This is a genomic window from Brumimicrobium mesophilum (assembly GCF_003025005.1).
GTDB lineage: Bacteria > Bacteroidota > Bacteroidia > Flavobacteriales_D > Crocinitomicaceae > Brumimicrobium > Brumimicrobium mesophilum.
The window spans coordinates 1-57,671 of record NZ_PVSS01000013.1 but is presented as its reverse complement, the minus strand read 5'-3'; the positions used below and the strand labels follow the sequence as shown (position 1 = coordinate 57,671).

The window sequence follows — 57,671 nt, the reverse complement described above, 5'->3', positions numbered from 1 at the left end:
GTGATGCTGATTTAGATTATTTAGGAAGAGATGATTTTCATGAAATTGCCGATCGATTAAGAAGAGAACTTAGAGAACACGGGAAGATAGATAGCGATCGCAAATGGGATCAAATGCAAGTAGCTTTCCTGACCAACCATAGATACTTCACCAAAACGTCAATAGAGACGCGTTTGGATAAGAAAAGAAGCAATTTGGAGGATATCAAAAGGAAACTTGAAGAAGACAATTACAAGGATTGATTTATATTAAGAATTTTCCTCTAAATTTAATTCCAGCATTTCTCATCATCTATTTCGGCTAATTTCGAATATAGCTTTTTCTCAAATTTCATTTATCACATTTCCACATCTGGTACGGACGGTTTGTAAACCGTCCTCTACCAGCCAATAAAAGGCTTAAAGTTTACTGAAATAATTAATATAATTTATTGAACTATTTTTCCCCTTCCGATATAGCGAGTTTCTAACTGCATGCTAACGCTAGTTTCAAACTGTATGGTGTTGCGTGTTTGTAAATCGTAACAACAAAAAAAAGACCGCCTAAGCGATCTTTCTCTATATTTAATATGTTATAATTCTCTTATTGAAATAGAATACTACTTCCGTAAGGAGTTTCAATAGGGTTAACTACCAAAGTTGGGATTTGTGCGTCGTTTGTAATCATATATTGCTCGTAATTAGAACCAAAAGCACCTAAATAGTTACTCTTATTTTGATTCATAATTGCAATTAAATCAGCGTCTTTTTCAACAGCTAATTTTACAACTTCTTTATCAAAACCACTGCTTGGTGCTAAAGTAGCTGTCATTTCAATTTCTCTTTCTTCAAAGAAACGTTTTGCGAAAAGAATGTTTGCTGTTACTTTGTTTTTCAAGAATTCATCTGTTTCATTTGGTGTGATTACATGAACTCTAGATTTAAAGAATTTCGCCATTGAGGCAACGATGGCCAATTTTTGTTTCGTCTCTTTGTGTAAATCGAGAGGAACAACAATATCATCATATCCGTTTTCACCCAATGTTTTTTGTTGTACAATTACAAATGGAACAGTAGAGTGAGTAATTACTTTTAATGCATGTGAGCCGGCAATGTGTTGCCATCCTGATGCACCATGAGTTCCCATAAAAATTAATTCGGCATGGTGCTCAGCAGCAAAATCTCCGATGTCTTCAAAGATTGTTCCCACCCTTACTGTAGGTATTATTTCTATGTTTTTTGATGCCTGTGCAGCCGCAATTGCTCTTAGTTTTAACTCAGCGTCTGCTATTTCTTTGTTCTTAGAAACAACGTGAAGTAGATAAACTTTAGCTCCAACAACTGATGCTGTTGTAATTGCGTGGTTTAGTGCGCAATTTGCTACCTCTGAAAAATCGTGAGGAACGATAAAACTTTTGTCGGACATAATTAGTATTTAGTTTTAGTATAGCTTTCAACAAAAATAAGTATTTGTTTGCTATCAGTAACATTTATTTAGCAGTTCAATATAACTAATTATTATGTAAATTAATCAAAACATGAACCTTTTATTCATAAAAAAACCCTCAACTAATTGATAGTTAAGGGTTTAAAGAGGTCCCGAGCAGATTCGAACTGCTGTAGATGGTTTTGCAGACCATTGCCTAAGCCACTCGGCCACAGGACCTTTTTACAGGACTGCAAATATATGAATATAATTTGAATTGAAGTTGAGAATTTAGAGAAAATTAAGAACCTTGAACTTTTTCTATTCACGCTCAATAATTATCGCCACATCATCCACATCGCCACCAATTGGTGGACAATGCTTTATGACTTTAACTCTAGATTTTATGACTCCTGTAATTTCATTTTTTAAACGTTCACTAATGCGATATCCAACATGCTCAATCAACTTAGATCGAATGGCCATTTCTTCTCTCACCACTTGATTAATTTTTACATAATCAACAGTGTCAGATAATTCATCAGATTCAAATGAGGCAGAAAAATCAGTTGTAATTGTGATATCAACGGTATAATTTCCACCTATTTTTCCTTCTTCGTCTAAGCAACCATGGAAAGCATATAGCTTTATTCCGTTTACCTCTATTATGTTTTGCATTTATCCTTTTAGTTTTACAATCGCTGGAATGTTAGTTTCCTTTCTTTTCAAACTTTCTTCTTTTCCAAGTAAAGCTGTAATTTCAAACATACTTGGTCCCATCCCTTTTCCTGTTAATGCTAATCTGAACAATGGAAGAACTTTTCCAATTCCCATTTCTTTAGCTTCCAAGAAGGCTTTGAATGATTTCTCGATATTTTCTGAAGTAAATTCTTCGATTGAACCTAATTCCTTAGCCCATTCATTCATTAAATCTTCTGCTCCATCTTTCCACTTTTTCTTCAATGTTTTCTCATCAAATTCTGTTGGATTTTCGAAAAGATACTGTCCTTCTGTATAAATGTCTTCAACAAATGTTGCGCGTTCTTTCATCAAATGACAAGCTTGCTCTAAATAAGCATCGCTTACATCAGAAATAGCTTCACCAACTTCTTCACGTAGCATTTTCGCTAATGAACTTTCAGATTCTGCGCGTAAATATTGTTGTTGGAACCACTTTGTTTTGTCGGCATCAAATTTAGCTCCTGCTTTACTTACTCTTTCTAAAGAAAAAGCCTCAACCAATTGCTCTAATGAGAATATCTCTTGTGTTGTACCAGGATTCCATCCTAAGAATGCCAACATGTTGATAAATGCACCTGGCAAATAACCTTGTTCTCTGTAACCAGAGTATTTTTCTCCATCAACAGCCAACCAGTCAATTGGAAAAACAGGGAATCCTAATCGGTCACCATCTCTTTTCGATAGTTTTCCGTTTCCATCAGGACGCAGCAACAAAGGTAAATGCGCAAATTTTGGTGCCTCCCATTCAAATGCTTCGTATAACAAAACGTGTAATGGTGCAGATGGTAACCACTCTTCTCCACGAATAACATGCGTGATTTTCATTTCGTGATCATCTACAATATTCGCCAAATGATAAGTTGGCATTCCATCACTTTTAAACAGAACTTTGTCATCTACGTTATTTGTGTTTACAACAACCCATCCTCTAATTTCATCTTCAAATCGAACATCGATGTTACGCGGCATTTGAAAACGAATTACATAAGGATCTCCATTTTCTAATTTTCTTTGAACTTCATCTTCTGGCAAAGTCAAAGAGTTTTGCATAGAACTTCTCGTTAAGGAATTATATTGCCAGTTCGGCATTTTCATTTGAATGGCTTGCTTACGCATTTTATCCAAATCTTCAGCTGTATCAAAAGCATAATATGCCTTCCCATTCGCTATCAATTGTTCAGCGTATGGTTTATACATTTCTTGTCTCTCAGATTGTTTATATGGTCCATATTCACCTCCTACACTCTGACCTTCATCAATGGTAATACCACACCATTTTAAAGCCTCAATGATATAATCTTCTGCTCCTTCTACAAAACGAGTTTGGTCAGTATCTTCAATACGAAGGATAAAGGTTCCATTGTGTTTTTTAGCATATAGATAATTATATAATGCTGTTCTAACTCCACCCATGTGTAAAGGTCCTGTTGGAGACGGTGCAAATCTTACGCGAACTGGTTTATCAGACATAAATTCTAAATTTTTATGCAAAGATAATTGATTCCTCAGCGTTTAAGTCTTCTTCCCTTTAAAAATTAGATTTATTTTGATTTTTTACGGTTTTTATTGTTTGAAATTGTTAATTCAACACAATGAAAAGAAACTAATCCCGCTTTTATTCGTTCTCTTGTTAGGTTTTCTTCTACATTTCGTAGATTTATACTTACTTATATACTTTATTTCAATATTTTAAAATTATAATGGGAACTTTTGATGACTTAATAAACCAAGTTGATGCCTTCATACGTAAGTACTATAAGAATCTTATGATTAAAGGTTTGTTTCTATTTGGTATTATCTTTTTGACTACTTTCTTATTGGTTAGTGGACTAGAATATATCGGTCGCTTCAATTCTTTTGTTCGTGCTTTTCTCTTCTTTTCATTTATAGTTTTAAATGGATATGTTCTAATTAAGTATTTTATTGTTCCACTTTCAAAGCTCTTTTCTTTCGGAAAAAGAATTAGTCGATTTCAAGCGGCTAATATTATTGGTGATTTTTTCCCTTCGGTAAATGACAAACTTCTAAATACACTTCAATTACAAGAATCAACTTCAACGCAACCAAAAAACATCGATTTTCTACAAGCGAGTATTCAGCAAAATTCTAAGCAACTAAATACTTTAAGTTTTGCTTCTGCAATTGATTATTCTGCCAACAAAAAGTTCCTTCGTTATTTTGTGCCTATTTTAACGACTGTAATTTTAATTGGAATTATGGCACCCAATTTTTTTAGTGACAGTACTCAGCGATTAATTAAATACAATCAAGTCTTTGAAATTGCTCCAGATTTTACATTTGAATTGACAAATAAAAATTTAATGGTTGAGGAAGGAACTTCTGTGAGAATTGAGGTTTTGTTAACGCCTAATCCAGGAAAAGCAATTCCGGATCGTGTTTATTTGGAAAGTGATGAAGGAACTTTTCTAATGGAAAAAACGGCAAATAATATAGCAGCTTATTCTTTAAGTAATTTGAATGATGACTTACCATTTCGTTTTAAAGCTGCCAATGCGGTTTCAAAAACCTTTACTGTTGATGTTGTCAAAAGAACTTCATTAGGACATTTAAAAGTTGATTTGGATTATCCGAGTTATCTAAATCGTGCTTCGGAAACAATCGAAAATCCCGGTGATTTAATTTTACCAGAAGGAACACAAGTGACTTGGAATGGAATTACGAAAAACACTAAATCTTTAAAAATCATTTCTGCGGATACAACACTTCAGTTTGAAGGAAAGTCTGGATTTAGATTTCAACAAAAAGCTTTAAAATCTTCTTCGGTTGCTTTCATTTTAGAAAATCAAGAATTGGCTGTTTTCGATTCATCGGAATATAATATTGATGTAATTAAAGATGAGTACCCAAGCATTTCTTTAAATAGTAGAAATGATTCTGTTCAGAAAAACAAGATTTATTTTTCAGGAAATGTGAAAGATGATTATGGATTAACAAAGGTTGTTTTTAATTATAGGATTACCAGGAAAAGTGGTGAGGAAATAAAGGAAATAATTTCAGTTCCTGGAATTAGTGGAAGTCAATCTCCATTTTCTATGACTTTCAATATTGATCAGTTGGCTTTGGAACTAGAAGATAATGTGACCTATTTCTTTACTGTTTATGATAATGATGGTGTGCGTGGCCCCAAAGCGACCAAATCAAGCGTATTTCAGTATAATACACCTTCTTTGGAGCAATTACAAGAACAACGTAAGAGTGATAAGGACGATTCCAAAGAGGAATTGAAAGAATTGATTAGAGAAAGTCAAGAATTCAAAGAGCAGATCAATCAATTGAAAAAGGAGATGGCGAATTCTAAGAAATCATCTTGGCAACAACAAAAGCAAGTTGAGAGTTTGCAAGAGCAACAAGAGTCTTTAAAAAACAAATTAGAACAATTAAAAGACAAAATGAAATCTTCTTTTGAAGAGAAATCTAAATTGAGTCCTATGGATGAAAAACTGATGGAAAAACAAAAGGAGATAGAAGAAATGTTGGAGTCTCTGATGGATGATGAGTTAAAAGAATTGTTGAAGGAATTAGAAGAAATGTTGAAGCAGAATGATACCAAAGACCTCATGGAAAAAATGGATGAAGGTGAAATGACTGCTGAGGAAATGGATAGGCAATTGGATCGTACGATGGAAATGTTGAAGAAAATGGATGTTGAAGAACGCGTTGAAGATCTTCAAAAATCATTGGAAGAATTGGCCAAAGATCAAGACAAGTTAAAAGAAGACTTAGAGTCGGGAATGAACAAGGAAGAAGCTTCTGAAAAGCAAGAAGATTTAAACAAGAAGTTTGAAGATGTAAAAAAGGACTTGGAAGAAATGTTGGAAAAGAACGAAGAGTTAGATCGTCCTTTTTCATTAGACGATTTAGATGATGCTGGCGAGGAGGTTTCGGAAGAAATGAAAGGAGCTAAAGAAAATATTCAAGAAGGAGAAAATTCAAAAGCTGGAGAAAAACAAAAGAAAGCCAGTGAGAAGATGGAGGAAATGGCCTCGCAAATGGCCGCTCAAATGCAATCTAGTCAGGAGGAACAAATGGAAGAGGATTTGGATGCGCTAAGAGCTTTGTTGGAGAATTTAATGCGTCTTAGTTTTGATCAAGAAGAAAATATGGAGGCGTTTAAACAAACTGATAGTTACGATCCAAAGTTTGTGTCATTAGGTAAAGAACAACGAAGGATAATTGATAACCTTAAGCCGGTTAAAGATAGTTTAAGAGCCTTAGCTAATAGAATTCCTAAAATTTCAACTTTCATAGAACAAGAAGTTGGTGAACTTGAGAAGCATTATAAATATATTCCAACGCATATTGGAGAGCGACAAAGTAGAGAGCTGGGAGTTAAACAGCAATTTGCTATGACCAACATCAATAATCTTGCACTGTTCTTAAATGAAACACTCGTGAATGCTCAAGCTTCTATGGCAGAAATGCAAGGCAAAGGAAGTTGTGATAAGCCAGGTCAAGGAAAACCAGGTCAAGGAAAACCAGGACAGGGTCAGCCTGGTGATATGGAGGGCATGAAGGAAATGCTTAAAAAGCAATTGAACAGTTTAAAGAAAGGAAGTAATCCTGGAGGTTCAAAGCCAGGTAGTAAACCGGGGGGAATGTTACCAATGAATTCTCAACAAGCGGCAAAAATGGCTGCTCAACAAAATGCTATGCAAAAGAAGCTATCAGAATTGCGTGAGGAAATGAACAAGGATGGCAGCGGTGATGGAAATAAATTGAATGAACTGATAAAAGAACTTGAAGAACAGGAGAAACAATTGATCAATAAGGAGTGGACAAGTGAGTTAATTGATCGTCAGCAAAAGATAATGACCAGACTATTGGAAAGCGAGAAAGCGATGCAAGAGAGAGGTTTAGATGAGCAGCGAGAAAGTAATTCAGGAAAAGATCAAGAGATTGGTAACCAAATTGAGTTTTTGGAGTATAAGAATCAGAAAGAAAAACAAATTGAGTTACTAAGAACTTTAGATCCGTCATTTAGTAAGTACTATAAAGAGAAAGCAAATGCTTATTTCTTGAATGTAAACTAAGGACTTCTTTTGTTCCATATATTATAGTAAATGGAAGCAAGTTATAAAGAAATTGAATCAGTATCCTTTACATCGGATATCAAAAACATAAGTGTCGCTGAATCATTAGTCGACACAATTTGTCGTGAAAATGGAGTGCATGAAGACCACTATGGAAACATTTTGATTGCTGTAACAGAAGCTGTCAACAATGCAATTCAACATGGAAATTTGGAGGATACAAATAAGAAAGTATTTGTTTCTGTAAAGCGAAATTCAGATGAACTTTGTTTTACCATCAAAGATGCTGGAGAAGGTTTTGCCTTCGATAACCTCCCCGACCCTACCGCCCCAGAAAACATAGAAAAAGAAAGTGGACGAGGAATTTTTTTAATGAAATCCTTAGCAGATAATGTCGCTTTTGAAAATAACGGCGCTGAAGTTACACTTACATTTAAATCCTAAAATGATAGAGTTTGATTTTTTAGATGTGGATGCTCCCGATCTTAGTCACGTGCAAAATTGGTTTGAATATATTGCAGAACAAGAGGAGTTAACCTTGGCAGAGTTGTCTATAGTTTTGGGTAGTGACGATTGGCTATTAGATCAAAATATCCGCTTTTTAAATCACGATTTTTATACAGATATAATCACTTTTGATTACTGCGTTCACGACATATTAAGTGGTGATTTACTTATTTCTTTGGACCGTGTGGAAGAAAATGCGAAGGAATATAATGTTTCACGTGAAACAGAATTGAATCGCGTTTTGGTGCATGGATTACTTCATTTGTGTGGTTATGGTGATAAAACACCAAAAGAAATCGAGATAATGCGAAAAAAAGAGGATTACTATCTGTCACTGTTGTAATTTTGTTCCACGTGAAACAAGATAGTTATGCTAAAAGAATATGATGTTATTGTTGTAGGTGCAGGACACGCTGGTTGTGAAGCCGCAAACTCTGCAGGAAAGCTTGGGGCTTCTACCCTAGTTGTTACAATGAATATGAATACAATCGCTCAAATGTCTTGCAATCCTGCCATGGGTGGTGTTGCAAAAGGACAGATTCTGCGTGAGATTGATGCCCTTGGTGGCGGGTCTGGAATTATTTCAGACAAAACCGCTATCCAATTCCGAATGTTAAATATGAGTAAAGGTCCTGCCATGTGGTCTCCACGTACGCAGAATGATCGTATGCGTTTTGCTGAGGAATGGAGATTAATGTTGGAGAGAAATCTTAATGTTGATTTCTGGCAGGATATGGTTGTTGGAATCACTACAAAAGATGGTGTAGTTACCGGAGTTAAAACCCGAATGGGGATGGAAATTTCTGGTAAATCTGTTGTCTTAACAAGTGGAACTTTTATGAATGGAATGATTCATTTAGGCGAGAAAAATTATGGTGGAGGAAGAGCCGGTGAAAGTGCTTCTACTGGCATAACTGAAGACTTAATCAAGTTGGGTTTTGAGGCTGGAAGAATGAAAACTGGAACTCCTCCAAGAGTGGATGGTCGCTCCTTAGATTATTCTAAGATGGAGATTCAAGGAGGTGATGATGTAACTGGAAAGTTTAGTTTTACGGATGAAACCGAAGCGCTAACTTCTCAGCGCCCATGTCACGTTACTTACACAAATCAGGAAACTCACGATATTTTAAGAACTGGATTTGATCGTTCACCTATGTTTAATGGTGCAATTAAATCTAAAGGTCCAAGGTATTGTCCGAGTATTGAAGATAAGATTTCTAGGTTTGCTGAGCGCGAAAGACATCAATTGTTTGTTGAACCTGAAGGATGGGATACTGTTGAAATTTATGTGAATGGATTCAGTACAAGTCTTCCAGAAGAGGTTCAAATGAAAGCCTTAAAAACTATTCCTGGATTTGAAAATGTCAAGATGTTTAGACCAGGATATGCCATTGAATATGATTACTTCCCTCCTACCCAATTGAAACATACTTTGGAAACCAAATTGGTTTCTGGTTTGTATTTCGCGGGCCAAATTAACGGTACAACGGGGTATGAAGAGGCAGCTTGTCAAGGTTTAATGGCAGGAATAAATGCGGCTAAAAAGGTTCAAGGAAAAGAAGCTTTTATTTTGAATCGTTCTGATGCTTATATTTCTGTTTTAATTGATGATTTGATTACTAAAGGTACAGATGAGCCATACAGAATGTTTACTTCTCGTGCTGAATATCGTATCCTTTTAAGACAAGATAATGCTGATTTAAGGCTTTCTTCTATCGCGCATTTAATTGGGATGATCGATGATGATCGCATGGACTCTGTGAATAAGAAAGTGGAAGATATAAAGCAATTGAAGAAGCAATTGACAAAAATTGGGGTCACACCTGCTGAGGCAAATCCTGTTTTGGAAGGTGTAAAATCTTCCCCTATTACTCAACAAGTGAAGCTTTCGCAATTGATTACACGTCCAAATTTAGGCATGAATCAGATGTTAGAAATCAGTAGTCAACTACGTGAGTTTACAAAGGATTTGTCCAAGGAAGTACTTGAACAAGTAGAAATTCAGTTGAAGTATGATGGTTATATTAGTCGTGAGCAGGACGTTGCGAATAAGTTAAATCGATTGGAGGATGTTGTTATTCCAGAAGGTTTAGAATATGAAAAACTGAGTAGTTTGAGTGCTGAAGCAGTAAATAAATTGTCAAGTATTAACCCTAGTACGATTGGACAAGCATCAAGAATAAGCGGTATTTCTCCGAGTGATGTGAATGTGCTTTTGATTTATTTAGGTCGTTAGTTTCACGTGAAACATTTATAATTAAGTATAGAATGAACTCCATTAATAGTTGTCCGGTTTGTGAAAACAACAGTTTTAAAGATTTTCTTGAGGTAAAAGATCATATGATTACCAAAGAGAAATTTCTGATTGTAGAATGTAATTCTTGTGGATTTCACTTTACAAATCCAATTCCAACTCCAGATAAAATCGGTGAATATTATAAATCTGAAGAGTATATTTCACACAGTTCGAATAAAAAAGGAATGATTAATTTCCTTTACAATACTGTTCGTGAAATAACTTTAAAGGAAAAAGTAAAGTGGATCAAAAACGAAACGAATGGTAAAGAATTATTAGATATAGGTTCTGGAACTGGTCATTTTTTGAAGACGGTAAACGATGCTGGTTTTGTAGGAATAGGTTTGGAGCCTGATGCTGATGCTAGAGAATTCGCTCATAAAAACAACCATGTGCGAAGTAGTTCACAAGAAGAACTTTATAATATTGACGAAAATAGTTTCGATGTTGTTACAATGTGGCATGTTTTAGAACATGTTTATGATCTACGAAAAGACTTAAAGCGTATTGAAGAAATACTTAAAAGTAACGGAAAGTTTTTTATTGCAGTTCCAAATATGAGCTCTTATGACGCACGTTATTATAAAGAGGATTGGGCAGCTTATGATGTACCACGTCACCTCTACCATTTTACTGAAAGAGATATTTCAAAATTACTGGCTGAATTTGGTTTCGACCTTAAAAAAGTAATTCCAATGAAATATGATGCCTACTATGTTTCTATGCTATCAGAAAAATATAAAAATCGCTTTTCTTTGCTTGGAGTTTTGCAAGGCTTCGTTTCAAATATGAAAGCAAAAAAATATGGTTACTCAAGTCAAGTTTATGTATTTGAAAAAAGAAACTGAAATTGTGTACTGTTTGGCTGTTAAGCGGAAAAATTCAAAATCTTCTAATATTTATTATGATAAAACGGGCGTGAGTCCGTTTTTCGCATTTTAAGGCTGTTTTTAGCGCGTTTCTACAAGGTTGGTATATTGAGTGTTGAGTTTTTTGAGATTCGAGGATTCTGAGAGGCAGTTTTTTGACCGAAATCAGTGTTTTTTCTTTAAATTTTGATTTTTGGCCAATTATTCTTTGCAAATGTGAACTAGAAGATTTTCCAAACTTTTTAATCTGTAATTATTTTTCTACTTTTAATCAATTGAATTTTTTATAAAAATGTGAGAAGCCTCTTATTGATTTTTATTTAATATTGTTCAATATCTATACAAGCAGTTTTTATCTATTTTTAGACTATTATGAAATTTGGAGCAATTGACATAGGAACAAATGCAACTCGACTATTGATTGGTGAGGTTGATTTTAATTTTACGGATGGACTGGTCCACAAGCATTCTTATATTCGAATTCCATTAAGACTTGGAGTAGAAGTTTTTGATTCAGGATATATATCGGAAAGTAAAATAATCGAATTTAAAAAGTCTATGCAAGCTTTTAAATTGGTTGCGGAAGTTTTTGATGTTAAAGACCTCCGTGTTTGTGCTACTTCAGCAATGAGAGAAGCTAAAAATGCATTAGAAGTTAAGAATTACATAGATAAAGAGGTCGGCTTGAACATGGAAATTATTTCTGGTCACCAAGAAGCGGATATAATTTTCTCAACTTTTTCGTTACTAAATAAAGAAGAAAATGCTTCTTATATTGTAATTGATGTGGGTGGTGGTTCTACCGAAATCAGTGTTTTTGAGAAAGGAGAAAAAATCAATTCTGAATCATTTAATATCGGAACTGTTAGAATGTTAAAGGAGAAAGTATCTAAGCAATGTTGGCTAGATATTAAGAAATGGTTGAATGATAATATTGATGTTTCCGGTGAGCACAAAGTTTTTGCTACTGGAGGTAACATTAATAAAGCACATAAACTTCTGAAAGGTCAATTCATGAAGCCTACTTCAATAAAGAAAATTAGAAAATTACGTAATGAGCTTAGAAAGTTGAGTTTAAATGAAAGAATTAATAAATTCAATTTAAAGCCAGATCGTGCCGATACTATTGTTCCTGCTTTGGATATATATTTATTTATCATTAAAATACTTAAGACAAAAAGTATTACTGTTCCTAAAGTGGGATTAGCAGATGGAATGATATATACAATGTATTTGAATTCTTTAAATGAATGATTTTTAGGTGTTGAAAAAATAAATAATTATGTAATCTATTCTTAATATCTACTTAACATTAGATTAATCATGAGACTTTACTTTTGAATATGGATAAGGGCAATAGTATTTATTTAAACTCAGATTATGATTCTTTGACGAATAGTCAGTTTCATAAAGAAAAATTTCGTTTGCAGAAGGAACTTTTGAAGCTTCAGGAATGGATGTTGAAGCATAAAAAAAAGGTGGCTATTGTATTCGAAGGGAGAGATGCCGCGGGAAAAGGAGCCGCTATTCGTCGTATTTCAGAGCATTTAATGACCAATCATTTTAGGGTTGTAGAGTTGGGCGTTCCATCCGAAAAGCAAAATCTTAATTGGTTAAATACCTATAAGGATGTATTTCCAAGAGAGGGAGAAATTGTCTTTTTCGATAGATCATGGTATTCTAGAGCATTAATTCAGCCAACTATGGGTTATTGTACTGATAATCAGTATAAATACTTTATGAAACGAGTGGTAAAATGGGAACAAGATCTCGTGGATCAAGGCGTGACTATTATAAAGTTTTATTTGTCTATTAATATTAATACTCAAGCTACACGCTTTGAAATTCGTAGAAATCATGACTTAAAGTATTGGAAACTTTCAGAAAATGATTTAGAATCCGTAGAACATTGGCAAACTTATACCCAATACAAAGAAAAAATGTTCGAAAAAACTTCGTGGGAAGGAGCGCCGTGGGTAATAATGAACGCCAATAATAAATTAATTGCTCAGTTAAATTGTATTCGCTATGTATTACGGACTATCGATTATGATGGGAAGAAAGACTTAAAACCAAAGTCGTGGACCGTTGATGAAGATGATAGAAGCATAATGTTTTTAGATGTAAAGTTTGAAAACCTTTCTGAAGAACAATATGTTTTATTGAGCCGTTTACAGCAATTCCTGTAATATATTTATTTCATTTTTGAATCTGAGAATATTGAGCTAGTACTTGGTCTATAAATGGATAGGCCTATTTTTTTCTCCATATCCCCTATTCTAATTCCTTTAATTCTGTTTTATTCAAACTGGAAATATTGTTTATACTCAAATCCACGAAAATCAATTTGTATATTTGAGTTACTTTTAAATTCTTTTTTCTAAAACTGAATGGATAATATCAACATATAACTGCTTTTGTATGTTCAATATTCCTGTTCAAATTATATATACTTGATGTTAAGTGAATCAGAAATAATTATAGATAAGCTCAGACAATTTCTGAACAAAAATGCCAAGTTTGAAATTATTAAAAGATCATTTAACTATTATCCTTCTTTAATTTCAAACAAAGAAAATACCTTTCTTTTTGAGTGCAGTGGCTCTGAAATTGAACCTTATGATGTTTTTATTGACTTAAAAAACTACTATAGTATAAAAACGTCTTGTAGTTGCCCATACAACGGTCCCGGGATATGTAAGCATGAAGTTGCTTCATTAAGCCATCTAATAGACCTTATTGAGGACGAGGCGGTTGATATGGCACATATAATCGTGAAAACACCCTTTATCTCTCCTACGACAACTATACCACATGAAAATGGAATTATAGATGTAGATGAGTTAAACCGAATGGAGTTCGCTAGCCGAACGAATTACTATAGTCCTTTAACAATAACTTCTGTGAACAAAAACAGAATTGATGGCGTTTATCAGGATTTCAGAAACGATTACCAACTTTCGCTTACTTTCAATAGGTCGAATGAGCTTATGGCGCTAAAATGTTCTTGTAAACTTGGAACACCTTGCAGTCATAAAATGGTTTTTCTGAAGGAATTCTTTAAGAAATTCGGAAAAGATTACTTCACGGAGAACTTTCTTGAGCGTTTCAAGCAAAGAACAATGGAAGCTTCTAGGTTTGATGGATTACTTGAATTTGAAGAAATTTTTGATATTGAAATTTCGACAAATGGTGTAAAAGTAACTGAGAAAATCAAAAATATTGTTGGGTCAGATGATACTTTCTTTGAACTTTTCAAGGAGGATAGAAAAGCATTTTTTCTCCCAAGTTCAACAGAAGAAAATGCTTCATTCGGTGTGGGAATCGGTTTGGAAAAGTCACGAAATGAACTTTCTGATGTGTTCGCTTTTACAGGAAAATTGGATAAATTCAAAACCAAATTAAGTACAAAATTCAGAGAGATTTCCGAATACACAATTACTGAATCTCTATCTCTAGTTGAGGATAAGAAATTTCAAGGGATTATTATTAAAGGGGTTCAACTGGCAAGTGTTTTTTCTGATTCCAGTAACAATGATTTTAGCTTAGATCAAGTTAAAAAAATGATTAGTCACTTCTCCTCTATTATTGAAAGCTATCCTGAACAGGTTTTGTATTTGCGAAAAAGCAGAAAATCTTTTGTTAAAAAACATACTACTGAGTTAACGATTTCTCATGATAAGATCACACCGATCTTGAAAATCATGAACAAAAAACCATTTTATCAGCTTGATTTTAAAGTGAAAATTGACAATCAGACTTATGGAATTGCTTCAAACAAAATACTCATCACCCCTTTCGGAATTGTGTTAGGTGAGGTTTTTTATGTCATCAGTAATCCTGAAGTTGCTTATTCATTGATGCGTGCTTTTCACAAACCTCAAATGAATGTGTTACAAAAAGGGATTGATCATTTAAGAGAATTTATCATTGAACCTTTTTCTAATGTTTTTGATATTGATTTCGCCGGAATGAAATCAGCGAAAATTGAGGAAGAATCGGAAATAGAAAAACATGTTTATTTGTCGGATGAAGATGGGGAATATGTTGTGCTACAACCTTTAATTCAGTACGATAAAACTTTAGTTTCTCCAAGTAGTAAAGAAAAAGTTTGGGGCAACAAAGGAGCTTTAACTTACCAAAGTAGAGATGAAGATTTTGAAAGTGAATTCTTATCTGAATTTAAAGAATTACATCCGAAATTTGAACACCAATCAAATTACTTTTACCTCACAGTGGATGAGGCTTTAGATGCGATGTGGTTAATGGAAGTTATCGATAAGTTAAAAGCGAACAATGTTCGGGTGTTTGGGTTAAATGACTTAAAATCAATTCGTTATAATTTAAATAAACCTTCTTTTTCAATTGGCTTAAGCTCTGGAACTGATTGGTTTGACATGGAAATTAAAGTTGGTTTTGGAGGTCAAACAGCGGATTTGAAGCAAATTCAAAAGTCAATTCTTAAACAAACCAATTACGTTGAATTGAAAGATGGTTCTATCGGTATTTTACCTAAGGAATGGATAGAAAAATATAAGAAATATTTCAAACTAGGAAACGTCAAAAAAGACAAGATTGAAATCTCAAATTTTCAATTTAACATCATTGATGAATTGTATGAAGAAGAAACAAATGCGCCTAAGTTTTTAGAAGAATTATATCAGAAGAAAAAGAGTTTACATAACCTAAAAGATTTAAAATCTATTCCCAAACCAAAAGGAATAAAAGCAACTTTAAGAGATTACCAACATGAGGGATTAAATTGGTTGGTTTTCTTACATGAAAATAAGTTGGGCGGTTGCTTAGCGGATGATATGGGATTAGGAAAAACGCTTCAAACCATAGCGTTTTTGCAGTACTTGAAAAATGAAAATTCCAATGGTACTTCCCTACCCCATTTGGTCATCGCACCCACTTCGTTAATGTTTAATTGGCTGGCTGAATTGGAAAAATTCGCTCCGAAATTGAAAGTATTGAGTTTTATTGGACCAAATAGAGCGGATTTAATTAAAAAAATTCCGAAACACGATGTTGTATTAACAACTTATGGTTCAATTATCAAAGACATTGAAACGCATATTGAAATTGAATATAATTATGTAATTCTTGATGAGAGTCAGGCGATTAAAAATCCGCAATCTCAACGTTTCAAAGCCGTTCGTTTATTAAAAAGCAAGAACAGATTAGCGTTGACAGGAACACCAATCGAAAACAACACTTTTGATTTATACAGTCAGTTTAGTTTTTTAAATCCAGGGATTTTTGGAAGTATCAAGCATTTCAAATCGACATTTTCTGAGGCAATTGATAAGGACCAAGATGAATACACTTCGGATTTATTGGCTAGAATGATTCATCCGTTTCTTTTAAGAAGAACGAAGACTCAAGTGGCAAAAGAATTACCTTCCAAAACAGAAGTGGTTATTTATTGTGAAATGGGGAAAGCCCAAAGAAAAGTGTATGACCATTACAAAGAATATTTCAAACAGAAATTACAGCAACAAATCGAAGAAGAAGGAATCAATAAATCACAGATGTACATTCTTCAGGGATTAACAAAATTGCGTCAGATTTGTAATTCTACTGCCCTTGCCGACAAGAATAAAGATTATGGAAATGAATCTGCAAAATTGGATGAATTGGTGCGTCATTTAACCGAGAAAGTAAATAATCACAAGATTTTGGTGTTTTCGCAATTTGTGGGAATGCTACACCTCGTTAAAGCGCGTTTAGAGCAAGAAGGCATTCTTTTCGAATACTTGGATGGAAAAACAAGAAATCGTGAGGAAAAGGTCAATAATTTTCAAAATAACGATGAAATCAGAGTGTTTCTGATCAGTTTAAAAGCTGGAGGAACAGGGTTGAACCTTACAGAGGCAGATTACGTGTATTTAATTGATCCGTGGTGGAATCCAGCTGTTGAAAGTCAGGCAATTGACCGTTGTTACCGTATTGGACAAGACAAAAAAGTAATGGCCTATCGCATGATTTGCAGAGATACTATCGAAGAAAAAATTGTTCAATTGCAAGATAAGAAAAAGACCGTTGCTGCAGATATTATTCGTGTGGATACAGAGAAGAAATCTTTTGATAAGAATGATGTTGAGTTGTTGTTTGGAATGTCGTAAGGACGGTTTGCAAACCGTCCGTACCACATCCAAAGAAAATCGTCCGTACCACATGCAAAACAAACCTTCTTTACTATTAGAATAGTTAAGCTTCATGGATATTTAAATTATGGAATGCTTTCTGTATCTTTAGGTCAGGAATTTAATTTAGAATCGAAGATTAGCATTCGAAAAAATGAAAAAGTATATCTTAATATCAATGCTTCTGGCTCCCTTTGTCCTCTTTTCGCAAAGTGGAAATCCTGTTATTTCTGAAACTATTGGTAATTGCGACACGATTTCAGTTCAAAAAGACACTTCGAATATTGTAGAATATATTAGTTATAATGAAGCTTCTTTTTCTGGAGGACCTGAAGAATTGAACAAATATATCAGAGAGAGTTTTCAATTTCCGAAATCATCTATTAATGAATCTCCTTATGGAAGAGCCTTTGTTGAAATTACAGTTGAAATTGATGGATCAATAAAGAATGCAAAAATTTTAAAAGGCATATCGGAGGAGCTAGATGGAGAGTTATTAAGAGTAGTTAAAAACATGCCTGATTGGATTCCCGCAGAGAATAAGTATGGAAAAGCAAAGTCTATAGTCCGTTTTCCAGTTAACTTTAGACCTTATTAATTACTTTGTTTATTAACTTATCACAGTTTTACACTTTAATACAACTCTTATGAATTCATTTTTTATTTTAATTTTATTCACTCCCTTACTCCTCTTTTCTCAAGAAAAAACCGACACTACTATCGTGCTTTATCCAGATGTTGAAGCTAAATTTCCTGGAGGGCCAACTGAAATGATGAAATACATTCGAGAAAATTTAGAATACCCTAAAATTGAATTTGAAACTGTTCCGAATGGAAGAATTGTTATAGAATTTATTATCAATATGGATGGTTCTATTGAAAAGGTAAAATCGAGAAAAGAAAGCGTAAACGAACTGGATAATGCATATATCGAGGTCATTAAAAATATGCCAAATTGGATTCCTGCCGAAGTTAATGGTGTAAGGGTGCGAACGAAGATGGTTTTGCCTTTTACAATATGTTTTCAATAATTTGGAAATGTTGTTTTGGAATGTGGTACGGACGGTTTGCAAAGCGTCCGCACCACATGCAAAACAAACCATTATTTGTAACATAATGGGGGTAATTTTATATAATTCTTGTAATGAAATAAGGGTTGATTTTGAGTAATTATGTAAAGAAATGGGGGTTAATTTGATGGGTTATCGTAGGGACGGTTTGCAAACCGCCCCTACAACAAATCGTCCTCTAATCCTCCTTTGGCTCTACCCAATCTCCATTTTCTTTAATCAACTGAATCAAAGCATCAACGGCTTCTTCCTCTGGCACATTTTTCTTTACGACTGTCTTTTCTTTGTACAAGTGAATCTTTCCTGGACGTGTTCCAACGTATCCGTAATCGGCGTCTGCCATTTCTCCGGGACCATTTACAATACAACCCATAATTCCAATCTTTAAACCTTTCAAGTGTGAAGTGTTTTTTCTGATTTTTGCTGTCGTTTCTTGTAAGTCGAAGAGCGTTCTACCACATGATGGACAAGAAATATATTCTGTTTTGGAAATACGTGTTCTTGTAGCTTGGAGAATTCCAAAACTCGTTGAATTAATGAGTTGTGGTGATACTTTTTCTGTTGAGTTAATCCATACTCCATCACCAAATCCATCAATTAAAACACTTCCTAATTTGGCAGATTGCCACAGTTGAAATGCTTCTAAATCTTTGGTTGATGTGGTGTGCTTTAAAACTACCGGTAAATCTATGTTGTGCAACACCAAAGTACGGTAAAAATTACGCATTACTTGGGTGAAGTTTTCCGATGGGGCTTCAATAATTAAAACCACATCATTCATGAATTGAATTTGATCAATTTCTTCTGTATTTCTAGGATCCCAGTTTAAGAAGTTCAATTTTTTATGCTTGAATCCATCGGTAGGAATAGAATTGTAAAGTGGATAAAAATGTTTTTTAGCTGAATAGTTATTCTCCCAGTTTTCTGAATTAGTAACAACACCTAGCATTCCTGGGATTTCAAAATCAACTGATTGATCACCAATAAAAACATAATCAGCGGCCAAATCTTGCATGGTCCATTTGTCGAGAGTTTTTGAATAGTTATAACCAAAACCAAAGAAATTAGCTTGAGAAATGGTTTCTTTCTCACTTAAATCAGCAAAAACAATTGGATGATTTTTATCACCAATATTGGTGATTTCCATGGCTTCCCTCCTTTTATAAACTAATGGGTCATATGGCAATTGAATGTCGTTTTTGAACTCTTCTACTCCATCTATTTTATAATTTTGAGCAAGTTTTTCAGCTACAGGGATTTCAGCTTCAGGAGCTTCCGTTAAAGAAACACGAATGGTATCTCCAAGACCGTCTTCTAATAAAGCACCGATTCCAACAGCAGATTTTATTCTGCCGTCTTCCCCATCTCCTGCTTCTGTCACACCCAAGTGTAAAGGATAAACTTTTCCTTCGTCTAGCATTCTCGCCACTAAAAAACGGTAAGCTTGCACCATCACTAAAGTGTTACTCGCTTTCATGGAAATAACGAAATCATGGAAATCGTTTTTCTGACAAATATGAATGAACTCCATTGCAGATTCCACCATTCCTTCTGGTGTATCACCAAAACGACTTAAAATTCGATCAGAAAGTGAACCGTGATTCGTTCCAATACGCATGGCCGTTCCGTTTTCCTTACATAAGAGCACCAATGGAGTGAATTTCTCCTCTATTCTTAGTAATTCTTCACGGTAGCTTGTGTCGGTATATTCAATTTCCTCGAATTTCTTTTTGTCGGCGTAATTCCCCGGATTAACACGCACTTTTTCTACAATTCCAGCAGCAATTTCAGCGGCATTTGGTGTAAAATGAATGTCTGCAACCAAGGGTGTGTCGTAACCTCGTTCAATCAATCCTTTTTTAATTTCAGCCAAATTATACGCTTCCTTTTTCGAGGGAGCGGTTAATCGCACCAATTCGCAACCGACATCAATCATACGGATAGATTCCTCAATAGAACCTTCGGTATCCATCGTGTCTTTGGTAGTCATAGATTGAATTCTAATCGGGTTTTTCCCTCCAATTCCTAATTTTCCTACAGTTACCTCGTTTGTTTTTAATCGCGTACGATTAAAGGGATCATTGCAATATTTCATTCTTGGTGCATTTGAAAACAAAAATAATACATCTTCGCTCCTTTTATAACAAATAGAGAAAAGAAATGTTGGTTGAGATCAAGTTGTTGTTATCGAAGCGTATACTAAAAAAATTAGACACTTATTAATTATAGGATTTTATAACCTAACTTAATTATATTATTATTTTTACACTATGAAGCCTCTGTATATTAGACATCAACATCCTTAATTCTTGGATCAGATTTATAATTAATAAAGGAATTAAAGCTTTAAAAGAGCAATGGTATTTATCTAAATGTTTAACTAAAACAATTAAAAAATGAAGGAATTTAAAAAGTTTATTGCCAAGGGTAATGTAGTAGAAATGGCGGTTGGTCTTATTATGGCCACATATTTTGGAGCTATTGTTAAATCTTTTGTGAATGATATTTTGATGCCTCCAATTGGTAAATTATTGGGTGGTGTAGATTTTTCAGAATTAAAATATGTACTTCAAGCTGAGGTATTGGAAACAGCGGAAGGAGCTGGTGACGGAACTGCGGAAGTAGCAATTACTTACGGTGTTTTCATCAACACAATCATTACATTTTTAATTGTTGCTTTTGCAATATTTATGGTGGTTAAGGCATATAACAATATGAAAGAAAGAATGGCAAAAAAGGAAGAGGCAGCTCCAGCAGCTCCAGCGGCACCTTCAAAAGAAGAGGTTCTTTTAACTGAGATCAGAGATTTGTTGAAAAAACAATAGTAGAAATTAATTCTATATAGGGAGCCTAGACAGTAATGTCTGGGCTTTTTTGAGTTTAGACCTTAAGATTAAATTCAAATTAATTTTTGCTTTGCGGTGAATAAGTAGCTTATTCCCCTTAAATATGCGGTGAATAGTCCTTGAGAAGTTACGTACTTGAATATTTATTGAAAGCAAAACATTTATTCATACCATGAGTTAAAATTCCCAATTCTTTCCAAATTTGCATGGTATACTTGTCGAAGTATTAAATTTACAATATGAAGATATTGATCATCGAGGACGAAGTAGATTTACGTGAAACAATCAAAGAATCGCTTTTAAAAGAGAAATATATTGTGGAAAGCGCTGAAGATTTTACTTCGGCTTTAGACAAAATTTCAATTTATGATTACGATTGTATTTTACTGGATATAATGCTCCCAAATGGCAATGGTCTAGATCTTTTGGAAGAGCTTAAAAAAATGGGTAAATCCGAAAATGTAATAATTGTTTCAGCTAAAAACTCCTTAGATGACAAGGTCAAAGGCTTGGCACTAGGCGCTGATGATTATCTTACAAAACCATTCCATATTGCTGAATTAACGGCGAGAATTAAGGCTGTTTTAAGAAGAAAAAACTTTAATGGAAAGGATTGTATTGAAGTTGGAAATGTGAACTTAAACATTCAGGAGAGATCCCTTTTAATTGGTGCAGAATTAGTCCATCTAAATAAAAAGGAATTCGACATTTTGAATTATTTCATGAGCAATAAAGACCGTCTAGTAACAAAAACAGCCTTGGCAGAATATGTTTGGGGAGACCATATTGACCAAGCAGATAATTTTGATTTTATTTATTATCAAATAAAGAATTTGAGGAAAAAACTTGATCAAGCTGGTGCTAAAGTGAATATTGAAACCATTTATGGAATTGGATATAAATTAATTGAAAAATGAAACTCTTAAATCGATCTTTAATTTATCTTTCCTTGGTGTTTTTCATCATTATTGGTGTGTGGTCATTCATTTTTTATTTCAATCTGAAGGATGAAATCAGAGACAGTATTGATGATGGACTAGATAACAATCGACTGCTGATATTAATGAAAACGCACAGTGATCCTTCTCTCCTTTTTCAAGATGAATTTAGTGGAAATAACTTCAAAATTCATCCTGTTTCTAAAGAATCGGCACTTGCATATCGAGATATTTACAAGGACACGATGATGTACCGCATCAATGAAAATGACCTAGAACCCGTTCGTGTTTTGCATTCTGCTTTTGAACATGAAAATGACTATTATCGAATCACAGTTATTTCTTCTTTGGTTGAAGAAGATGACTTGATTGAAGATTCTTTCTGGAGCGTTGTTTGGTTGTTTATTATTCTGATAGTCAGTATTGTAGTTGTGAATAATTTTGTACTACGTAAAGTTTGGAATCCATTTTATGACATTCTTAATCAGTTAAAAACCTATCGTTTAGAAAAGAACAAAAATCCCATTGAAGCAAATTCAAATATTAAAGAGTTCATTCAATTACAAGAAGCTTCAAATACCTTAATCAACCATTCTAAAAAAGCATTTCAATCACAAAAAGAGTTTACGGAAAATGCTTCTCATGAACTCCAAACTCCAATTGCAATAATTATTGGAAAATTAGAATTGTTACTTGAGTCAAATAGTCTAAGCGAAGAAGACGCCGAAGCAATAGTTAAAGTGATTTCAATTACCGATCGTTTAAAACGTTTGAATAGTTCTCTTCTATTATTGACGAAAATTGAGAACAATCAATTTATTGAGCAGAATGTCATTTCAGTAAACGCATTAACGACAGATTATTTGTCGAATTATGAGGACTTATTGGAATTTAAAGGAATAAAATTGGAGTTAGATTTAGCAACTGATTTGAAAATAAAAATGAATGCCTCTCTTGCTGGAATTTTACTTTCTAATCTGATTAAAAATGCTATTTCTCACAATAAAAAGAAGGGCAGAATAAGTATTCAAATTAGTGATGAGGAATTTATAATTATTAATTCAGGATTAGCGTCAGCTTTAAATTCAAATCGTATTTTTAATAGGTTTGAAAAAGATCAGTCTAAGTTAGATAGTACAGGTTTAGGATTGTCATTAAGTGAAGCGATTTGTTATTCTTATCAGTTGAAAATTGAATACAGTTTTGTCAATGATGAACATCGTTTTTCGATTAATTTTAAAAATATCCTGGCTTAGTCATAAATTCCAAATTCTTTCCAGATTCATGGCATAGATTTGTAGTATAAATTTAAAAAAAAGTAAGATGAAAAGTAAAGTAGTTCAGTTATTCGCGGTATTAATTTTTGGATCAAGTGCTGTTTTTGCACAAGACATTCCACAAAGTCAAGTTCCTTCTGTTATTCTAAATAATTTCAAGAAAGAATTCCCAAAAGCAAATGATATTGAATGGGAATTGAAAGGGGAAACATATAATGTTGAATTCGAAATTAGTTGGAATTCAGATTATGAAGCTTGGTACAGTGCAGATGGAAAAATGATTCGCTATACACAAGATATTAATAATTCAGACTTTCCTAAATCAGTATTAAATTCTATAAAAACAAAATATAGTGACTATCGTATTGATGACGCAAAGAAAATAGTAATAAATGGAGTTGAAACTTACAGGGTAGAGTTAGAAAAAGGACAAGAAGAAATGGATGTTCTTTTCTCTAAAGATGGAAAAGTGATTCCGTTTTAATCTTGGTTAAAAAACGAATAATAAAAAAAGAAATGAAACAAGTATTAAGTTTATTGGTTGTGCTGGCTGTATTAACCAGTTGTAATAAAGAAGAGATTATTGGTTCAGGCGATTTGCCAAGTGAAATCAGTGAATATGTGACAACTCATTTTCCAAATAATGTAATCATTCAGAGCATTGAGGATAAAGATGGTTTCACCAAGACTTACGATGTAATATTGGAAGGAAGTATTTCTTTAGAGTTCAATAGAAAAAAAGAAATTATTGAGATCGATGGGGTTTCTGAACTTCCGAAGAGTGTTATTCCAACGAAAATCAGCGCTTATGTTGAAGTAAATTACCCAACAAATTTCATTACAGATTGGGAATTAGACGATAAAAACCAACAAATTGAATTGGACAATGAAATGGATTTAGAATTCAATATGGATGGAGATTTTTTAAAAATCGATAGCTGATTTTAAGTCAAAATTTTATTTAAAAACGGTTTGGGAGTTTCTCAAACCGTTTTTTTATGGTTTAGAATTAATCCTTAAATTTACAGGGCATCTCTAATAACTCTGTTTGGAATGATAAGGAAGTTATTTTATTCAAATACTAGGCGCTGAAAACGGAGTTTAGCTGGGCTAAATGAGTATTTCGGTAATGAAGTATTTGGAAAAAAGAACAAGTTAGCAACCAAAGTAGAGTTTTTAGAGGTGCCCTAAAATCAGAATCCATTTTCAATGAGCGAAGAACTACACGATTATTACCTAAAAAGAGAAGAGCCCAACAAAAGTTGCATGCTCGCATTACGCGATTTTATCTTAGAACAAGATGAAAATGTGAGTGAAACTAGAAAATGGAATTCACCATGTTTTTGCTATAAAAACAGAATGTTTTGCTTTCTAATGGTCGATAAAAAAACGAATCATCCGTATTTATTGATGGTGGAAGGTGCTCGATTGGATTTCCCTGAATTGATTCAAGGAGATCGAAAACGCATGAAAACTTTACCCATAGATCCGAACGCTGATTTACCCATTGATTTGATAAATAGTATTCTTCAAAATGCAGTTGAGTTTTACAGAAATGGAACAATAAAAGTTAAAGAGCTTTAAATCCAAAACATATATTCTTAACTCAGAAAACAACATGAAAATATTTGCACTCAGCGGTCTAGGAGCGGATGAAAGAGTCTTCAAGTTTTTGGAGCTTGAACATGAATTAATTCCTGTTTTATGGCTTGAACCTAGTTCAAAAGAGTCAATTATTGATTATTCCAAACGACTGATTGTAGAATATGGAATTGACAAAGAAGAACATTTTGGAATTTTAGGACTAAGTTTTGGTGGGTTAGTGGCTGTTGAAATGAGTAAAATTTTAAACCCAAAATTTACTGTTTTAATTTCATCGGTTGAAAGGAAAAATGAATTGAGAAGCTTTTTTAAACTACCAGGCAGCGTTTTCTTTTTGAAGCTCCTTCCAAAATGGATGTTTATGCCTCCAAAACCAATTGCACGATTTTTATTCAGTGCAGAGAACAAGGAATTGTTGTATTCAATTCTAGATGATACAAATTTAACTTTCGCCAAATGGGCCGTTTTGGAATTAGTGAGTTGGAAAAACACGAATAAATTAGAAAACCTGATTAAAATTGGTGGTTCAAAAGACAGAATACTTCCTCCAAAAGGAAAAAACGGAATTATCATCGATGGGGGAGGACACTTCATGATTGTTGATAAAGCAAATCAAGTGAGCAAAATCATAAATAGAGAAATATGAAACCGATATTAAAAAATATTTTCATTGTGTTTTCATTCCTACTTTCCTTTTCAGCGTATTCACAAAGCGAGAAGGAAAATATTCAGAAGAATGTGGTAGCTGATTCAGCTCGATTGATTGTAACTTTTATTGTTGAAACTACCGGCGAAATAACAAACGCCAAGGTTGAAAAAATAGAATGTAAATCTTGTAGTAGAAAGCATAAAAAAGACCTGAAGTCTGAAGCTTTGAGAGTAGTAAATTCAATGGAGGATTGGAAACCTATTGAAAAAAGAACGAAATGTAGGTTGCCGATGAAATTTATTCTGGATTAATCTTTATTATTTAGATTTTAACCTTTCATTTATCATTATCAATCTCAATTAAAAAAATCTTACGATATTTAACGCCTATCTAAGAAAGTACAGAAAGAAGATATTATGGAAGACATCAATAAAAAGTTAATAGAAAAACGCGAAGAAGCAATGTTAGGTGGAGGTCAACACAGAATTGACAGCCAACATAAGAAAGGTAAACTAACTGCTCGCGAGCGAATTACACTTTTGTTGGATGAAAACTCATTTCAAGAAATGGGAATGTTCGTTGAACACCGGTCAAAGGATTTTGGATTAGACAAAGAAAAATACCCTGGAGATGGAGTTGTAACAGGTTATGGAACTATTCATGGCCGACCAATTTATGTTTTTTCTCAAGATTTTACTGTTTTAGGAGGTTCGCTTTCTGAAACGTATGCAGAGAAAATTTGTAAAATTATGGACCTTGCAATGAAGAGTCAAACACCAATTATTGGGTTGAATGATTCAGGAGGAGCAAGGATTCAAGAAGGTGTTGTTTCATTGGCTGGTTACGCTGATATTTTCTACAGAAACACAAGAGCATCTGGTGTAATTCCACAATTGAGTGTAATTATGGGACCATGTGCGGGTGGAGCGGTTTATTCACCAGCATTAACGGATTTTGTTTTCATGGTAGAAGACACTTCGTATATGTTCGTAACAGGACCAAACGTTGTAAAAACAGTTACACACGAAGAAGTAACTTCGGAAGATTTAGGTGGAGCAAAAGCACACGCTGAGAAATCTGGTGTGAATCACTTTACAAGTCCAAACGATGTAACAGTTTTAAAAGAAGTGCGTGACTTAATGACGTATTTACCTCAGAACTGGCAATCATTGGCGCCACACAAAAAGAACTTTCATTATGATGAAAAGAAGTTAGAAACAATTGCTTCTATTTTACCAGAAAATAACAATATGCCTTACGATATTCGTGAGGTAATAGAGCACACAATTGATGACGATTCTTTCAGAGAAGTACACAAAGATTTCGCTACAAATATCGTTGTAGGTTTTGCGCGTATTGAAGGAAGAACGATTGGTATTGTTGCCAATCAACCAATTTCTTTGGCAGGAGTTTTAGACATTGATTCTTCAAGAAAAGGAGCGCGTTTTGTACGTTTCTGTGATGCGTTCAATATTCCATTATTAACTTTCGAAGATGTACCAGGATTCTTACCAGGAACAGATCAAGAATGGAACGGAATTATTTCGCACGGAGCCAAGCTTTTATTTGCATTCAGTGAAGCAACTGTTCCACGTGTGACCGTTATTACGCGTAAAGCATACGGAGGAGCGTTTGATGTAATGAATTCTAAAAACATCGGTGCAGATTTCAATTTTGCATGGCCAACGGCAGAAATTGCAGTAATGGGAGCAAAAGGAGCAGCAGAAATTATTTTCCGTCGCGAAATTGCAGCGGCAGAAGATCCAGTTGCCAAGTTAGCAGAGAAAGAAGCAGAATACGCAGAAATGTTCGCTAATCCATATAGAGCAGCAGAACGTGGAATCATTGATGATGTAATCAAACCATCAGAAACAAGAAGTAGAATTGCGAATGCATTCAAGATTTTAGAAAACAAAAAAGAAGAATTACCTGCGAAAAAGCATGGTAATATTCCAATGTAGGAACAGAATTCAGGGAGAGGGAGAAAAACAAGAGATTTGAGTGTGTAACCTCAGAGGTTTTACCTTTTGTGTTTTTACATGTAATTCTGCTAAATCAGACAGTTTTTCTTTAAGCCAAACTTTTATAAGTCCCAAAGGGACGACATTTATTAGCCAAGGACAGAAGTCCTTGGCTTTATGTTATGGTTTTTTTGAAGTCCTGTAGGGACGTTAAAATATTTCATATCGTGTTTCCCTTTTGTCTTAATGTAAAGCTCCAATTACAATTCAAACCAAAAAAAACACCAAACCAAAAGATTTCATTACTTTAATGCTCGAACAATTTACAAAGTAAATGAGCAAAATAAAATCAAAATTACCCCATGTTGGAACTACTATTTTTAGTGTGATGTCCAAAATGGCGGCAGAACATAACGCAATAAATTTATCACAAGGTTTTCCAAATTTTCCCGTAGCGCCAGAATTGGTTGAGAACTATAAGAAAGTAATAGAAGGAGAATACCACCAATATATGCCAATGCCAGGTTCGCCTCGTTTATTGGTTGAAATCAGTGAGAAGGTTTCCAAACACTATGGTAGAAATGTTAACCCGGAAGAAGAGGTTTTGGTTACTTCTGGAGCAACACAGGCAATTTATACGGTAATTCAAGCCATTATTCATCGTGAAGATGAGGCAATAGTTTTAGACCCATCCTATGACTGTTATGCGCCTTCTGTTGAATTAGCAGGAGGGAAGCCAATTCATGTTAATATGGAAGCTGACTTCTCCGTGGATTGGAACAAAGTTGAAGACGCTATTTCTGCAAAAACAAAATTATTGATTATTAATAACCCTCACAATCCAGGAGGAACAGTTTTTTCTGAAGCAGATATGCAAGCTATTGAGCTCATCATGGAAAGGAATCCACATGTTTATTTACTTTCGGATGAGGTGTATGAATTCATTCATTTCGAACAAAAACACATTTCTGTTAATACCCGAAAAGCAATTCGAGAACGATCGTTTATTGTTTCATCTTTTGGAAAAACCTTTCACGTAACGGGTTGGAAAATTGGTTATCTCGTTGCTCCAAAATTCTTAATGGAGGAGGTGAAAAAAATTCATCAATATGTTGTTTTTTGTGTGAACAGCACAGCGCAACAAACATTGTCAAATTATTTACCTCAAGCAGATTTATCTCAATTGGGTGAATTTTACCAGAAAAAACGTGATTTCTTTCGTGGATTGATGAAAAATAGTCGATTTGAACTCTTGGATTGCCAAGGAACGTATTTTCAAGTGGCACGATACAATGAAATTAGTAACTTAGGCGATGTTGATTTTGCTACAGAAATGACTCAAAAACATGGAGTGGCGGTGATTCCAGTTTCAGGTTTCAATAAAGACCAACATGACGATCATTTGATTCGTTTTTGTTTTGCAAAAGACGAGGAAACTATTATTAAAGCGACAGAAAAATTATGCAAGATTTAAAAGTAAGTTTGATTCAATGTGATCAAGTTTGGGAAGATAAAAAAGCCAATCTATCGCATTACGAAACGATGTTAAAAGAAGTTCAACTGCCAACAGATATTGTCGTTTTACCCGAAATGTTTCAAACTGCATTTACGATGAATGCTGTTGAAATGGCCGAATCTATTGATGGCGAAAGTGTACAATGGTTGAAAAAAATGGCGGCGAAATATGATTGTGCTGTGACCGCTTCGTTGATTATTAAAGATGGGAAGGAATATAATAACCGTATGGTTTTTATTCAAGCAGATGGATCAATTCAACAATACAACAAGCGTAAATTATTTGGCTTGGCAAAAGAAGACGAAACCTATACAGCTGGAACAGAAAATACCATTTTTGAATATAAAGGTTGGAAGGTTTTATTGCAAGTTTGCTATGACTTGAGATTTCCGGAAATTTCTCGAAATTCAGTGAAAGATGACCAATTTGAATACGATTTACTCATAAATGTTGCGAATTGGCCAGAAAAACGCAGTTTACATTGGAGAACTTTGTTGCAAGCAAGAGCGATAGAAAATCAATCTTATGTGATTGGTGTGAATAGAGTAGGAGAGGACAAGAATGGTTTAAACTATTCAGGCGATTCATGTATTATTGCTCCTTCAGGAATGATTGTAAGCTTGGTTTCTCATGATGAACATGTGGTGAATGAAGAATTAGAAAGTGAGACACTGAAAGAGGTGAGGAAAAAAATGCCTTTTTTGAAGGATAGATGAAAATATGCAGCAACGGGATGAAATCTCGCAGCAGCTTGGGTGCCGATAAAAATCGGCAGGGAGAGAGGTTTACAAATAAGCTACCTTCATTGGAACTGATTTTACTTTTTACTAATTGATAATAGGGGTTAAATTTCTAGTTCCTAAATGTGAGTTGATTACGTCTCCCCCTTCGGAGGGGGCTGGGGGGAGGATTCGGAAAAATTATTTTTTAAATATGATAACCAATTTTAGAACGTTATAACAACAGAAAAACCCAATAAATGAAGCTCTATTCAAATAAACAAAAATGGAAAATTGCGTTGCTTTTTATCGCTCTAGCTTTAGTTGGTGCCTCATTGTATGCCTCCAATAAAATTGTGAATGAAGTTGCTAAACGAGAACGAGAACGTGTAACTCAATGGGCTGATGCAATAAAAAAACGTGCTGAACTCGTGCGCTTGACCAATAATTCTTTCGAGGAATTGCGTAAAAAAGAGTTGAGCGAAATGCAATTGTGGATTGATGCAACAAAAGAAATTTCGCGTAAAACTTCACTTGATAGTCAACAATCGTATGAATTTCCTCTAAAAATTATCAACAGAAATGATGATATTCCGGTAATCGTTTTGGATCAAGAAAATTCTGTTTCGACTTTTATAAATATTCAACTTTCAAAAGAAGAACTTTCAACAGGTTTTCCTGAAAAAAGCGAGAAAGAAATTGAAAAATTGTTTACAGATACCTTGGTTAAATTGGCCTATAGTTGGGAAAAAATTAACCCTTCATTTACGATTGAAGTTTATGATGACTTATTCATGACTTATTTCTATAATGATTCACGAAATATTTTGCGTTTGGAGGAAGAAAGAGACTCACTTTTTCAAGCTTTTAATACAGAATTAATTGAAAATGCAGAACTTGTTCCTGTTGTTCTGACAGATAGTTCAAAACAAAAGGTTATTGCTTCAAATTTACTCAAAGACACACTCAATGGTCAAGAATTGACTATTAGATTAAACGAGTTGTCAGAAGAAAATATTCCAATTAAAATTCGTTTTTCTGAAAATGAAGTGAGTTATGTTTTTTATGCTACGAGTCCTGAACTGGTTCAATTACAGTATTTTCCATTTATTCAGTTTGGAATAATTTTCCTATTTATACTAATCGGCTACATCATTTTTAGTACATTCAGAAAAGCAGAACAAAACAAAGTTTGGGCGGGAATGGCCAAAGAAACAGCTCACCAATTAGGAACCCCAATTTCGTCATTAATGGCATGGGTACAACTCCTAGAAGGCATGGACAACATGGAAGATATTTCAAAGGAAATGAACAAAGATGTTGAAAGACTTTCACAGGTAACAGATCGTTTTTCAAAAATTGGTGCCAGTACACAACTGAATGATTTAGATATTGTAAAAACGACAACTCATTTCTTAGATTATTTCAGAACGCGTTTTCCACAAAAAGTAGAACTCACTTTTACTTCATCAGATGATGAAATTAATATTCCGCACAATGCTGCATTATTTGAATGGGTGATAGAAAACATCAGTAAAAATGCCATTGATGCGATGGAAGGTGTTGGTAAATTAGACATCAGCATTAATCAAATTAATGGGCAAATACTCATCGATATAAGCGACACTGGTAAGGGAATGACAATAGCTCAACAAAGAAGTGTTTTCCAACCAGGATTCACAACCAAAAAGCGCGGTTGGGGATTAGGTTTACCACTCGCCAAAAGAATCATACATGAATACCACAAAGGAAGATTAAAGATTTTAAATTCAGAAGTAGGGAAGGGGACAACTTTTAGGATAATCTTGTCGCCTTAATTTTCCATATTTTATAATTTCAATTAGTTGGGGATTCATTCCCACCAATAGAGTCAACTCACACAATCTCTTACCGTTTCATCGGCTTGAAATTTAGGTTTGTAATTTTGAATTTAATTCAAACTGAAATTGTTTTATAGTTTTTGGTCTATTGGTAAAGTATCCGATAAGCATTTAAATTAATACCTTCTTAATTTTTAGTTAATCAGTGGTTTTTAGTTCTCAGTACTTTTGTACAAAAATTAAAAATTATGAAAAAACAATTACTTTTAGTCCTTTCCTTTGCAATGACATTTTTTGCTCAATCGCAGAATGAAACCCTTATGTATTACTGGCATTTTAACAATGCAGAAAATGAACTTGTTGATGTTGGAGGAGACGATCAATTCGTAGCACCATTGCAAGCAGATTTTACCGTTTCTGGTTTGATGGGAGAAATGGACTACGTTGGCACAGGTGGGTATTGGGATGTTAGAACTTACCGAACAGATGATCCAGTTTCAAACCTTAACTTACAACAAGGAGAAATTGCCGATGACGGAGCAGTTTTACGTTTAAGAAACCCTTCAGATGCCAAAGAATTAATTATCACATCTGCTACTTCAGGTTATGAAGGAATTATTGTGAATTTCGCAACGGTAAGAACTGGAAGCGGAGCACAAGAGCAAGAATTCCATTACTCAACTGATAACGGAACAACATGGACTCAAGTTGATGCTACTTACCCTGTGAATGAATTAGATGTTGTAGCTGACTGGGAGTTAAAAACTTTCGATCTTAGTACTGTGGCTGGTTTAGATGATAATGACCAAGTTCAATTTAAAATTGTTGCTGCGGGTGTAGGAATTGAGAACACTAGTGGAAACAACAGAATTGATAACTTCTCTATTTCGGGAACTCCAGTAGCAACTCAAACTTCAGACTTAATTTATTACTGGCACTTTAACAACCTTGATGCTTCTACAGCGGATGTAAATACAATTGCTGCTGACTTCTCTTTGATGCCAAACTTTACTCCAAATATGGTTTATACTGGTTCTAGCAATAGAGATATCGATGATTACGATACAGGTTCTTCAATTAATCTACAACAAGGAGAAACTGAAGGAATTGCGGCGCGTGTAAGAAATCGATCTGAAGGTCGTTCATTGATTTTTAACATGTCTACTGCAGGAGTAGAGGATGTTATTTTCGAATATGTAATTCACCGTTCTGGTTCAGGAATGTTGCAAAATGTTATTGAATATAGCACAGATGGTGGAGCAACTTTCACTCAAGCTGGATTAACTGCATCTACTTTCGATATTGAAGAAACATATGAATTGGTTTCAGTTGACTTTGATGGAATAGCTGCTGTTAACAACAATGCGGATTTCCAAATTAAAATTACTTGGGTTGGAAATACTGATCAAGATAACGGAAACAATAGATACGATAACATTACTTTGAAAGGTACAGTGAATGGAAATTTATCTACTGAAAATATTTCGTCAGTAAAGGAATTAAATCTTTACCCAAATCCAACAACTGATGTATTTAATATTTCATCTGTTGATAGATTACAAAATGTTACTATTTATGACGTTACAGGACAAGTGGTTTATAATTCTAACTTCTTCAACAACAATATGGCGACTGTTTCAACCTTAAACTGGAACAAAGGAGTTTATATTGTGAAAGTAAAAACATTTTCAAATACTGTTTCACAACACAGATTGATTAAAAAATAAGACCAACAACTACAGTTTGAAGAGAGCCGTTTCGTAAGGAACGGCTCTTTTTTTGCTAAAGTGTCATTGGGAAAACCCCCTTTTTAATTTTTAATAGAATTGTTATCCTGAAAATGGAGGGAATCAAAAGTTTTCCAACAGAGGAATCTCTTTTTAATTTGAGGCTTAAACTTTTCTACCCATAAAAAATCCCCGAACTAATCATAGAACGGGGAATTTGAGTTTATATCATTCCATCAAAACACTTTTTCCTCTAAATAGTGTCGGCAAGAAAACTAGCGTTTTTCAAGTCTTTGATAAGAAAGCTTCAAAGACAAGGCTTGTGAAGTTTTTAATTTTTAGGAGTTTATCTTTATAAATGACTGAAATTTAAAACAAGCATAACGCAGTATTTGGAGTTTTCTTGCAAAGACTAAAGAACTTCTTTCACTTTTTCAATAATCTCATCCACAATTGATGGATCAAGTAGAGTAGAAGTATCCCCTAAGTTCTCCATTTCATTGGAAGAAACTTTTCTTAAAATCCTTCTCATAATTTTACCACTTCGGGTTTTCGGTAATCCAGATACGAAGTGAATTCTATCCAGTTTTGCAATTGGACCTATACTGCTAGAAATTAGATTGTTGATCTCTTTTTGTAGATTCTCCGGATTTCTTGTTTCATCTTTCAATATAATGAATCCTGCAAGCGCATTCCCTTTGATATCGTGAGGGAAACCAATAATTGCTGATTCAGCCACTGCAGGGTGTTCATTAATCGCGTTTTCGATTGGAGCTGTTCCTAAATTGTGTCCAGAAACAATCACAACATCATCCACACGACCAGTAATTCTATAGTAACCAACTTCATCTCTCAAAGCTCCGTCTCCAGTGAAATACATTCCTTTGTAAGCAGAGAAATAGGTATCGATATACCTTTGGTGATCGCCATAAACTGTTCGCGCCATACTAGGCCAAGGGAACTTAATACAAAGTCTTCCTGCTGTACTATTTCCTTGAATTTCTTTCCCTTCTTCATCCATTAACGCTGGTTGAATTCCAGGCAAAGGTAAAGTAGCAAATGTCGGTTTTGTAGGTGTAACGAATGGAATAGGAGAAATCATAATTCCACCTGTTTCTGTTTGCCACCAAGTATCAACAATTGGTGCTTTTTTCTTACCAATATTGTCGTTGTACCAGTGCCATGCTTCTTCATTTATTGGTTCCCCAACTGATCCCAATACTTTCAATGATGATAAATCGTGTTTGTTCACAAAATCAATGTCTTGATTTGCAAGTGCACGAATTGCCGTTGGAGCTGTATAAAATTGATTCACCTTATACTTCTCTATGATTTCCCAGAAACGTCCGTAATCAGGATAAGAAGGCACTCCTTCGAAGATTATTGTTGTGGCACCGTTTAACAATGGACCATATAAAATATAACTGTGTCCGGTTATCCAACCAATATCAGCTGTACACCAATAAATATCACCGTCTTTATATTGGAACACATTTTTAAAAGAAAATGCAGTGTAAACCATGTATCCGGCCGTAGTGTGAACCATTCCTTTTGGTTTTCCTGTACTTCCAGAAGTATAAAGAACGAATAAAGGATCTTCTGCATCCATTTCTTCTGCTTCACATGTTTCCTCGGCGTAACTCAATTCTTTTTCTAACCATCTGTCACGACCAGCTTTCATTTCTACGTCAAGATTCGTACGGTTAGCAACAAGAACTGTTTCTACAATTGGGCAATTTTCCAATGCTTCATCAACAATCGATTTCAAATTTAATTTTTTAGCTCCTCGATATGAACCATCAGATGTAATGACCATTTTACAATCAGCATCGTTAATTCTTGAAGCTACGGCAGCTGCAGAGAATCCTGCGAATACCACTGAATGGATCGCTCCAATTCTAGCACAAGCCAATAATGCTACAGATAACTCAGGAATCATCGGTAGATAAATACAAATTCTATCCCCTTTTTTAGCGCCATTATTTTTTAGCACATTGGCCATTTTATTTACACGGATGGACAATTCTTTATAAGAAATATGTTGTGCGGCTTCTGTTGGGTCATTCGACTCCCAAATAATAGCTGTTTTATCTCCTTTTGATGCTAAATGTCTATCGATACAGTTTTCTGTAATGTTCAATTTTGCACCTTCAAACCATTTCACCGTAGATTCTTCTTTATTCCAGTCAAGAACTTTGTCCCATTTCTTTCTCCATGAGAAATTTCTTTCGGCGATAGTGCTCCAAAAACTTTCTGGATCGCTTTGAGAAATTCGGTTAAGATCAATGTATTTTTCTAATGAATCTACATTGTAATAAGAGTCAGTTAATGCTTTTAAAGAATTCACTAAAGTGTTTTTATCCTTAGCGAAAGCACCAATTTTTTCTTGAGAAAAGATTTCGATTAATTCTGAAATCACCATTGGTTCTTCAATAGTTGAAGGAATCACGTAGTCTTTTCCATCCACGATTTTACGTAATGTTTGACGCAATATTTTACCGCTTCGTGTTTTAGGTAAACGTTTGACAACAATTACTTTTTTCAAACAAGCCACTGGTCCAACTACATCACGCACAATTTGAACAACTTCGGTTTCTAATTGGAAGCTTTCATTGTATTCTTCACCAATTTTAGGCACAACAATCGCTAAAGGAATTTGTCCCTTAAGTGTGTCGTCAATTCCAATTACAGCACATTCGGCAACTGATTCATGGCTAGCAACAACCTCTTCCAATTGTGCGGTTGATAATCTATGTCCAGCAACGTTTATTACATCATCAATTCTACCAGTTACATAAACGTAGTCATCGGCATCAACGAATCCTCCATCACCTGAAAAGTAATAATCTTCGAATCTTTCATAATAGGCTGCTTGAGTTCGCTCTTTGGCTTTCCATAAAATTGGCATAAAACCTGGCGGAAGTGGCTTTTGAATAGTTAAATATCCTTCCTCACCTTTTGGTGCTAATTCTCCGGCTTCGTTCAGCACTTGGACATTGTAACCCGGTACAGATTTACCAACAGAACCTTCTTTTACCGGGAATTTCTCTAGTCCCATAAAATTCGCTACGATTGGCCAACCAGATTCTGTTTGCCACCAGTGATCAATAACAGGAACTTGCAACATTTTTTCGGACCATCTTAACGTTGCAGTATCGCAACGTTCACCCGCCAAAAATTGATATTTCAATGAAGAAATGTCATATTTTTTAATTAAATCTCCGTTTGGATCCTCTTTTTTAATTGCTCTAAATGCTGTTGGTGCTGTAAACATCACATTTACCTTGTGATCTTCGATAACACGCCAAAAAGAACCCGCATCCGGAGTACGAACTGGTTTTCCTTCGTAAATAATGGTGGTGTTTCTATTTAATAGCGCCCCATAAACAATGTAACTGTGCCCAACAACCCAACCAACGTCAGATGCAGCCCAGAATACTTCTCCTGGTTTTGCATCGTAAATTGTACGCATTGAAAAATGTAAGGCTGTGGCATAACCTCCAGTGTCGCGAACAACACCTTTTGGTGTTCCTGTTGTTCCAGAAGTATATAAAATGTAAAGTGGGTGATCAGCTTTTACAGGAACTGCCTCTATTGGTTCACTTTTCATGACCAATTCATTGTAATCTACATCATAAGATTTATGCTCGGATTCTACCCCCAATTTTCGGTTGTAGATCACAACTTTTTCCGGTTTGTGTTTTGCTTTTTCAATGGCTTCATCCACCATTGGTTTGTACGCAATTAATCGGTCAACTTCAATTCCTGATGATGCGGTGATAAGCACTTTTGGTTTTGCATCGTCAATACGTGCAGCTAATTCATCTGGTGCGAATCCGCCAAAAACTACAGAGTGAATTGCTCCAATTCTAGCACAAGCCAACATACTGAAAAGTGCGTGAGAAATCATGGGCATGTAAATTACCACAGTATCTCCTTTTTCAACTCCTAAACTTCTCAATCCACTTGCCAGTTTTGCAACTTTTTCATGGACTTGATTAAATGTATGTTTGACTTGCTTTTGTCGAACGGCAGAATCATAAATCACCGCGATTTGGTCTCCAAAACCGTCCTCAATATGCTTGTCTATACATAGATAACTCATGTTTAATTTTCCATCCGTAAACCAATTCGAACTTCCATCTTCTCCTTCGGAGTACCCTTTTGTTGGCTGTTTATACCAACTTAAACGTTTGGCTTCGTCTAGCCAAAATTCATTGGCTTCTTTCTCACTTCTTGTTTTTTCTTCTGAATAACTCATCTTTTTTATTTTAAAATATGTTCAATCTTTTCTGTTAATTTTTTCACTGAAAAAGGTTTTGTTAAGTAATCTGACGCACCCAATTGGATTCCTTTTTCTACGTCTGAAGCTTTGTTTTTCGCACTTACAAAAATGACTTTGGTTTGGTTAAATTGTTTATCTGATTTTACAAATTCTAGTACCTCGAAACCATCAACTTTGGGCATCATAATATCTAATAAAACCAAGTTTGGCTCAATTGTCTTAATCAATTCGATGGCCTCATCACCATCTCGGGCAATAAAAACCTCAAATCCTTTCTTTTTGAGCGCGTATTCTAGAGTCATCACTATGTTTGGCTCATCATCTACAATTAATATTTTACTCATATTTGTCTTTTTTAAGTGGAATTTCAATTACTATTTTTGTTCCTGCTGAATATAGCTTATCCACATTAATTTTCCCATTATGAATTTCAATAATTTGTTTACTTATTGCTAATCCAAATCCACTCCCTTTTGGTTTTTTTAGTGTTTGATCTTGTGATTGATAAAATTTATCAAAGACAAAAGGAACATCTTGCTGAGGTATTCCAGGACCATTATCAGCGATTTCAATGCGGTAGGAAGCAGTAGATTTATCTATTTTCCCAGAAATGCTTATCTCACCAACTTTATTCTGAATAAACTTTAATGCATTTGAAATGATATTCGTGAGTACCTGAGTTATTTTTTCACGATCATGTTCAATTTCATACGAATCTATGGTTAAACGATTAATTTTTAAGTTTCTCCTTAATTTTATTGCGTCAAATGAAGGAATAGCACTTTCTATTGTTTTGCTAATATCCATTTTTTGAATATCGAGCTTTTCTCTTCCAGAGGCTAATTTTTCTAAGTCGAGAATGTCATTGATTAACCTTGTTAAACGCTTTGCATCTGCTAATATATTATTGAGAAATTGTTGTCTAATTTCTTGTGGAACTTCGGTGTCTTCTTGCAATATTTCCGCACTGGCATAAATGGATGTAATGGGCGTTTTTAATTCATGGGCTACTGTATCTAAAAAATTATCTTTTTGCTTGTCTTGGAAAATCAGGGCCTCATTCGCTTTTCTCAACTCTTCAGTAAGTTTTCGTAATTCAATGGACTGACTTTCGAACAATTTACTAGAGGAGAAAGCTTCTTTACTTTCTTGTAGAATTTTTAATACATTGGGTAAAGAGACTGGTTTTTCATTCGCCACTTTTGCAATTAGAATTTTTGCTGAAGCACTTCCCACGGCTCCGGTCAATAATTTTTCTGAGAAATTAATGAAACGCGCATCTGCGAGTATTTCATCTTCGCTAATCTTATACCTTTTACGGAAAATTGTTACTGCTCTTTTTGTTCTCTTTTCACCAAGGAAACGCACTAAAATTGATTGAATATCTTCCATGTATGCTTTTCCATCCCATACTAACGATGTGTCACTATTCTCGTCTAAATCGTCCGCATTAACAAATACTTCTCCGTAGTTTCGTTCTCTGTAATTCCCTTTAAAAAACAAGGAGAAATAAAGATAAACACAGCAATTCATCAATAAACTTAAATACAATGCGTGCGTCATCGGTGTTAAATAATCAATTCCCATGATGTAGTGAGGATGTAAAAATTCAACACCAAATAGGGAAGGAGTCAACAAGATGGGGTTTTCTAAAATTTCTATGGCGATAAAAGGCCATAAGTAGGTGTACATTATTACTGCAAACCCAATGATAATTCCAATGATCGCTCCTTTTGAAGATCCTCTATTCCAAAATAACCCGAAAAAGAATGACGGAGCAAGTTGGGCAATGATTAAAAACGAAATCAATCCAATGTCAAAAAGAGGAACGTCTGTTCCTATTCCTGCATACAACCCATAAGCCAATGCAATTGATGAAAAAACGGCTATTCTTCGTATGTTTTTGATTGTTTTCTCATTTTTAGGCGCTTTTTCACCCGAAAACTTACCTAAAAACCCATAAGGAATGATGAGGTTGTTACTTAACATGGTAGAGAGTGCCAAGGTAGAAACAACAACCATAGAAATCACAGAAGATAATCCACCAAGGAAAACCATTACAGCGAGGGTGTTATTCCCTTGACTCATGGGGATTAAAATGGTCAAATAATCATAATTTACATTGTCCCCGAGCAAAATTATACCTGCCCAAGCAATGAAGATTACAAAAATATTGAACAAGAGTAGGTACAAAGGAAATACCCACATTGCTTTTGATATTTGTTTTTTGTTTGCATATTCAATCACACTGGTTTGAAATTGGCGAGGGAGCAAGAAAATAGCCAAAAACGATAGGGCAATATTGAAAAACCAATTTATTCCACTTGTGATTTCAGATAAACCTTCCAAGCTTTTCACCTTGATGATGTCTTCCGCTTGACAATAAATATCACCTGTTCCATTGAAAAGATAAAAGGTCACATAAATTCCAATGATCAAAAAGAAAAGAAGTTTCAGAATTGATTCGAATGCGATTGAAAACATAATTCCCTTTTTATTCTTAGAGGCATCAAGACTAAGCGTTCCAAAAAATGTAACGAATAAGGCTAGTGATAATGCAATGTAAAAAGAGGTGTCTTCCAGCCAATTGTTGTGCGAAATTTCAGTGCTTCCGCTTGTTACCAATTGAAATGTTTCTGATAAAGCTTTCAGTTGAAGTGAAATGTATGGAATTATACTTGCGGCACAAATTAGTGTAACCAAAGCGCCTAATGCACGGTTGTTTCCGTAACGTAAAGAAATGAAATCTGCAATTGATGCAACGTTATAAGATTTGGATATTTTTACTACTCGCGTTAAAATTATTATCCATAAAGGGGCTGCTAAAACTGGACCTAAATAAATGGTTAGAAACTGTGGACCTGTTCTTGCGGCTGCACCAACACTCCCGTAATATGTCCATGCTGAACAATATACCGCCAGTCCAAGTGCATATACATACGGACTATTGACCATTTTGGACCGGTGATTTTTTTCTGCCCAAAAAGCAATAAAGAACAGAATGCTCAGGTATCCAAATATGATTAATATTAACTCTAAACTACTCACCGTGTTTCTTTATCCATAAATAATTCAGTGCAATTGTTAAAATCCAAATAAAGAAAATGAAGACATAAAATGAAGGCACACCCCACAACACAAACTTTTCATTTAATGCCATAATAATTGGAGGATTTAAAATCAAAGCTCCAAAGGCAGTCCATGCTATAAATTTCTGTTGATGTCGTTTTTTCATCTTAAAAAAGACTTTTTCTAAAGTAAGAAAAAAAGCGTTGTTTTATTCGTAATTATGAATAAAACAACGCTTATTATTTAGTGTGTTGCCTCACCAGCACCACTAGGAATCCTGATATTTTCTACAATTTCTTGAACCTCAAGTGGTGGAGCAGGAGTAAACCTACTGATCACTAATGAAACTAGGAAATTAAAGAACATGGCTACCGCTCCAAAACCTTCTGGAGAAACACCAAACCACCAATCTTCACTCGTTCCACCTCCAAATAAATGAAATTTGAATTTTAACATGTAGAATAGCATTAATCCCATACCTACAACCATTCCCGCGATTGCCCCTTCTTTGTTCATTCGTTTATGGAATATTCCAAGAACAATTGCTGGGAAAAATGACGCTGCTGCTAAACCAAAAGCCAAAGCCACAACCGCAGCTACGAAGCCGGGAGGATTAATTCCGAAATATCCCGCAATAACAACTGCACCAACCGCAGCAAGTCTTGCTGCAATTAACTCTCCTTTTTCAGAGATGTCTGGCTTAATCATTTTCTTAATTAAATCATGAGAAACCGAAGAAGAGATAACCAAAAGTAATCCTGCAGCTGTTGAAAGTGCTGCTGCCAAACATCCTGCGGCTACAAGTGCAATTACCCAATTCGGTAAGTCTGCAATTTCTGGATTGGCCATTACCATAATGTCTTGATCGACATATAATTCATTTACAGAGTTGGATGGGTTAACGATTACACGTTCACCATTCACTCCTTTTGAAACGCCATCAAATGCAGGTTTGTTTCCATCGCCTTCCATGGCTGGGCCATCACCTAAATATTGAATTTTACCATCTGCATTTTTATCTGTCCAACCTATTAATCCTAGGTCTTCCCAATTGGTAAACCAAGCAGGCATTTCTTTGTAATCTGTTTCACTTACGGTCTCAATTAGGTTTACACGAGAGAAAACTGCTACGGCTGGTGCTGTAACATAAAGAATTGCGATAAATAATAATGCATAACCTGCAGATTTACGTGCGTCTTTAACACGTTTTACTGTGAAAAAGCGAACAATAACGTGAGGAAGTCCAGCTGTTCCAACCATTAATGCTAATGTAATTGCAATCACATCAATCATGCTTTTAGAACCTTCTGTGTATTTGTCGAAACCTAACTCGGCATTTAAACCATCTAATCGATCAAGTAAATTTACCTCTGGATTGGAGGCCATTGTGTCTCCCATACCAAACATTGGAATAGGATTTCCTGTCATTTGAATTGAAATAAATATTGCAGGAACCATAAATGCGAAGATCAAAACACAATACTGTGCAACTTGCGTATAGGTTATTCCTTTCATTCCTCCCAATACAGCATAAAACAAAACGATAATCATTCCAATGTATACTCCAGTGTCAATTTCGACCTCTAAAAAACGAGAAAATACAACTCCAACTCCACGCATTTGTCCTGCCACATAAGTAAATGAGATGATTAATGCACAAAAAACTGCAACTGATCTAGCGGTGTTGCTATAATATCTGTCACCAATAAAATCTGGAACTGTGAATTTTCCAAATTTTCTTAGGTAAGGCGCGAGTAATAACGCTAATAAAACGTATCCACCTGTCCATCCCATAAGGAAAACTGAACCATCATATCCCATAAAGGAAATGATTCCAGCCATGGAGATAAATGAAGCTGCCGACATCCAGTCAGCTGCGGTTGCCATTCCATTGGCAATGGGTCCAACTCCACCTCCGGCAACGTAAAATTCTTTTGTTGATCCGGCGCGAGACCAGATTGCGATTCCAATATATAGGGCAAAAGAAATCCCTACAAATAAATATGTTAATAATTGTCCGTCCATAATTTCTATTTTTTAATCTTCGTCATAACCATATTTCTTATCTAGCTTATTCATCAGGCGAACGTACACGAAAATGAGTACGACGAATACCAAAATAGAGCCTTGTTGCGCAAACCAGAATCCGAGTTTAAAACCTCCAATTTTTATTGTGTTTAAAGCATCCTTAAACATGATTCCAGCGCCATAAGAGACTAAAAACCAAATAGACAACAGTATGACTAAGTAGCGTACGTTTTCGCGCCAGTAAGCTTTTGCATTTTCATCTTTGTTTTTCATAAGTTCTTGTTATTATTAGTTTATAAATAAAGCATGGTTTGTAGAGTAAGTTGGTGATCAGTTGAGTTCATGAATGTTTCGTTTTGATAGCCAACCGTGATTTTTGCATTGTGTCCATTAAAGAATAGGTTGAATCCTCCACCAATGTTTGTTTTGCTTAAAGAATTAAAGTCTAAATCATGATTTCCGTATGAAATATAAGGTTGAAATTTTGCTCCTTTTATATCACCAGGAATTAAATAGCCAACATGACCATAATACATCATCCCTGTTGAGTAAGGACCAAAATTAAAGTCTGTTCCATAATCGTTATGTTGTGCTAAGGCATATGCAGTAAGTGCAGCTCCATTTTCTCCAAGGGGATGATCATAGAAAACATCAATTGCAAAATGTTGTACATCTTCTGATTGGATATTTAAATTGTTATCTAAGCGAACAACACCGTTTGGATGTAAGAAAAAACCAGCTCCAATATTCAATAATTTTTTGCCCCCGTTATAGGTTCCTGTTTTATAGGGTAAAAAGTTGGATTCTGTGTCCAAAAGATTGTATACAAAATATCCCCCGTAAGTTTTTCCGGCATCTCTAGAACCGAGTAGTTTTCTTCCTTGATAAATCGTTTCATTACTTAAAATGTCTCTTTCATCTAAAGTATTTGTGATGGCTTCATTTATCGATACTTGATATTGAAATTTACCAAAACTTCCTTTCATAAAGAAACCAAGGTGTCGAGCAAATTGATCTGATAATCCTAAAGTTGACCAACCTGGACGGTAATTGTCCAAAGTCATCATGTTCAATGTACTTTGAGCGTTTAATCGCGACAACCCGTTCCAATAATGTAAACCACCACCAATAACATGGTTTTTATGCACACTGTACTGCACCCAAGCGTCATGCATAAAAAGTTGTGCTCCTGCTGATTGCCCAGTTGGAGACATGTTATTTGCGTCTAAACTGTTTAAACCAAAATGGGTTACAACAAGAAAGTTATCAAGTAACTGACCATAGGCCAAAAACCTTGCTCTACGTAATTTCATGTTGATCAGACTTTCTGTTGGTGCTGGAGCATCATCCATGACCGCCTGAAACTGGGTCCATGCTAAAAAGCGAATGTATTTCTGACCTTCATCATCGAATTTAATTTTAAATCCTCCGTCGTAGTTTGGATTTCCTTGTCCTTGTACGTTAAAAACTAACAAGATGGATAAAATAGATAAGAATGTAAGTTTTTTCATTTTCGAGTGTTTGTAGTGTCGATATTTTCTCATATCAACCCTACGAACTTGAAAATAATTTGAAAGAAAATAAATGTTAATATATATATATGGTAAATAGTATATATAAATTATTTCCTGAACTGTTTAATATCAGTGGATTATTTAAATCTCTCCCATTTAATAACCATGTATTTATCACCTAACTCTGTAACGATAACACCAGCTCCTTTTGTGTTGTTTGGATCAGTGAAGTATTTAGGTAATTCACTTTGGCTTAGAATTTTATAGGTCGGATGGTAATTTAAGTCTTTGACTTTGTTAATGTTGTATTTTTTTACCCAATTCATTACACTTACATGAGAAACGCCAATAATCCTCTCGATTTCTCTATAGGTTAGCCCTTCAAGGTAGAGTTGTAGCGCTTTTGTGACATAGTACATGTCGATCTGTTTCCCCGTTTTATTTACCGTGAAATGGTATCCACAATCCTTGCATTTATAACGCTGTTTTTCATTAATAACACCACTTTTAACTACGTTTTTGGACTGACATTGAGGACAATATTTCATGATATATAGTAATTTAGCATAAATATATCAAATTAGCAATATATATATGGGTGGATTTTGCTTTTTTTTCGACAAGGTTTTTTGAAACTACCGTTTTTATTGGAGGTTCAACCAAAAGAATATTTTTCAGATTAAAAATGAACCATAGTTCACCGATAAACGCTAAGGTCTATTAAGAATTGGGGGTATGAATAAATGGGGTTTTGATTATCTAATTTAGGACACCTTAAATTTTCTATAACGGACGTTGCCTTCGACAGGCTCAGTCAACGTGAGAAAAGATGCATGTATAGACGAATTGCAATCCGTCCCTACTGCAATACCTCAATAGCTTTATTGATTTCCTTATCCGTCTTGTTGAAAATATAATACGCTCCCAATTCCAGCCATTTCTGACGTGCAATTTCAGCCTTTATACTTGTCTTTATACGTTCAGAAGATTGATTAAACTCCTTCTCATTAAAAGTAATATCATGCTTCTCAGCAGCGTACTTTTTAAAGTCATTCAAAACCTTCTCAGAAACAGTAAATTCACGGTCAAAGGCTTGAACATTTCCATATTTATTCATGTCATGAAAACGAGCAAATTGATATGAAAACTCATTAAAAACATTCGCATATTGTAATCTTCTGTAATAAGTAGAACTTCCTGTGGTGTCTAAGGCAACAAAAATATCTGGCATAATTCCACCACCACCATAAACAGTTTTTCCTTTTGGAGTGGTGTATTTCAATGAATCAGCGAATAAACTACTGTCCAATTCATACAATTCCCCATTTTCATAACGGTTGTATTCATCCATCATGTAGTCTTCGTAATTCTCCATGTACGGCTTTTGAATACTTCTTCCAGTTGGAGTGTAGTAGCGTGAAACGGTCAATCGTAGATTACTTCCGTCTTTCAATTGAATATCCTGTTGCACCAATCCTTTTCCGAATGAACGACGACCAATCACAATTCCTCTGTCATTGTCTTGAATCGCACCCGCCACGATTTCACTCGCAGAAGCCGAACTGCTGTTGATTAAAACAGCCATATCAACTGCTCCTAAAAACGGTTTACTTTCAGAATACAGCACTCTTTCAGGATTGTTTTTTCCTTTTGTTGAAACGATAGGCGTTCCTTTTTCAAGAATGGCATCCAAAATTGAAACTGCACTTCCTAAAACTCCACCACCATTATAGCGCAAGTCGAAAACCAGTTTTTTCATTCCTTTGCTTTGCAAACTGTAGGCCGCAGCATAAAATTCATTGGCAGATAACATGCTGAATTGCCCCAAACGAATATATCCTATTTCATCTGTTAACATATAATAAGCGTTAATCGATTCAATTGGAACAGCTCCACGAATAACTTTCTTCTTTAATTCTTCGCCATTTCTTAAAATCGTCACATTCACTGGAGTTCCTTCTTGACCTTTCAATAATTCTCTCACATGTTCATTCGACAAACCAACATTGGCAATATCTTCGCCATCTACGTTGATAATCTGATCAAATTTTCGAATTCCAACTTTAAAAGCAGGCGATTGGTCAATCACATTCACCACGCTCAACGTATCGTCATAAATTGTAAATCGAATTCCAACACCACCAAATTTCCCTTGAATACTTTCACTCATTGCAGCTAAGTCTTCGGCTGCGATGTAATTTGAATGTGGATCTAATCCGTGTAATAAATCAGTAATCGTTTTTTCGAACAGTATTTTTTTGTCAATGGAATCCACATATTCTCTGTCCAAAACTTGAATAATATCCGCTAGTTTTTGTTCATATTTTCCTTCAGCAGAAGAAGTCGAATAAGAAGTTTTTCCTTTCGTTAAGAACATTCCTAAAAATATTCCTACTACAATCAATAAACTTCCAATTAATGGATATAATGCTTTGTTTGAGCTATTCATTCTCGATATTTGTTATTTGTTCAATGTTAATTCCAGCTGTTCTTAAAAAATGTACACCAGAATCATCTTTGTAATGATCAATGTAAACGACACGTATTATTCCTGCTTGTAAAACGAGTTTACTGCAATCCTTGCATGGCGACATCGTTAAATATAACGTTGCCCCTTTCGCATTATTGGTCGATTTCGCAACTTTTAAAATGGCGTTCGCTTCAGCATGCAAAACATACCAATGCGTTTTCTCATTTTCATCCTCACAGCAATTGTCAAAGCCAGACGGAGTACCATTGTACCCATCAGAGATAATCATATCATCTCTAACAATTAAAGCACCTACTTGTTTACGGTTGCAATGCGAGAGCTGTGCCCATTCTTTAGCCATTCGTAAATAGGCTTTGTCATATCGAAGTTGCTTTGCTTTGGTCATGTTTCTTAATTATACCGACAAAAATAGGGTTAATTTTAATTTGGGAGTAGATTGTTGGGATGGATTTGGGAAATGGGGGAGTGGTGGGGGTTGGAATTGGGGGATTTGGGCATTCCCCAGATCTTCTTTTCCGTAAACTCCAAAAAAAATCTGGGTCGGGCTTTCCGCTGTATCGTTTTATTACCGCAAGTAAAAACTTGTGGTAATAAAAAGGATGCCGCTGCTATCCCTAATGCGGGATTTGGACTGAAAGAACAGAAATTAATGATATATTTGATGTAAGGCAATAAAAGAGGGCTAAATTCAAGCGTTAGCGATAATTAAAACCAATAAATGAATATAAGCAATAAATATGATGCTGAATTTCCAAATATGAAAGGTTTTAATAATTTTGAAAAAGTGCAACTGTATGTTGCATAAATACCATGGGACGTAATATTCTGATATTCAAAAAATCAAAAGACTTTAATGAAGCACTCTATTATTTAGCGTAAACAATTGAAAACATCGAAGCTGGCTTGAATAGCTTTAAAGAGATTATGGAGACGATTAATGGTGAGGAGGAATAATTATAGAAATTAAATCTGAATGAAGTTAAATAAAGTAAAGAAGCTTGAATTAATAAATCTATTAATAGCTAAACCCTCTGTTTTATATGGTGCGGAACAAGAAAACATTATTAAATTATTAGATTATGTTTTTAATACTAAAATTCTGCCATCAGAAGATCCAAGATTCAATAATGCTTACGAAGATTCAAGGCAACATTTAGTCAATAATAATGATTGGGACCTAGAATATACTTTTCTTACAAGGTTTGATATTTTAAAAGAAGATTATCTATTTAAATTAATTGAATATATATTAGAACCCAATTTTCAAGCATCTGAACAGGAAAGATTAGATTTGGTTGACGAACTAAATGAGTTCCTAAACAAGCAAGACCTCTCTATAGAAATGTCTGACTTTAACGAAGATGATTTGCCTATTTTTGAGTTATTAAATTATAATCCTACTAATAAATATCCAGCAGGGGTTAAATACCCAGCAGGGGTAATTCAAAATAAAATCACCTTTTACACTAAAACAGTAGAAGGGTCAATAAAGGATTTTATGACCGAAAAGAAGGATATATTCATTTTAGACTCCTCTAGATACACTTGGAATGATTACAACTTGCAATCAATATTTGACTTAATATACAAAGATTCCGAGGGAAATATTGAACGTTTTGGTGTAGTAAAAATAATCACAAATAACATAGACAACTACTCTAAATCAAATAAAGACTATCCAAACTTTCATACAATATTACCTGTATCCTTTAGTGAATTAGATGAGTCATATTGTAGTCTTGGCCAAGATTTAGATTATTATAATAAACTAAAGGATAAATTTAAACAAAAATTTAGATCAATTCTTTTCGCCTTGCGCGATTGTGCTTTTTTCACAGAAATTGAAGATGCTTTTGAAAAAAAATACTATTTCAAAAACTCCTTAATAAGAAACAACATAGCTGAGAGGACATTAAGAGAAGTAAGACATGAAATAAACGGCAGATCGCGAGCTGACATGTATAAATTCACTTATTTATTTACTCCAAATTTTATTAATTCAGGTAACAGTATACCCATTAAATTAAATTTTGAAAATATTTCAGAAATTCCAAATAGAATATTTGCTATAATTGGGAAAAATGGCGTAGGTAAAACACAGTTTGTTTCTCAGTTAGCAAATAATCTTATAAAGGATGACAATTCATACTTTGAAGGCCCTACTCCTCTTTTTTCTAAAATAATATCACTTTCTTACAGTCCTTTTGATAATTATAAACCATATAAGCCAAGCGAGCATATTGAACATATTTCGTTCAATCTAAGAGATGATCAAGGTAATTTAAGCGATGATCATGGGCGTTCGATAAAGTTTGGTAAGTCTCGTAAACGAATTCAAGAATTGGATAGAGTTGAAGATTGGAAGAAAGTACTTTCGGATTTTCTACCCTCTAATTATATAAATGAAATATTCACTGAAATTGATTTTGAGAAACCAGTTGTAAATATTCAAAAACTAAACTTAATAAGGAAAGAACTTAGCTCTGGCCAACGCGTGTTATTAGAAGGGTTTACCAATATTATTGCTCATATACGTTATGACTCTTTGCTTCTCTTTGATGAGCCTGAAACTCATCTTCATCCAAACGCAATTGCTCAAATAATGAATACTATTTATAGTTTAGTTACAAGGTTTCAATCCTTCTGTATTATTACTACTCACTCTCCTATAATTATCCGTGAGCTTTTTTCGAGAAATGTTTATATTTTTGATCGATTTGAAGATAACTTATCGATTAGAAAAATTGGTTTAGAATCTTTTGGTGCAAATCTTTCAGATATTACAGAAGAAATTTTTGGTACAAGTGAAATTCCTAAACATTACCAATCATTAATAAAATCTTTAAAACGAAAAGGTAAATCTTTAAATCATATTATTAATTCTATAAAAAGTGAGGACATTCCAGTAAGTCTAAATTTACGCCTTTTTATTAGAAGCCTATTCCAAGATTAATCATGAGGAATATTAATGCATATAGTGAGAATTGTTTTGAATTTCATCTTAATCAGGTAAAAAGGAAACAGTTTAAAGCCAATGATCCTGCTTACAAAAGTCGTCTCGATACACTATCACCAAGAATTGATCTATCATATCAAGAATACACTAGGTTAATTTCTGAAGGTAGTTTTGAATTAATACCGAAGAGTGATTTTAGCTCCCAAGAAAAAAAAGATCTCTTATCTCTCTATAGGTATGATACTAAACCAATTCAAGATTTACACATACTTCTAACAACCATAAATAATCGAAAATTCAATACATGTCAAATGTGTTCAATAGATCCTATTGGGTCCTTTGATCATATTGTTCCCAAGGAGGAATTCCCAGAGTTTTCCGTTAACCCATTTAACTTATTTCCATGCTGCTTATCTTGTAACCAAACAAAAGGTAAGCGTTGGCTTGAAAAGGATCGTAGATTATTTTACAACCTATATTACGATACTCTGCCAGACATTGAATTTTTAAAAATAAATTTCAATTCTTATCCAATTCCTGAATTTTCAATTGACAAAACAGCAATACCGTCTGAATTTTATAGATTAACTCTATCTCATTACACTAAATTAAATCTTTTCCAAAGATTTAAAGAGTCCTCTCATGAAGTTATTGACTCTCTTGTTTCTTCTGCAAATGCAATCATTCCAATGATAGGAATAGAGGAATACCGGAAAACTGTCAAAAAATCATCTGACGAAATGCGAGCTTTGTATGGTCATAATCATTGGAAGTCCTTATTACAAGTTGCAATTGTTAATCATGAAGGTTTTGAAAACTTACTTGTCACTTAGTTTATTTTATAGTAAATCATTCTTAAATTGAGATATTATAATTTCTTCCCAAACCACTAACTCTCCCAAAACCCTCCCTTTTCATCAATCCGACAGAAACCTCAAAATATTTCTTAGCTTTGATTTGAAGATTTAAACCAAAACCACCCACTAACCCCCAAAAAAAACCAACATGAGATTTGTAAGACCCAAAATAATAGGGACATTAAAAATTCAAAAGATGATGGCTGGTAATTGGGCTGTAATGAATGATATTAAAAATGCGCCAAACAAAATAATTATTCCTTGTTCTACCATAGTAGAAGGAGAAGAAATCATTCAACAGATCAAAGAAGCCAAGTTTAAAGACGTACTTCATTTTTAAAGATGCTTCTAAATGCTTAAACGAATTGCCCTGTCCATACTTTTAGCCCTAATTTATTGGGTTCCATCCACACTTGTGTTGTTTGACATCATAACGGATGCCGGAATCCTGTTTTCAGATTGGATGATCACCTTTTTACGACCTGGATATATTCTCGGTTTTGCTTTGGGATTTGGTGGTGGAAACTGGGCAGCCATGATAGGTCAAATTATTACACTCATAACCTTATCTGCAATTATATTTTTTATCATCAACCACAAGAAATCTGCTTAAATCCGCATTCACCAGAGGTGAAAATCCGCGTTTATCCGCGTTGCAGAGCTTGTCGATGTATCTGTGTTCCCGAAATTTTTCGGGACCGCGTGCCATTACAGCGCAACCAACATTCACAGCGACCCTTAATAAAACTCATAACCTTATCTACATTTATATTTTCTATCATCAATCACAAGAAATCTGCTTAAATCCGCATTCACCAGAGGTGAAAATCCGCGATAATCCGCGTTGCAGAGCTTGTCGATGTATCTGTGTTCCCGAAAGTTTTCGGGACCGCGTGCCATTACAGCGCAACCAACATTCACAGCGACCCTTAATAAAACTCATAACCTTATCTACATTTATATTTTTTATTATCAATCACAAGAAATCTGCTTAAATCCGCATTCACCAGAGGTGAAAATCCGCGCTTATCCGCGTTGCAGAGCTTGACGATGCATCTGTGTTCACGAAAGTTTTCGGGACCGCGTGCCATTACAGCGCAAACAACATTCACAGCTGTTCTTAATAAAACTTATAACCTTATCTTCAAATATATTTGGATTTCTCTCAATGATAAAAGCAGGAAAAGAATAATTAGCCTAAAAAACGATTATATTTGAGATAGATATGAAAACACTATTTACAATTTTTACAATCACAATCTGCTCTTACGCTTTGTGTCAAAATAAGGCTGATGAAACTCAAGTTACTAACATTGAACAATACATCAATAAGCACGTTGAGAATGGAAAATTTAATGGTAATCTGTTTATCGCTAAAGGAGAAAATGTGCTTTATTCTAATTCCTTTGGACTGGCCAATAGAGAAAACAACATTAAAAATGAGGAGACGACTAAATTTCTAATTGGTTCAATAACTAAACCTTTTACTGCTTTAGGTATTTTGATTTTAGAAAAGGAAGGAAAACTCAAATTGAGCGATAAATTGTCGAAATATTTCCCGAAATTTCAAGCTGCTGATGACATTACAATTGAGCATTTACTCACCCATACTTCAGGGATTTCCGATTATAAAATTTTACCCAACTGGAAAGCAGATAGCAAATCCGATTTAACAACGCCTCAAAAAACAATCAACGAAATGAGCACCCAGCCATTGCTGTTTCAACCCGGAAAAAGCTTTAGGTATTCAAATGTAGGTTACATTTTGTTGGGTTTAATCATCGAAGAGGCGAGTGGGGAAGCTTTTGCAGATTTTATCCAAAAGAAAATACTTATTCCTTTAGACCTAAAAAACACTGGAATAATCAACAATAAAGATGTTGTAATGAATTTAGCAAGTGGATATACCACAAACCCAAACGCAACTCTAAAAGCCGAATACATCAATTATGATCAACCTTTTTCTTCTGGAAACATGTATTCTTCTACGCAAGATTTATGGAAATTTACTCAGGCCATCTTGCAAGGAAGACTGATTTCAGGTGAAAAGTCAAAACAAATCTTCGAAAGCGGAGAATATTATGGTTACGGTTGGGGAATTAGAAATTTTGACGGAATTGTAGCCTTCGGACATTACGGAGGAATGAACGGTTTTATAGGTGCAATTACCTATATTCCTCATGCTGAAATGTTTATTTGTTTGCTCACCAATGATGACAATACACCCAAAATAAGGATCACTGATGACCTTGTTGCTATCCTTCACAATAAGGACATTCCTTTGCCTGAGGAAACAAAACTCATTAAAGTTCCAAACAAAATAAGGCAACAAATTCTCGGGAAATATTTAGTAAAAGAATCCATTGTTTTAAATGTTTTTGAAGAGAACGGAAAACTATTTTTACAAGAAAGTGGTCAAGCCAAACATGAGATGTTTCCCTATGAAAATTATAAATATTCTTTTGAATTGTTAGAGTTTAACTTGTTTTTTGAAAAGCTAGAAAAAGACAAGACTCAAATATTAAAATTTGTTGGAAAAGATACTATTTTAGAGGCGGTTAGAATAAAATATACGAAACAATAACTTAGAAATGTAGGAGTCAGAAAAGAATAAAAAGCCTCAAAACGAGTATATCTTATTCGTTTTTTTCTAGTATCCTTCCTCCGTATCTCTGCGACAATTGACGGAATCATATTTTCAGATTGGATGGTCACTTTTTTACAACCTGGATATATTCTCGGTTTTACTTTAGGATTTGGATGTAGTAATTATGCTAGAATGAATGATATTAAAAATGCGCCAAATAAAAATTAAATGAGACTGGTACTTTTTATAGTTTAAATTGAATTGTGCATATTGCACAATTAACAATAAGAGATTAACAAACATATGAGAAACATCATGTTAAACATCTTAATTCTCACAAGCTTATTTTTAGGCTGTGAGCAAGGTGGGCAACCTACAATACCCCAAGCAAAAAAATCTGAATTTAGGGTTTCTCAACATTATTCTGAATTCACATCGAAAATGGAAAACTATGACACTTTAAATATCGAAGTCAATCTGTCCATCTGCCAATGGAGTGAATATGACCAATTACAAATCACGAAATTCAATGATAGTGTTTTCATTCAATTAAAAGAAAAAAGTGTTATGTATGATGAACCTCTTCATTTCACAAAAGTCTTTTATAAAATGAAATCAGATACATTGAATTTGGAGAAAATGATGACCGATTTTGAGGATTCAATACAAAGTAGCAGTCCCTTTTTTGTGTTAACAAATCCAAAAGAAAGAGACACAATTAATTTGAATACAACAGGACTTGGTAATCGTGAGTTTATGGCTGAACGTTATCGAAGAATAATGCTAGAATTTTATCCTGAAGAAATGAATGAGCTTCAAATGGAATTTAGAATTCCACCGCAGCTACCTTGATAAATTTCCAAGTGATTCTCACCCAGTATACTTATATCCAACTCCACGAATACTATGAAACAATTCAGGGTTTTTCGCATCTACTTCAAACAATTTTCTAAACGATAAAATATAATTATCAATAGTCCTCGTTGTTGGATAGGTGTCAGTTCCCCAGAGTTGGTCCAAAATAAAATCTCTGGACAAAACTTCTCCTGCATGGTCAACAAATAGATAGAGGAGTTCAATTTCTCTTTTTGATAATTCTGTGATAGTTTCTTCGTCCTTTTTAACTTCGTAAGTGAGTAAATTCACATTGAAATCTCCAATTGCAAAGCTTTCTGATTCAGTTTGTAAGTCTTTAGGATTTTTTCCTTGGTGCCTTAAAATTAAAACCTGAACACGTAAAAGTAGTTCTTCCAAATCGAATGGTTTGGCTAGAAAATCATCGGCTCCTAAACGAAGTCCTTTGATTTTATCTGAAGAAGTTCCTTTGGCAGAAACAAATAAAATCGGAGTGTCAGCCACACTTTTATACATGGAGCAAATATCCCAACCGCTTACTTCTGGTAACATTACATCTAGAATCACCAAGTCATATTCGCCTACAGTGTGTGCATGATCAATTGCTGTTCTTCCATTCGAAATACAAACCACATTGAAACCTTCAAGCTTTAAGTTTAATTCAACCACATTGCTTAAGCTTTGCTCATCTTCGATTAGTAATATTTTTTTATTTGTGTTCGGCATTTTGTTTTGTACACCTCCTAGTGCTGTTCTAAATTTTAATTTAATCCATCAATTTCAATAATCTTGACATACAAAAATACAATTCGTGCTGACTTATTCGCTATAAATTACCTTTATTATAATCGGAATTTTCCTAAAGTTAACATTGCGAAACCAATTTTCGAAAATTTATATCGTCACAAGTATCTATAATCCTCTTTTTTTCGTTTATTTTACAGAAAATTAACGCTGAAGACTTTTTTGCAAAGTCTATTTAGCCTTTTAATTCAAAATAACGAGTATTGATGGATAAACTGGTTGCTCAATTTCCAAAACAAATTGCGGATGCTATTGAAATAGCTTCACGTTGCGAATTTTCCTTTTATAAAAACAAAACTTTTAGCAACGTAGTTATCTGCGGAATGGGAGGTTCTGGTATTGGTGGAAAAATGGTTTTACAGTTATTTGCAGATCAAGCGAATCTGCCAATAGTTTTGGTCCAAAATTATGCAATTCCAGCTTTCGTTAATGAAAACACTTTGGTCATTGGTTCCTCTTATTCTGGTAACACAGAAGAAACGATGACTGCTGTGAAGTTAGCCAAAGATAAAGGAGCAACAATTGTTGGGGTGAGTTCTGGTGGTGAAATGTTGCAATTTTGTAAAGAAAACAATTATGAAAGCGTAAAATTACCAGGTGGGAATCCTCCTCGTAGCATGTTGGCTTTTTCTTCTGTTCAATTGATTAATATTTTGTCAGTTGCGGGAATCATAAATGGAGATGCTATCGATTCTATTGCTAAATGTCGCCTTTTATTAAATGAAGAATTAATTACAATTAAAGATGAAGCCAAGAAGTTAGCTCAACATCTTTATAATAAACATAGTGTTTTCTATACAGATTCGGAATTGGAGTTTGTGGCAATTAGAGCACGTCAACAAATCAATGAAAACAGTAAACAATTGTGTTGGCACCATGTTATTCCTGAAATGAACCACAATGAACTTGTTGGTTGGGCAGGAGGAAACGATAGTTTTGCGGCAGTTTTCTTTGTTTCTAAATATTTATCTGATAGAAATATTAAAAGGACAGAATTGACCACTGAAATCATTACTAAAAATAATGCAAGTGTTTTAATGATTGAAGGAAAAGGAAAAACTGTTATCGAAGAAGCATTCTATTTCACACACATTATTGATTGGGCATCTTTATATTTAGCAGAATTGAACGAAGTAGACGCTGTTGAAGTTAGAGTAATCGATTATTTGAAAAGTACCTTAGAAAAAAACTGAATTATGCCAGCCGAGGTTATTCTGGAAGATTTGGGTTCTATTGATTATAAAGAAGCTTGGGATTACCAAGAGAAAATCTTTAAATCAATTGTTGATCTTAAAATCAAGATCCGTAGGAATGAATCTTCTGAGTTAACAAAAAACCATCTTTTATTTTGTGAGCACCCACATGTCTATACTTTAGGCAAAAGTGGTGATCAATCTCATTTATTGCTTTCTGATGAGCGTTTAGAAGAAATTAAGGCTACATATTACAAAATCAATAGAGGAGGTGACATTACTTATCATGGTCCCGGACAGTTGGTGATGTATCCTATTTTCGATTTAGAATCTTATTTCTTTACCGATATTCATAAATACATGCGCTTTTTGGAAGAAGCCGTGATCCTAACTTTGGCAGAATACGGAATTGAGTCGGGTAGGGTGGAAGGTTACACTGGAGTTTGGCTAGATGGTGGAACATCCAATGAACGCAAAATTTGCGCAATGGGCGTAAAGTCTTCGCGATGGGTTACTATGCACGGAATTGGTTTTAATGTAAATACTGACCTCAATTATTTTAATTACATCGTTCCTTGCGGCATTGAAGATAAAAGTGTAACTTCACTTGCGAAGGAATTGGGTCATCCAGTGGATATGGATGAGGTTAAAACCAAGCTTCAAAACCACGTAGCTTCACTTTTTAATGCGAAATACATCAAAAAATAAAAAAGGTATTGGGAGAACGGTAAAACGACTTCTTCTCTTCTTGTTTTTGTTTCTTGTTTTTGTCAATTTAATGATTTTTTTAACGGGTAAAACCTATCTCTATAAAGGAATTCAATCCACCTATTTAAAAGGAAATTCTGGTCCTGGAATCTATGACTCTATTTTGTTTCCTGTTCGCGTGGCCAAACATTCTAAGGCACCTGAAGAATGGATTGTTAGATCTTCAAATATTCCTTTAAACTCGGCATTTGTTGATACGCTTAATGAAATAAATACAACTTCATTCTTGATAGTAAAAGAAGGAGAAATCATTCATGAATCTTATTTTGGAGACCATTCTGAATCGATGAAATCTAACTCTTTTTCCATGGCGAAAAGTTTTATTGGAATGTTAATTGGAATTGCAATTGATAAGGGTGAAATAGATGATTTTGACGCGCCAATAAGCGATTATCTGCCCTTCGAATTGTCGCAAGACGAAGGAATCACTATTCGCCATCTCTTGGGTATGTCTAGCGGTTTAGATTGGTCTGAAAGTGGAAGTAATCCGCTTTCCAATAATGCAGAAGCTTATTATACTTCCGAACTCACGGATTTTATGAAGAATGAGGAATTTACTGAAGCTCCAGGAGTAAATTTTAAATATGCCAGTGGAAATAGTCAATTGCTTGGAATCATTTTGGAAAGTGCCACAGGAAAAACAGCAACAGCATATTTTCATGAACATATTTGGTCAAAAATTGGAACTGAAAATGACTTGTTATGGAGTCTAGACCATGAGAAAGGTGTAGAAAAAACTTTTTGTTGTGCTTATGCCACTACACGTGATTATGCAAAAATTGGACAGCTCATTCTAAATAATGGGAAATGGGGAGAAAAGCAGGTGATTTCAGCGGAAACCTTGAAAACCCTTACTTCACCATTCAATTTGAAATCACCATTTTATGGATTACATTTCTGGATTGTAGATCATCCGAAATATCCAGCAATCTATGCAAGGGGAATCTTAGGACAATATATCATCGTTATTCCTTCCATAAATGTAGTTATTGTGAGAACGGGTCATCAACGAAAAGACAAGTATCATATTCCAGAGCAAAAGAAAGACGATTTCGATTTTGTACTTAAAAACAGCTACAAAGAACACCATCCATTGGATCTTTTTAATTATTTTTCCATCCT

The 57,671-nt window shown here is 34.4% G+C and carries 48 protein-coding genes, 1 tRNA gene and 1 pseudogene (1 of these 50 running past the window's edge); 33 read left to right on the top strand and 17 right to left on the bottom strand.

Annotation, left to right across the window (positions count from 1 at the left end):
* Positions 1–242: the 3' end of an adenylate/guanylate cyclase domain-containing protein gene (locus tag C6368_RS13460; RefSeq protein WP_107039742.1), read on the top strand. 3,658 nt of this gene lie to the left of the window's left edge; the window shows 242 of its 3,900 coding nt (coding positions 3,659–3,900); its start codon lies off the left edge, out of view; it ends in the stop codon at positions 240–242.
* A gap of 340 nt (positions 243–582) precedes the next feature.
* Here the strand turns inward: C6368_RS13460 and C6368_RS13455 are convergent, their stop codons facing one another.
* From C6368_RS13455 to gltX, 4 genes are all read right to left on the bottom strand, one after another.
* Positions 583–1,404 (bottom strand): universal stress protein, encoded by an 822-nt coding sequence (locus tag C6368_RS13455; RefSeq protein WP_107039741.1) that lies wholly within the window; start codon positions 1,402–1,404, stop codon positions 583–585.
* Between the two features lie 168 nt (positions 1,405–1,572).
* Positions 1,573–1,644 (bottom strand) — tRNA-Cys (locus tag C6368_RS13450).
* Between the two features lie 81 nt (positions 1,645–1,725).
* A complete protein-coding gene (gene folB, locus C6368_RS13445) occupies positions 1,726–2,082 on the bottom strand; it encodes a dihydroneopterin aldolase (RefSeq protein WP_107039740.1) in 357 nt (118 codons plus the stop codon).
* On the bottom strand, positions 2,083–3,615 hold the full coding sequence (gene gltX / locus C6368_RS13440) for a glutamate--tRNA ligase (protein ID WP_107039739.1): 1,533 nt from the start codon (positions 3,613–3,615) through the stop codon (positions 2,083–2,085).
* A gap of 230 nt (positions 3,616–3,845) precedes the next feature.
* Between gltX and C6368_RS13435 the strand changes: the two genes are divergently transcribed.
* The 10 genes from C6368_RS13435 (at position 3,846) to C6368_RS13390 (ending at position 18,048) form a co-directional block, all read left to right on the top strand.
* Complete coding sequence (locus C6368_RS13435) at positions 3,846–7,196, top strand: DUF4175 family protein (RefSeq protein ID WP_107039738.1); 3,351 nt, start codon at positions 3,846–3,848, stop codon at positions 7,194–7,196.
* A 30-nt stretch (positions 7,197–7,226) separates the two neighbouring features.
* Positions 7,227–7,640: an ATP-binding protein gene (locus tag C6368_RS13430; protein ID WP_107039737.1), complete on the top strand. Its 414-nt coding sequence runs from the start codon at positions 7,227–7,229 to the stop codon at positions 7,638–7,640.
* 1 nt (position 7,641) lies between these two features.
* Positions 7,642–8,046, top strand: coding sequence for an rRNA maturation RNase YbeY (gene ybeY, locus C6368_RS13425; protein ID WP_107039736.1), 405 nt, complete (start codon positions 7,642–7,644; stop codon positions 8,044–8,046).
* 27 nt (positions 8,047–8,073) lie between these two features.
* Complete coding sequence (mnmG, locus tag C6368_RS13420) at positions 8,074–9,939, top strand: tRNA uridine-5-carboxymethylaminomethyl(34) synthesis enzyme MnmG (RefSeq protein WP_107039735.1); 1,866 nt, start codon at positions 8,074–8,076, stop codon at positions 9,937–9,939.
* A 32-nt stretch (positions 9,940–9,971) separates the two neighbouring features.
* Entirely contained in the window at positions 9,972–10,847 is an 876-nt protein-coding gene (locus tag C6368_RS13415; RefSeq protein ID WP_107039734.1) for a class I SAM-dependent methyltransferase, read from the top strand.
* Between the two features lie 393 nt (positions 10,848–11,240).
* Complete coding sequence (locus C6368_RS13410) at positions 11,241–12,122, top strand: Ppx/GppA phosphatase family protein (protein WP_107039733.1); 882 nt, start codon at positions 11,241–11,243, stop codon at positions 12,120–12,122.
* Between the two features lie 89 nt (positions 12,123–12,211).
* Complete coding sequence (locus C6368_RS13405; RefSeq protein ID WP_107039732.1) at positions 12,212–13,057, top strand: polyphosphate kinase 2 family protein; 846 nt, start codon at positions 12,212–12,214, stop codon at positions 13,055–13,057.
* Positions 13,058–13,324: 267 nt separating this feature from the next.
* Positions 13,325–16,996, top strand: a complete 3,672-nt coding sequence (locus C6368_RS13400; RefSeq protein WP_107039731.1) for a DEAD/DEAH box helicase — start codon at positions 13,325–13,327, stop codon at positions 16,994–16,996.
* Between the two features lie 175 nt (positions 16,997–17,171).
* Positions 17,172–17,615, top strand: coding sequence for an energy transducer TonB (locus tag C6368_RS13395; protein WP_107039730.1), 444 nt, complete (start codon positions 17,172–17,174; stop codon positions 17,613–17,615).
* Between the two features lie 49 nt (positions 17,616–17,664).
* Positions 17,665–18,048: an energy transducer TonB gene (locus tag C6368_RS13390; protein ID WP_107039729.1), complete on the top strand. Its 384-nt coding sequence runs from the start codon at positions 17,665–17,667 to the stop codon at positions 18,046–18,048.
* A 217-nt stretch (positions 18,049–18,265) separates the two neighbouring features.
* Here the strand turns inward: C6368_RS13390 and ispG are convergent, their stop codons facing one another.
* A complete protein-coding gene (ispG, locus tag C6368_RS13385; RefSeq protein ID WP_107039728.1) occupies positions 18,266–20,182 on the bottom strand; it encodes a (E)-4-hydroxy-3-methylbut-2-enyl-diphosphate synthase in 1,917 nt (638 codons plus the stop codon).
* A 301-nt stretch (positions 20,183–20,483) separates the two neighbouring features.
* On the opposite strand from ispG, the gene mscL reads away from it, so the two are divergent.
* The 13 genes from mscL to C6368_RS13320 all read left to right on the top strand — a co-directional run bounded on the left by mscL (position 20,484) and on the right by C6368_RS13320 (position 33,142).
* On the top strand, positions 20,484–20,912 hold the full coding sequence (gene mscL / locus C6368_RS13380; RefSeq protein ID WP_107039727.1) for a large-conductance mechanosensitive channel protein MscL: 429 nt from the start codon (positions 20,484–20,486) through the stop codon (positions 20,910–20,912).
* A gap of 260 nt (positions 20,913–21,172) precedes the next feature.
* Positions 21,173–21,850, top strand: a complete 678-nt coding sequence (locus C6368_RS13375; RefSeq protein ID WP_107039726.1) for a response regulator transcription factor — start codon at positions 21,173–21,175, stop codon at positions 21,848–21,850.
* A complete protein-coding gene (locus C6368_RS13370) occupies positions 21,847–23,127 on the top strand; it encodes a sensor histidine kinase (RefSeq protein WP_107039725.1) in 1,281 nt (426 codons plus the stop codon). The genes C6368_RS13375 and C6368_RS13370 overlap by 4 nt, the downstream gene beginning before the upstream one ends.
* 67 nt (positions 23,128–23,194) lie before the next feature.
* The gene (locus C6368_RS13365; protein WP_107039724.1) at positions 23,195–23,632 is read left to right on the top strand and encodes a PepSY-like domain-containing protein; all 438 of its coding nucleotides are present in this window, start codon (positions 23,195–23,197) and stop codon (positions 23,630–23,632) included.
* Between the two features lie 32 nt (positions 23,633–23,664).
* Positions 23,665–24,090, top strand: a complete 426-nt coding sequence (locus C6368_RS13360; RefSeq protein WP_107039796.1) for a PepSY-like domain-containing protein — start codon at positions 23,665–23,667, stop codon at positions 24,088–24,090.
* A gap of 267 nt (positions 24,091–24,357) precedes the next feature.
* On the top strand, positions 24,358–24,732 hold the full coding sequence (locus tag C6368_RS13355) for a DUF1801 domain-containing protein (protein WP_107039723.1): 375 nt from the start codon (positions 24,358–24,360) through the stop codon (positions 24,730–24,732).
* Between the two features lie 34 nt (positions 24,733–24,766).
* Positions 24,767–25,396: an alpha/beta hydrolase family protein gene (locus C6368_RS13350; protein ID WP_107039722.1), complete on the top strand. Its 630-nt coding sequence runs from the start codon at positions 24,767–24,769 to the stop codon at positions 25,394–25,396.
* Positions 25,393–25,710 (top strand): energy transducer TonB, encoded by a 318-nt coding sequence (locus tag C6368_RS13345; RefSeq protein WP_107039721.1) that lies wholly within the window; start codon positions 25,393–25,395, stop codon positions 25,708–25,710. The genes C6368_RS13350 and C6368_RS13345 overlap by 4 nt, the downstream gene beginning before the upstream one ends.
* Before the next feature lie 105 nt (positions 25,711–25,815).
* Positions 25,816–27,360 (top strand): acyl-CoA carboxylase subunit beta, encoded by a 1,545-nt coding sequence (locus C6368_RS13340; protein ID WP_107039720.1) that lies wholly within the window; start codon positions 25,816–25,818, stop codon positions 27,358–27,360.
* Positions 27,361–27,694: 334 nt separating this feature from the next.
* Positions 27,695–28,834 carry a methionine aminotransferase gene (locus tag C6368_RS13335; protein WP_107039719.1) on the top strand — a complete coding sequence of 380 codons (1,140 nt, stop codon included), beginning with the start codon at positions 27,695–27,697 and terminating at the stop codon, positions 28,832–28,834.
* A complete protein-coding gene (locus C6368_RS13330; RefSeq protein ID WP_107039718.1) occupies positions 28,822–29,592 on the top strand; it encodes an amidohydrolase in 771 nt (256 codons plus the stop codon). Before C6368_RS13335 ends, C6368_RS13330 begins: the two co-directional genes overlap by 13 nt.
* 263 nt (positions 29,593–29,855) lie before the next feature.
* Positions 29,856–31,412, top strand: a complete 1,557-nt coding sequence (locus C6368_RS13325) for a sensor histidine kinase (protein WP_107039717.1) — start codon at positions 29,856–29,858, stop codon at positions 31,410–31,412.
* A gap of 251 nt (positions 31,413–31,663) precedes the next feature.
* Positions 31,664–33,142, top strand: a complete 1,479-nt coding sequence (locus C6368_RS13320; RefSeq protein ID WP_107039716.1) for a T9SS type A sorting domain-containing protein — start codon at positions 31,664–31,666, stop codon at positions 33,140–33,142.
* Positions 33,143–33,554: 412 nt separating this feature from the next.
* Here the strand turns inward: C6368_RS13320 and acs are convergent, their stop codons facing one another.
* From acs to C6368_RS13270, 11 genes and pseudogenes are all read right to left on the bottom strand, one after another.
* A complete protein-coding gene (gene acs / locus C6368_RS17655; RefSeq protein WP_394336218.1) occupies positions 33,555–35,489 on the bottom strand; it encodes an acetate--CoA ligase in 1,935 nt (644 codons plus the stop codon).
* A 159-nt stretch (positions 35,490–35,648) separates the two neighbouring features.
* A pseudogene (locus tag C6368_RS17650) lies at positions 35,649–37,403 on the bottom strand (AMP-binding protein); the annotation flags it as partial.
* A gap of 5 nt (positions 37,404–37,408) precedes the next feature.
* Positions 37,409–37,771: a response regulator transcription factor gene (locus C6368_RS13310; RefSeq protein WP_107039714.1), complete on the bottom strand. Its 363-nt coding sequence runs from the start codon at positions 37,769–37,771 to the stop codon at positions 37,409–37,411.
* On the bottom strand, positions 37,764–40,382 hold the full coding sequence (locus C6368_RS13305; RefSeq protein WP_234369141.1) for an ATP-binding protein: 2,619 nt from the start codon (positions 40,380–40,382) through the stop codon (positions 37,764–37,766). Before C6368_RS13305 ends, C6368_RS13310 begins: the two co-directional genes overlap by 8 nt.
* Before the next feature lie 85 nt (positions 40,383–40,467).
* Positions 40,468–40,662: a hypothetical protein gene (locus C6368_RS13300; protein ID WP_107039712.1), complete on the bottom strand. Its 195-nt coding sequence runs from the start codon at positions 40,660–40,662 to the stop codon at positions 40,468–40,470.
* A 77-nt stretch (positions 40,663–40,739) separates the two neighbouring features.
* On the bottom strand, positions 40,740–42,521 hold the full coding sequence (locus C6368_RS13295; protein ID WP_107039711.1) for a sodium:solute symporter family protein: 1,782 nt from the start codon (positions 42,519–42,521) through the stop codon (positions 40,740–40,742).
* A 12-nt stretch (positions 42,522–42,533) separates the two neighbouring features.
* Positions 42,534–42,797, bottom strand: a complete 264-nt coding sequence (locus C6368_RS13290; RefSeq protein WP_107039710.1) for a DUF4212 domain-containing protein — start codon at positions 42,795–42,797, stop codon at positions 42,534–42,536.
* A gap of 20 nt (positions 42,798–42,817) precedes the next feature.
* Positions 42,818–44,035: a hypothetical protein gene (locus tag C6368_RS13285; RefSeq protein ID WP_107039795.1), complete on the bottom strand. Its 1,218-nt coding sequence runs from the start codon at positions 44,033–44,035 to the stop codon at positions 42,818–42,820.
* A 140-nt stretch (positions 44,036–44,175) separates the two neighbouring features.
* Positions 44,176–44,586 carry an IS1/IS1595 family N-terminal zinc-binding domain-containing protein gene (locus C6368_RS13280; protein WP_107039709.1) on the bottom strand — a complete coding sequence of 137 codons (411 nt, stop codon included), beginning with the start codon at positions 44,584–44,586 and terminating at the stop codon, positions 44,176–44,178.
* A 311-nt stretch (positions 44,587–44,897) separates the two neighbouring features.
* Entirely contained in the window at positions 44,898–46,487 is a 1,590-nt protein-coding gene (locus tag C6368_RS13275) for a S41 family peptidase (protein ID WP_107039708.1), read from the bottom strand.
* Positions 46,480–46,914 (bottom strand): deoxycytidylate deaminase, encoded by a 435-nt coding sequence (locus C6368_RS13270; protein WP_107039707.1) that lies wholly within the window; start codon positions 46,912–46,914, stop codon positions 46,480–46,482. Before C6368_RS13270 ends, C6368_RS13275 begins: the two co-directional genes overlap by 8 nt.
* Before the next feature lie 588 nt (positions 46,915–47,502).
* Between C6368_RS13270 and C6368_RS13260 the strand changes: the two genes are divergently transcribed.
* From C6368_RS13260 to C6368_RS13235, 6 genes are all read left to right on the top strand, one after another.
* On the top strand, positions 47,503–49,482 hold the full coding sequence (locus tag C6368_RS13260) for an AbiJ-related protein (RefSeq protein ID WP_107039705.1): 1,980 nt from the start codon (positions 47,503–47,505) through the stop codon (positions 49,480–49,482).
* A 2-nt stretch (positions 49,483–49,484) separates the two neighbouring features.
* On the top strand, positions 49,485–50,318 hold the full coding sequence (locus tag C6368_RS13255) for an HNH endonuclease (protein ID WP_107039704.1): 834 nt from the start codon (positions 49,485–49,487) through the stop codon (positions 50,316–50,318).
* A 172-nt stretch (positions 50,319–50,490) separates the two neighbouring features.
* Positions 50,491–50,682 (top strand): hypothetical protein, encoded by a 192-nt coding sequence (locus tag C6368_RS13250; RefSeq protein WP_107039703.1) that lies wholly within the window; start codon positions 50,491–50,493, stop codon positions 50,680–50,682.
* Between the two features lie 12 nt (positions 50,683–50,694).
* Entirely contained in the window at positions 50,695–50,955 is a 261-nt protein-coding gene (locus C6368_RS13245) for a hypothetical protein (RefSeq protein ID WP_107039702.1), read from the top strand.
* A gap of 612 nt (positions 50,956–51,567) precedes the next feature.
* A complete protein-coding gene (locus C6368_RS13240) occupies positions 51,568–52,926 on the top strand; it encodes a serine hydrolase domain-containing protein (protein WP_107039701.1) in 1,359 nt (452 codons plus the stop codon).
* Positions 52,927–53,244: 318 nt separating this feature from the next.
* On the top strand, positions 53,245–53,781 hold the full coding sequence (locus C6368_RS13235; protein WP_159038599.1) for a hypothetical protein: 537 nt from the start codon (positions 53,245–53,247) through the stop codon (positions 53,779–53,781).
* Positions 53,782–53,799: 18 nt separating this feature from the next.
* Here C6368_RS13235 and C6368_RS13230 read toward each other — a convergent pair whose 3' ends face one another.
* Positions 53,800–54,510, bottom strand: a complete 711-nt coding sequence (locus C6368_RS13230; RefSeq protein WP_107039699.1) for a response regulator transcription factor — start codon at positions 54,508–54,510, stop codon at positions 53,800–53,802.
* 284 nt (positions 54,511–54,794) lie between these two features.
* Between C6368_RS13230 and C6368_RS13225 the strand changes: the two genes are divergently transcribed.
* The 3 genes from C6368_RS13225 to C6368_RS13215 all read left to right on the top strand — a co-directional run.
* Entirely contained in the window at positions 54,795–55,781 is a 987-nt protein-coding gene (locus C6368_RS13225; RefSeq protein WP_107039698.1) for a bifunctional phosphoglucose/phosphomannose isomerase, read from the top strand.
* A gap of 3 nt (positions 55,782–55,784) precedes the next feature.
* Complete coding sequence (gene lipB, locus C6368_RS13220; protein WP_107039697.1) at positions 55,785–56,489, top strand: lipoyl(octanoyl) transferase LipB; 705 nt, start codon at positions 55,785–55,787, stop codon at positions 56,487–56,489.
* 70 nt (positions 56,490–56,559) lie between these two features.
* A partial coding sequence (locus C6368_RS13215; RefSeq protein WP_159038598.1) for a serine hydrolase domain-containing protein occupies positions 56,560–57,671 on the top strand: 1,112 nt, incomplete at its 3' end.

Coding starts and splice junctions, on each gene's coding strand:
- C6368_RS13400 (WP_107039731.1), top strand. CDS start 13,325: ATGTTAAGTGAATCAGAAATAATTATAGATAAGCTCAGACAATTTCTG.
- C6368_RS13365 (WP_107039724.1), top strand. CDS start 23,195: ATGAAAAGTAAAGTAGTTCAGTTATTCGCGGTATTAATTTTTGGATCA.
- C6368_RS13230 (WP_107039699.1), bottom strand. CDS start 54,510: ATGCCGAACACAAATAAAAAAATATTACTAATCGAAGATGAGCAAAGC.
- C6368_RS13275 (WP_107039708.1), bottom strand. CDS start 46,487: ATGAATAGCTCAAACAAAGCATTATATCCATTAATTGGAAGTTTATTG.
- C6368_RS13390 (WP_107039729.1), top strand. CDS start 17,665: ATGAATTCATTTTTTATTTTAATTTTATTCACTCCCTTACTCCTCTTT.
- C6368_RS13355 (WP_107039723.1), top strand. CDS start 24,358: ATGAGCGAAGAACTACACGATTATTACCTAAAAAGAGAAGAGCCCAAC.
- C6368_RS13250 (WP_107039703.1), top strand. CDS start 50,491: ATGAGATTTGTAAGACCCAAAATAATAGGGACATTAAAAATTCAAAAG.
- C6368_RS13260 (WP_107039705.1), top strand. CDS start 47,503: ATGAAGTTAAATAAAGTAAAGAAGCTTGAATTAATAAATCTATTAATA.
- mscL (WP_107039727.1), top strand. CDS start 20,484: ATGAAGGAATTTAAAAAGTTTATTGCCAAGGGTAATGTAGTAGAAATG.
- C6368_RS13430 (WP_107039737.1), top strand. CDS start 7,227: ATGGAAGCAAGTTATAAAGAAATTGAATCAGTATCCTTTACATCGGAT.
- C6368_RS13270 (WP_107039707.1), bottom strand. CDS start 46,914: ATGACCAAAGCAAAGCAACTTCGATATGACAAAGCCTATTTACGAATG.
- C6368_RS13370 (WP_107039725.1), top strand. CDS start 21,847: ATGAAACTCTTAAATCGATCTTTAATTTATCTTTCCTTGGTGTTTTTC.
- C6368_RS13310 (WP_107039714.1), bottom strand. CDS start 37,771: ATGAGTAAAATATTAATTGTAGATGATGAGCCAAACATAGTGATGACT.
- C6368_RS13345 (WP_107039721.1), top strand. CDS start 25,393: ATGAAACCGATATTAAAAAATATTTTCATTGTGTTTTCATTCCTACTT.
- C6368_RS13395 (WP_107039730.1), top strand. CDS start 17,172: ATGAAAAAGTATATCTTAATATCAATGCTTCTGGCTCCCTTTGTCCTC.
- C6368_RS13330 (WP_107039718.1), top strand. CDS start 28,822: ATGCAAGATTTAAAAGTAAGTTTGATTCAATGTGATCAAGTTTGGGAA.
- ybeY (WP_107039736.1), top strand. CDS start 7,642: ATGATAGAGTTTGATTTTTTAGATGTGGATGCTCCCGATCTTAGTCAC.
- C6368_RS13360 (WP_107039796.1), top strand. CDS start 23,665: ATGAAACAAGTATTAAGTTTATTGGTTGTGCTGGCTGTATTAACCAGT.
- ispG (WP_107039728.1), bottom strand. CDS start 20,182: ATGAAATATTGCAATGATCCCTTTAATCGTACGCGATTAAAAACAAAC.
- C6368_RS13235 (WP_159038599.1), top strand. CDS start 53,245: ATGTTAAACATCTTAATTCTCACAAGCTTATTTTTAGGCTGTGAGCAA.
- C6368_RS13280 (WP_107039709.1), bottom strand. CDS start 44,586: ATGAAATATTGTCCTCAATGTCAGTCCAAAAACGTAGTTAAAAGTGGT.
- C6368_RS13435 (WP_107039738.1), top strand. CDS start 3,846: ATGGGAACTTTTGATGACTTAATAAACCAAGTTGATGCCTTCATACGT.
- C6368_RS13245 (WP_107039702.1), top strand. CDS start 50,695: ATGCTTAAACGAATTGCCCTGTCCATACTTTTAGCCCTAATTTATTGG.
- C6368_RS13285 (WP_107039795.1), bottom strand. CDS start 44,035: ATGAAAAAACTTACATTCTTATCTATTTTATCCATCTTGTTAGTTTTT.
- mnmG (WP_107039735.1), top strand. CDS start 8,074: ATGCTAAAAGAATATGATGTTATTGTTGTAGGTGCAGGACACGCTGGT.
- C6368_RS13405 (WP_107039732.1), top strand. CDS start 12,212: ATGGATAAGGGCAATAGTATTTATTTAAACTCAGATTATGATTCTTTG.
- C6368_RS13340 (WP_107039720.1), top strand. CDS start 25,816: ATGGAAGACATCAATAAAAAGTTAATAGAAAAACGCGAAGAAGCAATG.
- C6368_RS13305 (WP_234369141.1), bottom strand. CDS start 40,382: ATGGTCAATAGTCCGTATGTATATGCACTTGGACTGGCGGTATATTGT.
- C6368_RS13295 (WP_107039711.1), bottom strand. CDS start 42,521: ATGGACGGACAATTATTAACATATTTATTTGTAGGGATTTCTTTTGCC.
- gltX (WP_107039739.1), bottom strand. CDS start 3,615: ATGTCTGATAAACCAGTTCGCGTAAGATTTGCACCGTCTCCAACAGGA.
- C6368_RS13225 (WP_107039698.1), top strand. CDS start 54,795: ATGGATAAACTGGTTGCTCAATTTCCAAAACAAATTGCGGATGCTATT.
- lipB (WP_107039697.1), top strand. CDS start 55,785: ATGCCAGCCGAGGTTATTCTGGAAGATTTGGGTTCTATTGATTATAAA.
- C6368_RS13320 (WP_107039716.1), top strand. CDS start 31,664: ATGAAAAAACAATTACTTTTAGTCCTTTCCTTTGCAATGACATTTTTT.
- C6368_RS13335 (WP_107039719.1), top strand. CDS start 27,695: ATGAGCAAAATAAAATCAAAATTACCCCATGTTGGAACTACTATTTTT.
- C6368_RS13415 (WP_107039734.1), top strand. CDS start 9,972: ATGAACTCCATTAATAGTTGTCCGGTTTGTGAAAACAACAGTTTTAAA.
- C6368_RS13300 (WP_107039712.1), bottom strand. CDS start 40,662: ATGAAAAAACGACATCAACAGAAATTTATAGCATGGACTGCCTTTGGA.
- C6368_RS13375 (WP_107039726.1), top strand. CDS start 21,173: ATGAAGATATTGATCATCGAGGACGAAGTAGATTTACGTGAAACAATC.
- C6368_RS13325 (WP_107039717.1), top strand. CDS start 29,856: ATGAAGCTCTATTCAAATAAACAAAAATGGAAAATTGCGTTGCTTTTT.
- C6368_RS13455 (WP_107039741.1), bottom strand. CDS start 1,404: ATGTCCGACAAAAGTTTTATCGTTCCTCACGATTTTTCAGAGGTAGCA.
- folB (WP_107039740.1), bottom strand. CDS start 2,082: ATGCAAAACATAATAGAGGTAAACGGAATAAAGCTATATGCTTTCCAT.
- C6368_RS13240 (WP_107039701.1), top strand. CDS start 51,568: ATGAAAACACTATTTACAATTTTTACAATCACAATCTGCTCTTACGCT.
- C6368_RS13290 (WP_107039710.1), bottom strand. CDS start 42,797: ATGAAAAACAAAGATGAAAATGCAAAAGCTTACTGGCGCGAAAACGTA.
- C6368_RS13350 (WP_107039722.1), top strand. CDS start 24,767: ATGAAAATATTTGCACTCAGCGGTCTAGGAGCGGATGAAAGAGTCTTC.
- C6368_RS13410 (WP_107039733.1), top strand. CDS start 11,241: ATGAAATTTGGAGCAATTGACATAGGAACAAATGCAACTCGACTATTG.
- C6368_RS13255 (WP_107039704.1), top strand. CDS start 49,485: ATGAGGAATATTAATGCATATAGTGAGAATTGTTTTGAATTTCATCTT.